General features: G+C 67.3%; 38 protein-coding genes (1 of these 38 running past the window's edge). 14 read left to right on the top strand and 24 right to left on the bottom strand.

The features are described from left to right. On the bottom strand, nt 1-107 hold the beginning of the coding sequence (locus FBY30_RS00190; RefSeq protein ID WP_142130626.1) for a DUF2505 domain-containing protein. Its footprint begins 391 nt before the window's first position; 107 of the gene's 498 nt are visible here — the first part of the coding sequence; it begins with the start codon at nt 105-107; its stop codon lies off the left edge, out of view. 43 nt (nt 108-150) lie between these two features. Continuing rightward, nucleotides 151-1656: an SDR family oxidoreductase gene (locus FBY30_RS00185; RefSeq protein ID WP_142130625.1), complete on the bottom strand. Its 1506-nt coding sequence runs from the start codon at nt 1654-1656 to the stop codon at nt 151-153. 238 nt (nt 1657-1894) lie between these two features. Between FBY30_RS00185 and mfd the strand changes: the two genes are divergently transcribed. Both mfd and FBY30_RS00175 read left to right on the top strand, forming a co-directional pair. Continuing rightward, a complete protein-coding gene (mfd, locus tag FBY30_RS00180; protein ID WP_235009274.1) occupies nt 1895-5635 on the top strand; it encodes a transcription-repair coupling factor in 3741 nt (1246 codons plus the stop codon). A gap of 6 nt (nt 5636-5641) precedes the next feature. Beyond that, a complete protein-coding gene (locus FBY30_RS00175) occupies nt 5642-6454 on the top strand; it encodes a metal-dependent hydrolase (RefSeq protein WP_142130624.1) in 813 nt (270 codons plus the stop codon). Between the two features lie 81 nt (nt 6455-6535). Here FBY30_RS00175 and FBY30_RS00170 read toward each other — a convergent pair whose 3' ends face one another. From FBY30_RS00170 to nirB, 6 genes are all read right to left on the bottom strand, one after another. Continuing rightward, entirely contained in the window at nt 6536-6799 is a 264-nt protein-coding gene (locus FBY30_RS00170) for a hypothetical protein (RefSeq protein ID WP_142130623.1), read from the bottom strand. A 53-nt stretch (nt 6800-6852) separates the two neighbouring features. Continuing rightward, entirely contained in the window at nt 6853-7572 is a 720-nt protein-coding gene (gene deoC, locus FBY30_RS00165; protein ID WP_142130622.1) for a deoxyribose-phosphate aldolase, read from the bottom strand. A gap of 117 nt (nt 7573-7689) precedes the next feature. Beyond that, nucleotides 7690-8559 (bottom strand): FAD-dependent oxidoreductase, encoded by an 870-nt coding sequence (locus tag FBY30_RS00160; protein WP_142130621.1) that lies wholly within the window; start codon nt 8557-8559, stop codon nt 7690-7692. A gap of 214 nt (nt 8560-8773) precedes the next feature. Further along, nucleotides 8774-9922 carry a uroporphyrinogen-III synthase gene (locus FBY30_RS00155; protein ID WP_142130620.1) on the bottom strand — a complete coding sequence of 383 codons (1149 nt, stop codon included), beginning with the start codon at nt 9920-9922 and terminating at the stop codon, nt 8774-8776. A 14-nt stretch (nt 9923-9936) separates the two neighbouring features. Continuing rightward, nucleotides 9937-10968: a uroporphyrinogen-III C-methyltransferase gene (cobA, locus tag FBY30_RS00150; RefSeq protein ID WP_142130619.1), complete on the bottom strand. Its 1032-nt coding sequence runs from the start codon at nt 10966-10968 to the stop codon at nt 9937-9939. 2 nt (nt 10969-10970) lie between these two features. Beyond that, nucleotides 10971-13613, bottom strand: a complete 2643-nt coding sequence (gene nirB / locus FBY30_RS00145) for a nitrite reductase large subunit NirB (RefSeq protein WP_142130618.1) — start codon at nt 13611-13613, stop codon at nt 10971-10973. Nucleotides 13614-13872: 259 nt separating this feature from the next. On the opposite strand from nirB, the gene nirD reads away from it, so the two are divergent. Beyond that, on the top strand, nt 13873-14253 hold the full coding sequence (gene nirD / locus FBY30_RS00140; RefSeq protein ID WP_142130617.1) for a nitrite reductase small subunit NirD: 381 nt from the start codon (nt 13873-13875) through the stop codon (nt 14251-14253). A 71-nt stretch (nt 14254-14324) separates the two neighbouring features. Here the strand turns inward: nirD and FBY30_RS00135 are convergent, their stop codons facing one another. Beyond that, nucleotides 14325-16076: a phospho-sugar mutase gene (locus FBY30_RS00135; protein ID WP_200830600.1), complete on the bottom strand. Its 1752-nt coding sequence runs from the start codon at nt 16074-16076 to the stop codon at nt 14325-14327. 58 nt (nt 16077-16134) lie between these two features. Continuing rightward, a complete protein-coding gene (locus FBY30_RS00130; RefSeq protein ID WP_142130615.1) occupies nt 16135-16953 on the bottom strand; it encodes a purine-nucleoside phosphorylase in 819 nt (272 codons plus the stop codon). A gap of 103 nt (nt 16954-17056) precedes the next feature. Between FBY30_RS00130 and FBY30_RS00125 the strand changes: the two genes are divergently transcribed. After that, entirely contained in the window at nt 17057-18472 is a 1416-nt protein-coding gene (locus FBY30_RS00125; RefSeq protein WP_142130614.1) for an NAD(P)H-quinone dehydrogenase, read from the top strand. Nucleotides 18473-18599: 127 nt separating this feature from the next. Beyond that, nucleotides 18600-18848, top strand: coding sequence for a hypothetical protein (locus FBY30_RS00120; RefSeq protein ID WP_142130613.1), 249 nt, complete (start codon nt 18600-18602; stop codon nt 18846-18848). A gap of 55 nt (nt 18849-18903) precedes the next feature. Here FBY30_RS00120 and FBY30_RS00115 read toward each other — a convergent pair whose 3' ends face one another. The 4 genes from FBY30_RS00115 to FBY30_RS00100 all read right to left on the bottom strand — a co-directional run bounded on the left by FBY30_RS00115 (nt 18904) and on the right by FBY30_RS00100 (nt 25857). Next, nucleotides 18904-20361 (bottom strand): benzaldehyde dehydrogenase, encoded by a 1458-nt coding sequence (locus FBY30_RS00115; protein WP_142130612.1) that lies wholly within the window; start codon nt 20359-20361, stop codon nt 18904-18906. Nucleotides 20362-20676: 315 nt separating this feature from the next. Continuing rightward, nucleotides 20677-22236, bottom strand: coding sequence for an FAD-dependent oxidoreductase (locus FBY30_RS00110; protein ID WP_142130611.1), 1560 nt, complete (start codon nt 22234-22236; stop codon nt 20677-20679). Continuing rightward, nucleotides 22233-24443 (bottom strand): molybdopterin oxidoreductase family protein, encoded by a 2211-nt coding sequence (locus FBY30_RS00105; protein WP_142130610.1) that lies wholly within the window; start codon nt 24441-24443, stop codon nt 22233-22235. Before FBY30_RS00105 ends, FBY30_RS00110 begins: the two co-directional genes overlap by 4 nt. Before the next feature lies 1 nt (nt 24444). Beyond that, nucleotides 24445-25857 carry an MFS transporter gene (locus FBY30_RS00100; RefSeq protein WP_142130609.1) on the bottom strand — a complete coding sequence of 471 codons (1413 nt, stop codon included), beginning with the start codon at nt 25855-25857 and terminating at the stop codon, nt 24445-24447. Between the two features lie 278 nt (nt 25858-26135). Between FBY30_RS00100 and FBY30_RS00095 the strand changes: the two genes are divergently transcribed. After that, nucleotides 26136-27545, top strand: coding sequence for an MFS transporter (locus FBY30_RS00095; RefSeq protein ID WP_142130608.1), 1410 nt, complete (start codon nt 26136-26138; stop codon nt 27543-27545). Between the two features lie 70 nt (nt 27546-27615). Here FBY30_RS00095 and FBY30_RS00090 read toward each other — a convergent pair whose 3' ends face one another. The 6 genes from FBY30_RS00090 to FBY30_RS00065 all read right to left on the bottom strand — a co-directional run bounded on the left by FBY30_RS00090 (nt 27616) and on the right by FBY30_RS00065 (nt 34631). Next, a complete protein-coding gene (locus FBY30_RS00090; RefSeq protein ID WP_142130607.1) occupies nt 27616-28347 on the bottom strand; it encodes a glutamine amidotransferase in 732 nt (243 codons plus the stop codon). Between the two features lie 14 nt (nt 28348-28361). Then, nucleotides 28362-28799: a YybH family protein gene (locus FBY30_RS00085; RefSeq protein WP_142130606.1), complete on the bottom strand. Its 438-nt coding sequence runs from the start codon at nt 28797-28799 to the stop codon at nt 28362-28364. 17 nt (nt 28800-28816) lie between these two features. After that, nucleotides 28817-30628, bottom strand: coding sequence for an acetyl/propionyl/methylcrotonyl-CoA carboxylase subunit alpha (locus FBY30_RS00080; protein ID WP_142130605.1), 1812 nt, complete (start codon nt 30626-30628; stop codon nt 28817-28819). A 130-nt stretch (nt 30629-30758) separates the two neighbouring features. Further along, on the bottom strand, nt 30759-31403 hold the full coding sequence (locus FBY30_RS00075; RefSeq protein ID WP_142130604.1) for a Maf family protein: 645 nt from the start codon (nt 31401-31403) through the stop codon (nt 30759-30761). A 9-nt stretch (nt 31404-31412) separates the two neighbouring features. Next, entirely contained in the window at nt 31413-33935 is a 2523-nt protein-coding gene (locus FBY30_RS00070; protein WP_142130603.1) for an MMPL family transporter, read from the bottom strand. An 18-nt stretch (nt 33936-33953) separates the two neighbouring features. Then, on the bottom strand, nt 33954-34631 hold the full coding sequence (locus FBY30_RS00065) for a TetR/AcrR family transcriptional regulator (RefSeq protein WP_200830599.1): 678 nt from the start codon (nt 34629-34631) through the stop codon (nt 33954-33956). Between the two features lie 196 nt (nt 34632-34827). Here FBY30_RS00065 and FBY30_RS00060 point away from each other — a divergent pair, with 196 nt between their 5' ends. Further along, on the top strand, nt 34828-35391 hold the full coding sequence (locus FBY30_RS00060) for a hypothetical protein (RefSeq protein ID WP_142130601.1): 564 nt from the start codon (nt 34828-34830) through the stop codon (nt 35389-35391). Between the two features lie 74 nt (nt 35392-35465). On the opposite strand, the gene FBY30_RS00055 is transcribed toward FBY30_RS00060, so the two are convergent. From FBY30_RS00055 to FBY30_RS00040, 4 genes are all read right to left on the bottom strand, one after another. Next, entirely contained in the window at nt 35466-36902 is a 1437-nt protein-coding gene (locus FBY30_RS00055) for a dicarboxylate/amino acid:cation symporter (protein ID WP_142130600.1), read from the bottom strand. 307 nt (nt 36903-37209) lie between these two features. Continuing rightward, nucleotides 37210-38895 (bottom strand): DUF885 domain-containing protein, encoded by a 1686-nt coding sequence (locus tag FBY30_RS00050; protein ID WP_142130599.1) that lies wholly within the window; start codon nt 38893-38895, stop codon nt 37210-37212. Nucleotides 38896-39008: 113 nt separating this feature from the next. After that, on the bottom strand, nt 39009-39254 hold the full coding sequence (locus tag FBY30_RS00045; RefSeq protein ID WP_235009273.1) for an acyl-CoA carboxylase subunit epsilon: 246 nt from the start codon (nt 39252-39254) through the stop codon (nt 39009-39011). Continuing rightward, on the bottom strand, nt 39251-40834 hold the full coding sequence (locus tag FBY30_RS00040; protein WP_142130598.1) for an acyl-CoA carboxylase subunit beta: 1584 nt from the start codon (nt 40832-40834) through the stop codon (nt 39251-39253). The genes FBY30_RS00045 and FBY30_RS00040 overlap by 4 nt, the downstream gene beginning before the upstream one ends. Nucleotides 40835-41049: 215 nt before the next feature. Here FBY30_RS00040 and FBY30_RS00035 point away from each other — a divergent pair, with 215 nt between their 5' ends. The 7 genes from FBY30_RS00035 to FBY30_RS00005 all read left to right on the top strand — a co-directional run. Then, a complete protein-coding gene (locus FBY30_RS00035; protein WP_142130597.1) occupies nt 41050-41937 on the top strand; it encodes an SDR family oxidoreductase in 888 nt (295 codons plus the stop codon). Between the two features lie 41 nt (nt 41938-41978). Continuing rightward, a complete protein-coding gene (locus FBY30_RS00030) occupies nt 41979-42887 on the top strand; it encodes a biotin--[acetyl-CoA-carboxylase] ligase (RefSeq protein WP_142130596.1) in 909 nt (302 codons plus the stop codon). Then, a complete protein-coding gene (locus tag FBY30_RS00025; RefSeq protein ID WP_142130595.1) occupies nt 42880-43479 on the top strand; it encodes a PH domain-containing protein in 600 nt (199 codons plus the stop codon). Before FBY30_RS00030 ends, FBY30_RS00025 begins: the two co-directional genes overlap by 8 nt. Then, a complete protein-coding gene (locus tag FBY30_RS00020) occupies nt 43469-44713 on the top strand; it encodes an adenylate/guanylate cyclase domain-containing protein (protein ID WP_142130594.1) in 1245 nt (414 codons plus the stop codon). The genes FBY30_RS00025 and FBY30_RS00020 overlap by 11 nt, the downstream gene beginning before the upstream one ends. A 152-nt stretch (nt 44714-44865) precedes the next feature. Next, on the top strand, nt 44866-51036 hold the full coding sequence (locus FBY30_RS00015; RefSeq protein WP_142130593.1) for an Ig-like domain-containing protein: 6171 nt from the start codon (nt 44866-44868) through the stop codon (nt 51034-51036). 148 nt (nt 51037-51184) lie between these two features. Then, nucleotides 51185-57298 (top strand): Ig-like domain-containing protein, encoded by a 6114-nt coding sequence (locus tag FBY30_RS00010; protein WP_142130592.1) that lies wholly within the window; start codon nt 51185-51187, stop codon nt 57296-57298. Nucleotides 57299-57366: 68 nt separating this feature from the next. Then, a partial coding sequence (locus FBY30_RS00005; RefSeq protein ID WP_160141439.1) for an AAA family ATPase occupies nt 57367-57671 on the top strand: 305 nt, incomplete at its 3' end.

Raw genomic sequence — 57671 nt, 5'->3', positions numbered from 1 at the left:
CTGCCGCCCACGAGCTGGCTGACGTGGCGCTGGAAATCCTCGTTCACCAGCACAGCGGCAACGCTGTCAACGGAGTGCGGAAGGGTGGTGGTTGCGCTCAGCGCCATGGGTCCTCCTGGGACGTGGGGAATGGTTTAAGCCTCCAACATCCTACGGGGTCAGCTCCGCGCGGTCCGCATCGGCCAGTTTCTGCGCCGCGGTGGTGATGTTCCGCGCCATGGCCGGAAAGATCAGGCTGTGGAAGGGAAGCACGGCAAGCCAGTAGAGCCGTCCGCTCAGTCCCTTGGGGAAGAAGATGGCGCGCTGCCGGTAGCGGCTGCCGCCGCCGTCGGGCTCCACGGACAGTTCCAGCCACGCCCGCCCCGGTGCGCGCATCTCTGCCCGCAGCCGCAGCAGCCTGCCGTGTTCGATCTGCTCCACCCGCCACCAGTCCACCACTTCTCCGGCGGCCAGCGTGTGCGGGTGCCGGCGTCCCCGGAGCAGCCCTGCGCCACCGGTCAGTTTGTCCAGCCAGCCGCGGACCTGCCACGCAAGCGGCAGGGAATACCAGCCGTTGCGGCCACCGATGCCCTCGATGATGGTCCACACGTGTACCGGGTCCACGTCGCCATGGAACGTCCGTTCGTCGATGTACACCTTGTGCCCTGCCCACTCGGGGTCGCTGGGAAGGGGATCGGAGTCCGCGCCGGCACTGGCCCAGGTGGTCTCCACCTGGCCGTCCCGCTCCTTGCCCAGCGCCAGGGCCACGGCCGTCCGGTACGGGGTCAGGCCGCCGTCGGGCTGGGGAATGTACTGGTCGATGTCGTGCTCGTTGGATACCGCGTCATGCTGCAGCGACTGCACCAGGGGCACCGCCATGGAGAGGGGAATGGGGGTGGTAAGGGCCACCCACATGCCGGCCAGCTTGGGGGCCGGGACCGGCAGGGCCAGCACCACCCGGTAGGGCAGGCCTGCCTCGGCCGCGTACTCCTTCATCATGCCTGCGTAGGTCAGCACCTGCCGGCAGCCGATGTCGAAGGTCCGGTTGATCGGGCCGTCGAGCGAGGCGGCGGACACCAGGTAATACAGCACGTCCCGGACGGCAATGGCCTCGATCCTGTTGCGCACCCAGCTGGGTGCAGGCATCAGCGGCAGTGTTTCGGAGAGGTGGCGGATCATCTCGAAGGAGGCGGAGCCGGACCCGATCACCACGCCGGCCTGGAACACCACGGCGTCCACGGGGCTGTCCAGGAAGACCTTGCCCACTGCTTCCCGTGACCGCATGTGGGTGGAGAGTTCCACACCCTGGGGGTGCAGGCCTCCGAGGTAGACAATGCGTTGCACGCCCGCGGCGGCTGCGGCGTCCGCGGCGGTGGCGGCCATCGCCTTTTCCTTCGCTTCGAATCCCGCCCCCGCAGCCATGGAGTGCACCAGGTAATAGAAGACGTCGACGCCGGCCAGGGCCCCTCGGAGGGCGTCGCCGTCCTCGAGGCTGCTTTCCACGACGTCCACTTTGTCGCGCCAAGGGACGCCGGCGATTTTGTCGGGGGAGCGGACCAGCACCTTGACCCGGTGACCTGCCTCCAGCAGCCTGGGCACCAGCCGCCCGCCGATGTAGCCGGTGGCGCCGGTGACAAGGACGGTCTTTGGTGTTGGCTGGGAACTTCTGTCGGTCATGCTGGCTCCTGTTCGTCCCTTGGGATTCGGAGCGGCGGCCCGTCAGGACGGGTGCTCCGGCGGAAAAGCTGCGGCAAATGGCCCGGTCCTGCCAGCCTAGGTCCATTCCGGCCGCAGATGGGTGCCGCGCTGCCATGTCGTTCCTGCGCGGTAGGCTGGGAGTACCCGGGATTCGCAGCGAATTTCGGGTTTTCGCGTTGCCTGCTTGTCTTTGATGAACACCACAGGAGCTTCCGCCATGAGTCTTCCCGGCCAGTCCGCCGCCGGCACATCCAGCACGGGCACCTCCAGCGCAGGTATTGCCGGCGCCACCAAATCCCGCGCCGGCACGTCCAGCACGGGCGCCTCCAGCACCACCCCTTCGCTGGACGGACTGCGCCGCGCGCTCGAGCCGGACTCCACTTTCACCCGCGTCCGCGCCGAGGCTGCCCGGGGCTTTGCCGTCCGTGGCCAGGATTACCAGATCAGCGCTCCTGCGGGCCTGCGCCCGGTGTTGCTGGCGGAGATGGCGGATGGGCTCGCGGCAGCGGCAGAAGGTGCAGAGCCCGGCGTGGTCCTGGCAGTCACGGCCACCGGCCGCGAGGCCGAAGACCTCTCCGCCGCCCTGCGCGCCTACCTTCCGGCGGATGCGGTGGCTGAGTTCCCCAGCTGGGAGACCCTCCCGCACGAACGGCTTTCGCCCCGCTCCGATACCGTGGGCCGCCGGCTCTCCGTGCTGCGCCGGCTGGCACATCCGGAAAGTTCGACGGCGGGCCGGCTGCGCGTCGTCGTCGCTCCCGTCCGCGCCGTGGTCCAGCCGGTGGTGGCCGGGCTGGGCGACCTGGTTCCGGTCACGCTGAAGGTGGGCCAGGACGTTCCGTTCACCGACGTGGTCAAGAGCCTCGCAGACGCCGCGTACGCCCGGGTGGACATGGTGACGCACCGGGGCGAGTTCGCCGTCCGCGGCGGCATCATCGACGTCTTCCCGCCCACGGAGGACCACCCCATCCGCGTTGAGTTCTTCGGCGACGAGGTGGACCAGATGCGCTGGTTCGCCGTCGCGGACCAGCGTTCGCTGTCCGCGCCCGGCATCCACCACCCCACGGAGCTGCACGCGCCGCCGTGCCGGGAAATCCTCATCACTCCTTCCGTGATGTCCCGCGCCGCCACGCTCAAGTCCCAGCTTCCGGCCGCGGCGGACATGCTCGAAAAGATCGCCGGCGGCATCGCAGTGGAAGGCATGGAGTCCCTGGCGCCGGTGCTGGTGGACGCGATGGTGCCGTTCGTGGACCAGCTGCCGGCCGATTCCATCGCCGTGGTGATCGAACCGGAGAAGGTGCGTACACGCGCCCATGACCTCGCCGCCACCAACGAGGAGTTCCTTGAGGCGGCATGGTCCACGGCGTCCGACGGCGGGGCGGCGCCTTTGGACCTCAGCTCACAGGCCAGCGCCGCGCTGCACTCGGCGAGCTTCCGGTCCCTGGCCGAAACCCGCGGGGCTGCGCTGGTGCACGGCGTCTCCTGGTGGTCCATCACTTCCCTGGCACAGGATGCCGAGCTCCTGCCGGAGATCGACGTGCTGAACCTGCACGCCCGGGAGCCCCGCGGCTACCAGGGAGATGTGGCCGAGATGATGGACTTCATCGGATCGCACGTGCGCGACCAGTGGCGGATCGTGGTGGCCACCGAAGGCCCCGGCCCGGCACAGCGCCTGGCGGAACTGTTCCACGAAAACGACATTCCCTGCGCCCGGGTGGACAGCCTGGACCACGAACCCCAGCCGGGCATCATCGAGGTGACCACCGCCGTCGTCGGCCGCGGCTTTGTCCTGGACGGGCTCAAACTGGGCCTGCTCACCGAAGCCGACCTGCTGGGCCGCACCTCCGCAGGGTCCACCAAGGACATGCGGCGGATGCCCTCCAAGCGGCGCAACGCCGTCGACCCCCTCCAACTGGTGGCGGGGGACCATGTGGTGCACGAACAGCACGGCATTGGCCGGTTCGTGGAACTCATCCAGCGCAAGGTGGCCGGCGGCGGCGACGGCGTGCGCGAGTACCTGGTGCTGGAGTACGCGCCGGCCAAGCGGGGCGCCCCCGGGGACCGCCTGTTCGTTCCCACGGACCAGTTGGACCAGGTGACCCGCTATGTGGGCGGCGACACCCCGGTCCTGAGCAAAATGGGAGGCGCGGACTGGGCCAGCACCAAGTCCAAGGCCCGCAAGGCCGTCAAGGAGATCGCCGGCGAGCTGATCCGGCTGTACTCGGCCCGGATGGCCTCCCGCGGCCACGCGTTTGCCCCTGATACCCCGTGGCAGCGCGAGCTGGAGGAAGCGTTCCCATACGTGGAGACGCCGGACCAGCTGACCACCATCAACGAGGTCAAGGCGGACATGGAGCGGGAGATCCCCATGGACCGGCTGGTGTCCGGCGATGTGGGCTACGGCAAGACCGAAATCGCGGTGCGCGCCGCCTTCAAGGCCGTCCAGGACGGCAAGCAGGTGGCGGTGCTGGTGCCCACTACGCTGCTGGCCCAGCAGCACTACGAGACCTTCACCGAGCGGTTCTCCGGCTTCCCCGTGCGGGTGAAGCCGTTGTCCCGGTTCCAGTCCGCCAAGGAGTCCAAGGAAACGGCGGAGGGCGTCAAGAGCGGCGCTGTGGACATCGTGATCGGCACGCACCGGCTGCTGTCCAAGGACTTCGAGTTCAAGGACCTGGGCCTGGTGATCGTGGACGAGGAACAGCGGTTCGGCGTTGAGCACAAGGAAGCGCTGAAGAAGATGCGCACCAACGTGGACGTCCTGGCCATGAGTGCCACCCCGATTCCCCGCACCTTGGAAATGTCCCTCACGGGCATCCGCGAAACCTCCACCCTGGCCACCCCGCCGGAGGAACGGCACCCGGTGCTGACCTACGTGGGCCCGTACACGGACAAGCAGACCTCCGCCGCCATCCGCCGGGAGCTGATGCGCGAGGGCCAGGTGTTCCTGGTCCACAACCGGGTATCCACCATTGAGCGGACCGCGGCAAAGATCCGCGAACTGGTGCCCGAAGCCCGGGTTGAGGTGGCACACGGCAAGATGTCCGAGAGCCGCCTGGAGCAGATCATCGTCGACTTCTGGGAGCGGCGCTTCGACGTGCTGGTGTGCACCACCATCATCGAGACCGGCCTGGACATCTCCAACGCCAACACCCTGATTGTGGACGGTGCGGACAAGTACGGCCTGTCCCAGCTGCACCAGCTTCGCGGGCGTGTGGGCCGCGGCCGGGAACGTGCGTATGCGTACTTCCTGTACCCGTCGGAGAAGCCGTTGGGTGAGGTGGCCCTGGAGCGGCTTAAAGCCGTTGCCGCCCACAACGAACTGGGCGCCGGCATGCAGCTGGCCATGAAGGACCTGGAGATCCGCGGTGCCGGCAACCTGTTGGGCGGCGAACAGTCCGGCCACATCCAGGGGGTGGGCTTCGACCTGTACATCCGGCTGGTGGGCGAAGCTGTGGCGGATTTCCGCGGCGAAGCCGAAGAGAAGGCCGCGGAGATGAAGATCGAACTGCCGGTCAACGCGCACTTGCCGCACGACTACGTTCCCGGCGAGCGGCTGCGCCTGGAGGCCTACCGGAAGCTCGCGGCCGCCCTCACCAACGAGGCCATCGACGAGGTCCAGGCAGAACTGGTGGACCGCTACGGCGAACTTCCGCTGCCGGCACAGAACCTGGTGGCCGTGGCACAGTTCCGCGTTGCCGCCCGTGAAGCCGGACTGTCCGACGTTGCGCTCCAGGGCAACTTCATCAAGTTCTCCCCGGCCACGCTTCCGGAGTCCAAGACCATGCGCCTGAACCGGATGTACCCGGGGTCCCAGACCAAGCCTGCGCTGGACGCGGTGCTCATTCCCAAGCCCAAGACGGCGCGGATCGGGGGCCGGGACCTGCAGGACGCCGAGATCCTGGAGTGGGCCAACGGCGTGATCCGGAACATCTTCTCCGACGCCCCTCTGGCGGTGAGTTAGCACTTGATGGGAGGACACCACGCCGCGTCGGGAGCCGCGGCGTGGGTAGCTGTTGCGTCCACCGGCCCCTATACCCTGGGCTGGTACCCGCTTGATCCCACCGGGATCCTCATCGGCGGCATGGCCACTGCCGGCACCGCATTGGTCTGCGACTGGGACCACCGCTCAAGCACGGTGGCGCACGCGCTGCCGCCGCTTTCAAACGCGATTGCGCGCGGCATTGAAAACGCCAGCGGCGGCCACCGGCAGGGCACGCACTCGATTTTGGGCGCGGCCGCGTTCGTGTTCCTGGCCGGCCTGGCATCCCAGGTCCACATGGACACGGGGTGGGGCCGCCTGTCCGTCGGCGCCGGCCTGCTGTGCATGTTCCTGATCAACATCGCGGCAAAGGCGCTGAAGCTTTTTCCCAAGAGCGGCTTCATCTCGAACTGGATCTTTGCGTTGGTCATGGCAGGCCTTGTCACCGTCTACGCGCCGGAGCAGTGGACGTGGCTGCCCACGTCAATGCTCATCGGGGTGGTGGTGCACATCGTGGGCGACCTCATCACCACCGGGGGAGTGCCGCTGCTCTGGCCCCTGGTGGTTCGGCCACCCAAAATGCTGCGCCGCATGCCCCTGTTGCGGAACGTGTGGAGGGCCAACGGCGCCCTGTCCGTACCACTGCTGGGCCGCGCCGGTTCCAAGCGGGAGTGGCTGGTGCTGATCCCCGTCAGCGCCTACGCGATGGTGGGCATGACCATGGCCGGCTGGGCCATCGCCCAGCACCACTGGGGCCGGGTGGCCGCTGCGGCGGGGGCCTGGATCAAGCTCTGGTTCTAGCAGCGGAACAGTCGATACGAAAGCGGACCCCGGACGATGCGTCCGGGGTCCGTTGCTGACTTGGCGGTTGGGCCGTGAAGCCTAGTGCTCGCCAGCCGAGTCGGAGCGGCCGAAAATGGTCTGCGGCAGCCAGAACGCGAGGGCAAAGAGGACCAGGCAGGCGGCCATCGGCCACGGGTTGCCCAGGCTCAGGAAGGACAGCGAGTAGATGGCACCCAGGAACAGGGCGAAGCAGATCACGAAGAGGATGACGCTGCCCGCGAGCTTGTTTTCGTTCTGCGGGGTACGGACATGTTCCTGGTTGGACGCCGTGTCCCGGCTGGACGGGTTGATCTGGCTGGACATGTGTTCCTCCTCGGCCCCGCGGGGCTTGGTCTGTGGCGGTTTCCGGCTTCCGGTCAGTACACGGCTGAACCCTGTTCACCCTTGACGATGGCGATTCCGGAACTGGCACCAATTCGTGTTGCACCTGCTGCAATCATAGCCTGCGCGTCAGCGAGGGACCGTACTCCACCGGATGCCTTGACCCCCAGGTCCGGGCCTACGGTCCGGCGCATCAGGGCCACGTCCTCCACGGTGGCGCCGCCGCCGTTGAAGCCGGTGGAGGTCTTCACGAAGTCTGCCCCGCCTTCCACCGCCGCCTGGCAGGCCAGCACCTTTTGCTCATCCGTCAGGAGGGCAGTCTCGATGATGACCTTCAGGATGGCCCCGCCAGCGTGCACGGTCTCGGCCACACCCGCGATGTCGTCCGTCAGGGCACCCTTGTCGTTTGCCCGTGCGGCGGCGATATTGATCACCATGTCCACCTCATCGGCGCCGTCCAGCACCGCGCCGCGGGCTTCGAACGACTTCACGTCCGTGGGGGTGGCCCCCAGGGGGAAACCCACCACGGAGCAGGTGAGGACGCCCGAGCCCTTGAGCGCCTTGGTAACCGTCTTGACCCAGATCGGGTTCACGCACACCGACTTGAACTTGTACTCGGCAGCCTCTGCACAGACCTTCAGCACGTCAGCTTCCGACGCTTCGGGCTTGAGCAGCGTGTGGTCGATGTAGGAGGCGATGTCCGCGGCCCCGGCCGCCCCAGCGTTGCCTGCGTGCACGGTGGCTTCGTTGCTCATGATGGTCCTCTCGAAGGGCCTGGCGGCCGGCGTTGACTCGGTTTCGGAAACCATCTTGTCACAGCGGCGCGCACCCAAAGCAGGCACCGGCATGCAGGCACCCCCGTGAGGCACCTGTCAGGCAGCCGCCTGCAGTGCGGGCGCTGCCGACGCGGCCGACAGCAACTGGGTTGCGCAGGCGCCCGCCGCCGAAGCAGCCGCCACCAGCAGTCCCAGCCGCACGCCGTCGAACGCTGCCGCGTCGCCGATCGCCCAGATCCCCGGCACCGAGGTGCGGTAGTCCCGGGTGATCACGATGCCGCCCGCCGCCGCCGTCTGCAGGCCTGCGCTGGCGGCCAGGCCGTCCCGGGAGACGCGTTCCTCGGCCAAAACGACCAAGTCTCCGGTCATGCTGCTGCCGTCTTCGAAGACCACCGCGGATGCGGGCATGCTGGAAGCCGGACCGGACACTACCGCAGGGATGACGGCGGCCGGCCGGGCGGTAGTGCGGATGGGGCGTACACCCTTGGCCCGCAGGACCGCCTCGGCCTGTCCGGCGGCAGCGCCGGTGCCTACCAGGATGCCCACGGGGCGCCGGCCCAGCTCGCGGGCTATCTTCTGGACGCCCTTCGCGACACGCGGTGCGTCGTCGATGGTGGCATAGCTCAGGCACTGCGCGGCACCGTCCACCGGGCTGGTCACGGGGGCTGATCCGGTGGCGATCACCAGCTGGTCGTACGCGAATTCCATGCCGTCGGCGGTGGCCACCGTGCGGTTGGCAGCGTCGATGTGGCTGGCGGGCTGGCCCAACCGGACCGAGACCTGGGGGAGCATGGCCAGCTCCAGCAGTTCCTCCGGGGCGTCATCGCGGTTGCTCAGCACGGTGATGGTGCCGGTGAACCTGGCCTTGTCCAGCTGCGCCACCAGGGCCTGGGCAGCCGGGCCGGCGCCGGCGATGACGATGCGGGTTGCGGTGGAGGGTGACTGGGAGGGTGCCGGAGCGGACATGTGCTGGCCCTTTCGCTGGCGGCCGCGCGGCGGCCGGAACTCTGTGATGGAACCCAGCGTAGGCCTGCGCTTTTTCCGGCAGGTTTCCCCGCAGTTGCTGTTTCAGCGCCCTGTGTTCGCCAGTATTTACCGGCCGGTAACACAACCCGTGACCCATCTCTCATCCGGCAGCCGCAGGACACATTCCACTCCGCGGCACCCCCCCAAATGGGACCTAGACGCGGATCCGGTACCCCCGCTTAACCACCGTTTCGATGAGCCTGCCGTCCGGCAGCGACGAACGCAGCCTGCTCACCGTCATGTCCAGCGCGTGCACGGATCCCCGGAGTTCCAGCAGGTCGGAGAGCGATTCACGGGACAGGACCGCCCCGCCGGCCCCGAGCAGGGCGCGCAGGAGCAGCAGGGGAGCGGGCGCCAGTTCCACTTGTTGGCCGTCAATGCGGAGGCAGCGGCCGCGAAGTTCGATATTTCCGGAGCGGGTCTCCAACCGGCGGACGTGGTTCAGTGCCAGGTGCTCGCACACCAGGCGGATGAGGGCGCCCATGCGGAACCGTTCGGGGATCAGCGGCGTGATGCCGGCGTCCAGGAGCGGCTGCGCGGTCACGGGACCTACCACGGCGGTGGTGACGCTCAGTTTCAGGCTCTCCACCAACTGCTTGTAGAGGCCCATTTCATGGGCGGTGCTCCACATGGCATCCACTGCGGGGGCGCTGGTAAACGTCAGGACGTCCAGGTTGCCGCTGCACGCGGCTTCGATCAGCCGCGGAAGCCGGTCCTCGCCCTCGGGCTTGACCCAGCGGTAGGGCGTGACGGTCAGGACCGTGGCGCCGGACATCCGCAGCCGCTCGATCTGCCGGACATCTGTGTAACCGTGCAGCTGCATGGCGACGGTTTTGCCGCGGACACCTTCAGCGAGCAGCATGTCCACCAGGGTGGAGGTGGTTTCGTCGCTGCTGATGCCGACGTCGGCAAGTCCGGCGGCGCGCACGGCACCGCGGGCTTTGGGTCCCCGGACGAACATGCGGCAGTTCGCCAGCGTTTCCAGCAGGTCGTCACCGATGCCAAAGGAGTCCGCGGCCTCGCACCAGCGGCGCATCCCGTAGGCGGTGGTGGCGATGCACAGGTCCGGCTTGGCTGCTATGACGGCCCGGGTGTCCTCGATGAGGCGCATGTCCTCCTGGACGGGGGCGATCTTCAGCGCCGGCGCGTGCAGGACTTCGGCGCCGCGGCGTTCCAGGGCCTCGATGAGGTCGCGGGACCGCCGGTCCGAAGTGACGCCGATGCGGAACCCCTCCAGCGGCGACTCGGCTGCGTCGGTTGCTTCTTCAGCCTGGGGTGTGTCGGCCGGTGCAAGTGCGGTCATGGGGGTCAATCCTTTCATGATCCCAGCAGCGACGCCGCCAGCCTGTCCAGGTCCGCGGCGGCACCGGCGTGCTGCCGGTTGGCTTCAGCCACCCGGACCACCTCGCCGATGACCAGCACAGCGGGGTTGCTGCAGCCGGCGGCAGCGGAGGTGATGGTGCCCAGGTCCGCGATGGTGGTGCGCTGGCCGGGCCGGTAGCCCCGTTCCACCACGGCCATGGGCATGTCCGGCCGCATGCCCGCGCGGCGGAGCCCTGCCGCCAATTGGTGGAGGGTGCCGATGCCCATGAGCACCACGATGGTGCCGCCCAGGCCGGCCAGATGTTCGTGCTCCTTTTCCGTGAGCGGGGCATGCCCGGACACCACGGTGAACAGATGGCTGACTTCACGGTGGGTCACCGGGATTCCCGCCGCGGCCGGCACCGAGATGGCGCTGGTGACGCCGGATACCACCTGGACCTTGACGCCGGCAGCTACACAGGCGGCCACCTCCTCGCCGCCGCGGCCGAAGACATAAGGGTCTCCGCCCTTGAGGCGCACCACGTTGTTTCCCGCCAGCGCACTTTCCACCATCAGCTTTTCGATGTCCGCCTGGCTGACCTTGTGGTGCCCCGGTTTCTTGCCGACGTCGACAAGCTCGGCGGAGGTCAGCAGCGGCAGCTCCTGGTACGGGGCCAGGCGGTCATAAAAGACCACGTCGGCGTCCCGGAGTGCCTTGACGGCCGCGACGGTGAGCAGGTCGCCGGTGCCGGGACCGCCGCCCACCAGGGTGACGTGGCCGGCGGGGCCTGCCGCGGGCTCCATGGCAACGGGGACGCCGGCATCCCGGCAGCGGTCCAGGAACGTGCCCCAGCCGGGCTGTCCGTCCGCGACGGCGGCAACCAGGAATAACTCTTCCGGCAGCCGGGTAAGGGTGGCGCTGTGCGGGGTCTCCAGGCAATGCACGACGGCGCCCGCGGCTTCGTAACGGCGCACCGCCTGCCGCGCTGCAGTGGCAGAGCCGGCCACCAGGACGTCCCGGCCGGTGAGGTCGATGCTGAGCTGCATGGCTATGCCTCGTTTTCGGTGGTGTCCGTTGTGGCCGTGCGGACCGGGATGGAGGCTCCGATCAGCACCTTTCCTTTTTCCTCGGGGGTGGCGGGGCGCATCTGGCCGCGCTCGTCCGGAACGAAGGCGATGGAGTCGTCCTTCTGGTCGGGTGCATTGACGAAGGAGCGGAAGCGGCGCAACCGTTCGGGGTCCTTCAGGGTGTCTGCCCATTCGTCCACGTAGGTGTCCACGTGCTTGGCCATGGCGGCCTCGAGGTCGGCCGCAATGCCCAGGGTGTCCTTGACCACCACGTCCTCAACGTGCTTGATGCCGCCGTCGAGCTCCTCCTGCCACCGTGCGGTGCGCTGCAGGCGGTCCGCGGTGCGGATGTAGTACATGAAGTAGCGGTCGATATATTTGATGAGGGTCTCGTTGTCCAGGTCCTTGGCCAGGAGCTGGGCATGGGCCGGGGTGGCGCCGCCGTTGCCGCCGACGTACAGGTTCCAGCCGTCTGCGGTGGCGATCACGCCCACGTCCTTGCCGCGGGCCTCGGCGCATTCGCGGGCGCAGCCGGAGACGCCCATCTTGAGCTTGTGCGGGCTGCGCAGGCCGCGGTAGCGCAGCTCCAGCTTGATGGCCATGGCCACCGAATCCTGCACGCCGAAGCGGCACCAGGTGGAACCGACGCAGGACTTCACCGTGCGCAGGCTCTTGCCGTAGGCCTGGCCCGATTCGAAGCCGGCGTCCACCAGTTCCTTCCAGATTTCGGGGAGCTGCTCCAGCCGGGCGCCGAACATGTCGATCCGCTGGCCGCCGGTGATCTTGGTGTACAGGCCGTACTTTTCCGCCACGGCGGCGATCACGCCCAGCTTCTTGGGGGTGATCTCGCCGCCGGCGATGCGGGGGACCACCGAGTAGGTGCCGTCCTTTTGCATGTTGGCCAGGGCGCGGTCGTTGGTGTCCTGCAGGGTGCCGCGGCCGGCGTCCAGGACGTACGCGCTGTTCTGGCTGGCCAGGATGTTGGCGATGGTGGGCTTGCAGATGTCGCAGCCGGCGCCGGTGCCGTACTTGGCCATGATCTCCTCGAAGGAGGTCAGTTCCAGGACGCGGATGGCGTCGAACAGTTCCTGGCGGGAGAGCTCGATGTGCTCGCAGAGTGCCTTGGAGACCTCGACGCCGGACTTGGTCAGCTCGGTTTCCAGCAGCTTCTTGAGCATGGGCACGCAGGAGCCGCACTGGGTTCCGGCGCGCGTGCAGCCCTTGAGTTCGCCGAGTTCCTGGACCGCGGCGTTGCCCTCGCAGGCACCGCAGCCGTTGATGGTGTCCCGGATGGTCCCTGCCGTGACGTTGTTGCAGGAGCAGAGGGTGGCGTCGTCGGGGAGTTCCGTTTCGGGTGCTTCGCCGCCGCCTGCCGCGGAGAGGAAAGCACCGGGCTCGGCGGGAAGTTCACGGCCCAGGAGCGGACGCAGGCTCATGTACGGTGAGGCGTCACCCACGAAGATGCCGCCCAGCAGGGTCTTGGCGTCGTCAGTGGTCACGATCTTCTGGTAGACACCCCGGGCGGGATCAGCGTAGACGATCTCCAGGGCGTGCTCGGTCCGGGCGAAAGCGTCACCGAAGCTGGCCACATCCACACCCGAGAGCTTCAGCTTGGTGGCGGTGTCGAAGCCCGGGAACGTGGCGTCCCCGCCGTGCAGCCGGTCCGCGACGATTTCGGCCATGGTGTTGGCAGGGGCCACCAGGCCCAGGCACATGCCGCCGAAGTTGGCCACCTCACCGATGGCCCAGATGCCGGGGACCTCGGTGGCGCAGTAGTCATTGATCACCACGCCGCCGCGCGGGCCCAGGCTGAAGAGCTGCTCCTCACCCTCGGCCGCGCGGAAAAGCTCGTCGCGGGGCCTGACGCCCACGGCGACAATCACCAGGTCACCCGGGATGATGCGGTCGTCGGCCATCAGCACCCCGGTGACCTGGCCGTCGTCGTCCGCCAGGATCTCGCTGGGGAACACGCCGCCGTGCACTTCGAAGCCCTTGGCCTCGATGAGGCGGCCAAGGGCCTGGCCCGCGCCCTCGTCCAGCTGGGTGTTCATCAGCCAGGGGGCGCCATTGATGACCACGGGAGTGGCGCCCAGTTGCTCGGTGCCGGCGGCCGACTCGAGGCCCAGGAGGCCACCGCCGATGGTCACGGCGTTGATCTTGCGGCCAAGCTTTTCGGTGAGCTCCGCGATGGCCTTGTTGATGGCCCAGACATCCTCGAGGGTCCGGTAGACGTGGGCGTGCTGCGCACCCGGAATCGGCAGGCGGACCGCGTCGGATCCGGTGGCCACCACCAGCTCGTCATACCCGTAGGCGTTTCCGGCGGCGGTTTCCACCGTCTTTGCCGTGGCGTTGATCTTCACCACGCGCTCGCCCGTCTTCAGGACCACGGAACCGTGCTCCCACATGGCGGCCGTGCCCAGGGTGAGGTCCACGCCGGTATCGGTGAGGGCCTTGGAGAGTGCCACCCGGTCATAGGGAAGGTGGGCTTCCTCGGTGAGGACAGTGACCTGCCAGCCATCGAGGCCCCGGGCATGCATGGCGTCCGCAAAACGGTGGGCCGCGGGGCCGCCGCCGGCGACGACGATGCGGCGCGGAGTCTCTGTGCTTGAAGTCTGTTCGGTCACTGTGGGCCTTTCGGATGGGCCGCAGACGGTGCTCTGCAGCTTGTGCCTCCAGCCTAGGAAGGGGCAGTTTCGCCTCAGTTTCCCAATTGTTTCGTCAACTTAACTTCTGCATCACGGACGCATTTCCACCCGGGTTAGGTCTCTTTTACGCGCCGGACACATGCACCGCACCCCCATGAAACACCCGGACCCTAGCGTGGGACACGGCCGCAAAAGCAGCCGCTGCAAAGGACAACAGGCACAGGGAAAGGAGCCGGACATGACGGCAACACTGGAACTTGGGACGCTCGCCGCCGAATCAGACCTCGCCGGATGTGAGGCCGGCTGGCACCGTGTCTGCGCGGTTGACGACCTGGAACCGGCGTGGGGGGAGGCTGCCCTGGTTGCCGGCCGCCAGGTGGCGCTCTTCCGTACCGGGCCGGACGAAGTCTTTGCAGTGGCGCACCAGGATCCGGCCACCGGGGCCCACGTGATGGCCCGTGGCATCCTGGGCTCCAAAGGCACCCGGCCCACCATTGCCTCGCCGCTGCATAAAGAGGTCTACGACCTTGAAACCGGCGAGTGCTTCAGCACCCCCGGCCTGCAGCTGGCAGCGTACAGCACCCGGGTCACCGGCGGCTTCGTCGAGGTGCAGGTATAACGCTTCTCCACCAAAGAGGGGCGCCAGGGCTTTGAGTAAGCCCTGGCGCCCCTTTCGTGCTTCAGGACCTGCTACAGCCCCAGCGCTTCGCTGACATCGTGCAGGACCTCGTCCAGGGATGCACGTGCCGCCTGGCGTGCGGCCGGCAGCTCCGCGGCGGATTCCACCTGGTGGATGACCTCCAGGTAGCACTTGAGCTTGGGCTCCGTGCCGCTGGGCCGGATGATCACGCGGGTCAGGTTCCGGGTGATGTAGAGCAGGCCCTCGGTGGGCGGCAGCTGGGCGCTGCCCTCGGCAAGGTCGGTGAAGACCTCCACCGCCGACTGCCCGAACGATTCCGGCGGCGATACGCGCAGGCGGTTCATCATGGCGTCCAGCAGTCCCAGGTCCGCAACCCTGATGCTGAGCTGGTCGCTGGCATGCAGGCCGTGCTGGAGGTACAGCTCGTCCAGGGTGTCGAAGACGGTCTTGCCTGCGGCTTTGGCGGTGGCGGCGAGTTCAGCGATCAGGACCGCGGCGGAGATGCCGTCCTTGTCCTTCACCAGATCCGGCGCCACGCAGTACCCCAGTGCCTCTTCATACCCATAGACCAGGCCGGGAACGCGGGAGATCCATTTGAATCCGGTCAGCGTTTCCTGGTGCGCGAAGCCGGCAGCATTGGCGATGCGCGCCAGCAGCCGGGAGGAAACAATCGAATTCGCAAAGACGCCGCGACCGTCCGCCTCGTCGCCGGCGGCGCCGCCGTCCGCGAGCCGGGCCACCATATGGGCGCCAAGCAGCGACCCCACTTCGTCGCCGCGGAGCATCCGCCAGGCGCCCGTGTCAGGGTCTTTCGCCGCTACTGCAGCCCTGTCGGCGTCGGGGTCGTTGGCGATGACCAGGTCTGCATCCAGCCGCGCGGCCGCCTCCAGGGCAAGGTCCAGCGCGCCCGGTTCCTCCGGGTTGGGAAAACTGACGGTGGGAAAATCGGGGTCCGGATCCGCCTGCTCGGCCACCACGGTGACATCCGTGAAACCTGCCGCCTTCAGGACGTCCAGCGCAGTGCCGCCGCCTACACCGTGAAGCGGGGTCAGGACGATCTTCAGGTCCCGGGCCGGGAAGCGGTCCGCCATGGCGAGTGCCGCCGTCGTCCGTTCATACCCGGCCACGAGCGAGCCGTCCAGGACGGTCCAGCCGTCCTCAGCCAGTGCTATTGAATCCAGCGGTCCCACCGCGCTGATGCGTGCGGCGATTTCGGCGTCGTAGGGGGCCACGATCTGGGCACCGTCGCCGTCCGCCGCCACGGCATGCCGGCCCAGGTACACCTTGTACCCGTTGTCCTGCGGCGGGTTGTGGCTGGCGGTCACCATGACGCCGCCGTCGCAGCCCAGGGCGCGGACCGCGTAGGCCAGCAGGGGAGTGGGGAGGGCAGCCGGCAGCAGGAATGTCTCGATGCCGGCCGCGGTGAAGATCGCCGCCGTCTCCTCCGCAAAGACGTCGGAGTTATGCCGGGCGTCATAGCCGACGACGGCCCGCGGCCGGGTGCCGGCCGCCGCCTTCGCCACGGCGTCCACAAGGAACGCGGCGAGTCCCGCGGCGGCGCGTCGCACCACCACCCGGTTCATCCGGTTGGGCCCGGGGCCCAGGGCGGCGCGCAGGCCGGCGGTGCCGAACTGCAACGTGCCGCGGAAGCTGTCTTCCAGTTCCTGCCGGGCCGCCGGATCGCCGTCGTCGGCAAGGCGGACAAGCTCCAGGAGGGACGCCCTGGTTGTGGGATCCGGGTCCTGGGCAGCCCATTCGCGGGCCTCGGCGGGCAGGCGGAGTTCGGCATCGGCAGTGGTCATGGGCACAACGCTATCGTCATTGCACGCCGCCGTGATGCACCCCGGGTTCGTGGTCCTGCTAGAGCCGCGCGATGATGTCGGCCAGCAGCCTGGAGATGCGGGGGCCCGCAGCCTCGCCGGATTCAAGGACTTCCTGGTGGCTCAGCGGCTGGGGGCTGATGCCCGCGGCGAGGTTGGTGACCAGCGAAATGCCGAACACCTCCATTCCGGCGTGCCGGCCGGCGATGGCCTCCAGCGCCGTGGACATGCCGATCAGGTCGGCCCCGATCCGCTTGGCGTACTGCACTTCCGCCGGCGTCTCGTAGTGCGGGCCGGGGAACTGCGCGTAGACGCCTTCGTCCAGGGTGGGATCCACTTCGCGGGCGAGTCCGCGGATCCTGGGTGAGTAGAGGTCCGTCAGGTCCACGAACGTGGCCCCTTCCAGCGGTGAGGCCGCGGTGAGGTTGATGTGGTCCCGGATCAGGACCGGAGTGCCGGGGGCCCACGCCTCGTTGAGCCCGCCGCAGCCGTTGGTGAGGACAAGGGTGCTGCACCCTGCGGCTGCCGCGGTCCGGACGCCATGCACCACGGCGCGGACGCCCTTGCCTTCGTAGTAGTGGGTGCGGGCACCCAGGACCAGGGCGCGCTTGCCGCCCTTGGTCAGCACGGACCGGATGGTGCCCACGTGGCCCTCGACGGCGGGGGAGTGGAAGCCGGGGACTTCCTCGGCGGACAGGGTGGCGGTGGTCTCGCCGATCAGGTCGGCGGCCTCGCCCCACCCGGAGCCGAGGACCAGTGCGGTGTCGTGACGGTCCACGCCTGTCTCCTCGGCGATGTAGTCAGCGGCGGCGCGGGCGGCGGCGAACGGGTCCGTGTTCAGGAAGTCTGTTGTACTCACCAGTACAAGTTATCCTGCCGCCCCTGTTACCCCTGTCACTGCGGCCCGCAGGATGGCCTGTTTTCTTGGTGGTCAGGCGGTGAATGGGCGAGAATGGATGACTGTGACTACGCATCCAGATTTCAGTTCCCCCCGGATCGCAATCCTGGGAGGTGGTCCCGGCGGATACGAAGCCGCCATGGTGGCCGCCTCGCTCGGAGCGACGGTCACCATCGTCGAACGCGCGGGCCTGGGCGGCTCAGCGGTACTGACGGACGTGGTTCCTTCCAAGACCCTCATTGCCACGGCGGACCTGATGACGCGCGTCGCGGAGGCCGGCGAGCTGGGTGTGAAGTTCGACGTCGACGGCGGCGACTTCGTCCCCGTGATGCGCGCCGACCTCAAGCACATCAACGACCGCCTCCTCACCCTGGCCCGCACGCAGTCCCAGGACATCCGCGACGGCCTCGAAAAGCAGGGCGTCCGCATCATCGCCGGTTCCGGCCGCCTTCTGGACAGCCACACCATCGAGGTCCTCACCGTGGACGGTACCGAGACGATCGAAGCGGACACCGTCCTGTTGGCCGTAGGTGCGCACCCCCGCGAACTGGAAACGGCCCGCCCGGACGGGGAACGGATCCTGAACTGGACCCAGATCTACAACCTGGACGAACTGCCCGAGGAACTTATCGTGGTGGGCTCCGGCGTGACCGGTGCCGAATTTGCCTCCGCCTACAACGGCCTGGGCTCCAAGGTCACCCTTGTCTCCAGCCGTGACCGCGTGCTGCCGGGCTCCGACGTGGACGCCGCGGTGGTCCTGGAAGAAGTCTTCGAACGCCGCGGCGTCCGGGTCCTGTCCCGCTCCCGCGCTCAGACCGTCGAACGCACGGACGACGGCGTGGTGGTCACGCTCTCGGACGGCACCAAGGTGACCGGCAGCCACTGCCTGCTCTGCCTGGGTTCTATTCCGAACACCGCAGGCATCGGCCTGGAGGAGGCCGGCGTGGCAGTCAGCGACAGCGGCCACATCAAGGTGGACGGCGTGTCCCGCACCACGGCCCCCAACATCTACGCCGCGGGCGACTGCACCGGAGTCCTGCCGCTTGCCTCGGTGGCTGCCATGCAGGGCCGCATCGCTGTGGCGCACTTCATGGGCGACGGCGTTACCCCGCTCAAGCTCCACCAGGTGGCATCCAACATCTTCACCTCGCCGGAGATTGCGAACGTCGGCGTGTCCGAGGCAGAGATCGAGTCCGGCAAGTACCAGGCCGACATCATCAAGCTCTCCCTGCGCAGCAACGCCCGCGCCAAAATGCGCAACGCCAAGGACGGGTTCGTGAAGATTTTTGCGCGGAAGGGCTCCGGCACCGTGATCGGCGGTGTGGTGGTGGGACCCAACGCGTCCGAACTGATCTTCCCAATTTCCATCGCGGTCAAGCAGAAACTGCACGTGGACGACGTCGCCAGCACCTTCACGGTTTACCCGTCACTGACCGGATCCATTTCCGAGGCAGCCCGCCGCCTGCACGTCCACATGTAAGGCTCCCGCCAAACGCGGGGCTGGACCCCTCCGGGGCCCTCTGCCTAGACTCGAACCAGGCGCGGCCGGGAATTTCCATGAAGTTCCCGGCCGCTCCTGTACCAGCCGTCGACGCAAGGAGGGGCCCATGGAACTGCAGGACATCAAGTGGAACGAGCAGGCACGGGAGAAGATCCTGCTGGATGCCGACCGGGCACTGCAGGAAGCGGTCCGGGAGGCGGCTTCGTCGCTGTCCGGAGCCGGCAAGGACAAGGTGTACGAATTCCTGTTTGAAAAGCTGAAGGGGCAGTTCGTGGACTTCCAGCCGGGCCCGGACCTCACCAAGTACGCGGAGGCCGTGGCCGGTGGGGAGTTCGGCTCAGGAGCAACGGCTTAACAGCCAAAGACAGTTTCCCGCCAAGGGGTTTCAAACCCTTGGCGGGAAATTCTGTCTAAAACGGATACGGGGCGATGTCCGGGCGCATCGTGAGCCACTGGATTTCGGTGAAGGACTCCATGTTGGCGTGGTGGCCGCCGATCCGTGAGCCGTTGCCCGAGTCCTTCATGCCGCCGAACGGGGAATTGGCCTCGTCCGAGACCGTTTGCTCGTTGATATGGACCTTGCCGGAGTCCAGCTGGTCTGCAATGGTCATGGCCATCCCGACGTCACCCAGGATGCCGATGGACAGGCCGTACTCGCTGTCGTTGGCCAAGGCCACCGCTTCTTCCACCGTGGAAAAGCTGGTTACCGGGGCCACGGGCCCAAAGATTTCGTCTTTCCAGGCCGGGCTGTCCTGCTTCAGGTCCACCAGTACCGTGGGCTGGTAGAAGCGGCCATCGTGGGTGCCGCCCGCTGCCACGCGGGCGCCGCCCTTTACCGCCTCCTGGACGATGCCGTCCACGCGGTGCAGCTGCCGCTCATCGATGACCGGTCCCAGCGCCACAGTGCCGCTCTTCGGGTCACCGACCGGCAGGTGGGCGGCCTTTTCGGACAGCGCGGCAACGTAGTCGTCATAGATGTCCTCGTGGACGATATGCCGGCCGGCTGCCATGCAGATCTGGCCCTGGTGCATGAACGATCCGAATGCGGCGGCCGACGCTGCCTTGGCCAGGTCAGCGCCCGGCAGCACGATCAGCGCGTTGTTGCCGCCGAGCTCCAGGTGGGCGCGCTTGAGCAGGCGGCCGGCTGTTTCGCCGATCTTCCGGCCAGCCGCCGTGGAACCCGTGAAGGCGATGACCCGCACTTCCGGGGCCTCCACCACGGCGGCACCGATGTCCGCCCCGCCGGGCAGCAGTGACAGCAGCCCGGGCGGCAGGCCGGCCTCCTCGAAGATCCGCATGAGGGTGACGCCGCCGCAGACAGCGGTCCTGGGATCGGGTTTGAGCAGCACGGCATTGCCCAAAGCCAGGGCAGGGGCCACAGCGCGGATCGACAGGATCAGCGGGAAGTTGAACGGTGCGATCACGGAAACGACGCCGACAGGGCGGCGCCGGGCAAAGGACCAGCGGTTCTCGTTGGAGGTGAGCACGTCCCCGGCCGGCAGCGAGGGCAGCGCTGAAGCGTCGTAGCATTCGTTGGCGGCGATGTGCGTTTCCAGTCCTGCCTTGGGGGCGATGCCGCCGGATTCGCGGACGATCCAGTCCTGGACCTCAGCGGCGTGCTCCTCCCAGAGCTGGCCGGCGCGCCGCAGCACGGCGGCGCGCTCCTCCGGGTTGCGGGCGGCCCAGTCCTTTTGGGCCTTCGCCGCCACGGTGGCAGCTTCCCGGACGTCTTCCACGGAGGCGATCCCGTAGTTGCCCAGCTGGGCGCCGGTGGCCGGTTCCACGCTGGTTCCGGTTCCGCCGCCGCCTTTGCGCCAGCCGTTGAGGTAGATGTTGCCGTCCCAAAGGGCGGAATCGAGGAGGGACATCGGTGTCCTTTCGTCGTGAACTGCCGCGACTCAAGGTCACGGGCGGGCGGATGCCGGAACACCGCCCAGTCGTTGGTGGTGCCTTTACCTTCGCCGCCTTGTTCATGCGCCGTCAACCATCGCCCATGCCGCCACCGCCTTGGGTTAGGGCAAGGCTGGGTGGGGCCACGGCCGATGGGTTCCCTGGCCGAGCTTGCGAGGTTAGGGCAAGGCTGGGTGGGGCCACGGCCGATGGGTTCCCTGGCCGAGCTTGCGAGGTTAGGGCAAGGCTGGGTGGGGCCACGGCCGATGGGTTCCCTGACCGAGCTTGCGAGGTTAGGGGAAGGCTGGGGAGAAGTGCTCTTCGATTAGGCCCTTGATGTCCTCGTGGCAGCCGCCGCACCCCGTGCCCGCACGGGTGGCCTTGGAAACGTCCGCCACGGTGGCGCAGCCCGCCGAAACGGCCGCCGTGATGGCAGCCCCGCTGACGCCGGCGCACCGGCACAACGTGCCTGCGGGGTCAACAGCGGCCGTCCCCGCCAGCTGGTCCGGGCCGTCCAGGCGGAGGAGCAGCGACCGGTCCGCGGGCAGTTCAGCACCGCGTTCAAAGAGCCCCACCAGTTCGGCGGCCGTGCGCGGCATGCCCACTGCCACCAGTCCTTCCAGGACGCCCCCACGCGTGGTCATTTTGACGTAGCGGCCGTGCTCGGGATCGGCCCACTGCGAGACCTGCAGGCGCGCTCGGCCGGCGGCAGCACCCGCCGTCAGGGTTTCCTCGTCCCAGGGATCCGCGGAGTTGTCTCCGGCCACGGCCATGTTGAGGCCACGGGCCTTCAAGACCACGATGCCGGGCTGCTCCGGCGGCAGGGCGGGCAGCAGCTCCGCTTCGGCGGCTGCTCCTTCGGCCAGCAAAGTGAGGTAGCCCCCAAGCCACTCGGCCTGCCGCCACCCCGGGCCCACCAGGCCGGACGGACCCTTGGCATGGCGGCACCGGGCGCAGCCCGGGTCCGGGCAGCGGACCTCGGCACAGTCGCCGATGGCAAAGATGTGCGGTTCGTGGTGGGCCCGCAACCGGTGGTCCACCAGGATGCCGGTGCCGGTGGGCAGCCCGCAGCCTTCGGCCAGCTCCGTCCGGGGACGCACACCGCACGAGATGACCAGGAGGTCGCCGTCAATCGCGGAACCGTCATCGAGCAGCAAAGCCGAGAATCCGCCGTCGGGCCCGCTGTGCTCAACCCCCGTGGAACGGGCGTTGCCGGCCACGCGGACGCCGCACCTCCGCAGGCCGGCAGCCAGGACCGCTCCGCCGCCGCGGTCGATGCTGCGGCCCAGCGGGTGCGGGCCGTTGTGGACCACCGTGACGGTGGCGCCTTCCTCCGCCGCGGCCAGCGCCGTTTCCAGGCCCAGCACGCCGCCGCCCAGCACCACCACCCGCTTGCCGCCCTGCACCGCCTTCCGCAGCACGTCGGCGTCGCGCAGGTCCCGCAACGCTGTAACGCCCGCGGGAAGGACGGGGGTGGAAGGATCCGGGTTGATGCCGGTGAGGTTCGGAATCACCGGGCGGGATCCGGTGGCGAAGACCAGCCGGTCGTAGGGCAGGGGAGTTCCGTCGGCCAGCAGGACCTGCTGACGCGCCCTGTCCACGCGCTTCACCCGAACGCCCAGGCGGACGTCCACGCCCTGCGCGGCCAGCTCGGCGGCATCGGCAAGGGCCAGGGCGTCAGCGGTAGTCCGGCCGACGCCGAGATCGGCCACCAGCACCCGGTTGTAGGCAGCCTCGGCTTCCGCCCCCACCACGGTGAGCCTGACGCGGCCGGAACGCACGGCGGGCAGCAGCTCATCCACCAGCCGGGCGGCCACGGGGCCGAACCCCACGATGACAATCTGTTCGCTCATGAGGCCTCCGTTGTTTGCAGCATGGGGACGGAATCGGGTGCGGCCACCGGCCGGACCCACACGGTGTTGAACTTGAATTCGGGCATTCCGGAGACGGGATCGGTGGCCGCTTCGGTCAGCCGGTTGGCGCTCTCGGCGCCCGGGAAGTGGAACGGCAGGAAGACCGTCTCGGGGCGGATGGCAGTGCTGAGCTCCGCCCGGCACACCACCTCGCCGCGGCTGTTCGCCACGGAGACCAATGCTCCCGCGGCGATGCCCATGGCCTCCGCTGCAGCGGGGTGGAGCTGCGCCTTGGCTTCCGGCTGGGCGGCGAGGAGTTCGGCCACCCGCCGGGTCTGGGCACCGGACTGGTAGTGCTCCAGGAGCCGGCCGGTGATGAGGGTCATGGCTTTGGCAGCGGGGCCGGGGTTCTCATCTGGCGTACGACGGCGGCGCGGCACCACCGGGACCAGCTGCGCCTTGCCGTCGGGGTGGGCAAAGCGGTCCGTGAACAGCCGCGGCGTTCCGGTGCTGCCGGCCGGGTAGGGCCAGTAGGCGGCCTCGCCCCGGTCCAGCATGGCGTAGTTGATGCCGGAGTAGTCCGCCATGCCGCCGGCGGAGGCGCGCCGCAGCTCCTCGAAAACCGTTTCCGGGTCCTCGCTGTAGGTGGAGGGCGCGTCCAGCCGCTCGGCCAGGCGGGCCATGATCCACAGCTCGCTGCGGGCGCCGGCGGGCGGGGAGATGGCGCGGCGGCGGCGCAGCACGCGTCCTTCCAAGTTGGTGAGGGTGCCGTCTTCTTCCGCCCACTGCAGCACGGGCAGGATCAGGTCGGCTTCCGCGGCGGTCTCGGACAGGAAGAAGTCGCAGACCACCAGGAAGTCCAGGCTGCGCAGCCCCTGCATCACGGCGTTGGCGTCGGGTGCCGCCACGGCAATGTTGGACGCGTGGACGAAAAGGCACCGCACGCCGTCGGGCTTTCCCAGCGACTTCAGCAGCTGCACGGCGGGGAGGCCGGGGCCGGGGATGAGGTCTTCGGGCACGCCCCAGACGGCGGCCACGTGGGCGCGGGCCGCGGGGTCGGTGATCTTGCGGTAGCCGGGGAGCTGGTCCGCTTTTTGGCCGTGCTCGCGGCCTCCCTGCCCGTTGCCCTGGCCGGTGAGGGTGCCGTAGCCGCTGCGGGTGGAGCCCGGCAGGCCCAGCAGCAGGCTGAGGTTGATGGCGGCGGTGGCGGTGTCGGTGCCGTCCACGTGTTGTTCAACGCCGCGGCCGGTGAGGATGTAGCTCCCGCCTGCCCGGGCTCCGGCCGCAAGCATGCGTGCCGTGTGCCGGATCAGCTCTGCGGGGACGCCGGTGATCGACTGGACGCGTTCGGGCCAGTAGGCGTTCACGCTGCGGACAATCGCGCTGTAGCCGGAAGTGCGCTCCTGGACGTAGACGCTGTCCACCAGGTTTTCGTGGATGACCACGTGGGAGAGGCCCAGCAGCAGGGAGAGGTCGGTGCCTGGCAGCGGCTGGAGGTGGAGGCCGCCGCCGTCCGCCGTGAAGGCCGCGGTGGCCGAGCGGCGCGGGTCCACCACGATCAGCCCGCCGGCATCGCGGGCTCCTTTGAGGTGCTGAACGAACGGCGGCATGGTCTCGGCAACGTTCGAACCGAGCATCAGGATGGTGCTGGCGGTATCCAGCGCTTCCACCGGGAAGGGCAGGCCGCGGTCCACGCCGAAGGCCCGCATTCCGGCGGCGGCCGCGGAGGACATGCAGAACCTGCCGTTGTAGTCGATCCGGGAGGTGCCCAGGGCCAGCCGGGCGAACTTGCCCAGCATGTAGGCCTTCTCATTGGTGAGGCCGCCGCCGCCGAACACGCCGACGGCGTCCGAACCGTGGCGGGCGCGGGCGTCCCTCACGGCCGCGGCGGCGAGGTCCAGGGCCCGCTCCCAACCGATGGGGCGGTGCACGCCGTCGGATCCCTTCAGCAGGGGCTCGGTGATCCTGCCCGCGTGGTTCAGGAGCGCGGGGGAGGTCCAGCCCTTGCGGCACAGGCCGCCGCGGTTGGTGGGGAAGTCCCGGCCGGCAACGCCCAGGGCGGGGGACGGTGCCGGCGCCGGTTCAGGAAGTGCCGCCGCGGGGCCCGGCTCCGGCTGGCCAGCCGGGGCCAGGCCACCACCGGACGTGAGCGTCATGGCGCACTGCAGGGCGCAGTAGGGGCAGTGCGTGTCGGCGCTGTTGGCCATGCTAGATGTGTCCCATCGCGTTCCGGCCGGCGCTGCGGATGTAGCAGGCCCAACAGACCAGCAGCATCAGGACGTACGCCCCGACGAAGCCGTAGAAGGCGGGGGTGTAGGAGCCGGTGGCGGTGCTGGAGGCGTTCAGGACCTGGGGGATCACGAAGCCGCCGTAGGCCCCGATCGCGGAGATCAGGCCGAGGGCGGAAGACGCCAGGCGCTGGGTGGCCACGGAGCTTGCGCCCTTGCGCGCGGCCCGGCTCGAGGTTGCGAAGATGACCGGAATCATCCGGTACGTGGCGCCGTTGCCAAAGCCGCTGGCGGTGAAGAGCATCAGGAACAGGACCAGGAAGAGCAGGAAGTTCTTCAGCGGCAAGGTCCAGATCATGGCCAGCGTGATCACGGCCATGGCGGCAAACGCCGAAACAGTCATCCGGGCTCCGCCCATACGGTCCGCCATGCGGCCGCCGTAGGGACGGGCCAGCGAGCCCACCAGGGGGCCCAGGAAAGCGAGCGAGAGGGCCACGGTTCCCACGCCGATGCTGGAGAACCCGGGGAAGTAGTCCTTGATCAGCTTGGGGAAGACGCCGGCGAAGCCGATGAAGGAGCCAAACGTCCCGATGTACAGCAACGCCATGATCCACAGGTGCGGTTCCTTGAGCGCGGCCACGGAGCCGGCCACATCGCCCTTGGCACTGGTGAGGTTGTTCATGTACTTGAAGGCGCCAAACGCGGCCAGCAGGATAAAGGGGACCCACATCCACCCCGCCATGGGAAGGTTCACGGTGCCCGCGGCCAGCAGGGTGATCACAATGGGGACGGCAAGCTGTGCGACGGCGGCACCGAGGTTTCCGCCCGCGGCGTTCAGGCCCAGCGCCCAGCCCTTTTCGCGGGCGGGGTAGAAGAAGGTGATGTTGGCCATTGAGCTGGCGAAGTTGCCGCCGCCGAAGCCGGCCAGGGCCGCCACCAGGAGCATGACCCCGAACGGGGTATCCGGGTTGGAAACGCAGAGGGCCAGCCCGGTGGAGGGGATCAGGAGCAGCAGGGCGGACACGATGGTCCAGTTCCGTCCGCCGAACCGGGGGACCATGAAGGTGTAGGGGATGCGGAGCGTGGCGCCCACCAGGCTGGGCATGGAGATGAGCCAGAAGACCTCCGAAGTGGAGAACGTGAACCCGGCGGCGGGAAGCTGGACCACCACGATGGACCAGAGCTGCCACACCACAAAGCCAAGGAACTCGGCGAAAATGGACCAGTTCAGGTTGCGGCGCGCGATGGCGCGGCCTGCGGTTTCCCACTGCTCCTTGTTCTCCGCATCCCAGTTGGCGATCCAGCGGCCGGGGCGGAATTCAAGGGCAGGGGCGTCTGTGGTGCGGGCAGGGCCGGGCTGTACGCCGGTTTCGACAGTGCGGTCAACAGTCACGGTTTACCTCCTTCAGGGATGGGGTTTCCTCAAACCTAGGGAGCGCTCGTTTCGCGGACAGTCGATGTTTGTAAACGCGCTGTGACTTTTCCCTATCCGGCCCACGCGGGCTGCGTGAGGCGGGCGCGGACGACCGTGATGTGAGACGCACAACACATGTCCGCATGCTGGACGTTTCGTCCATTGACTGGACGGAGGCAAGTAAGATCGAACTCTAACTACTTGAGCCGGGAGGCAGCCCTGCCTGTGCCCGGCCGGTCTCACGAAAGCGTTTACCTATGTCATCCACCGATACCACCGCGCTGCCAGGTGCACAGCAGCCGGTGAACTCCCGCGGCCGCGTCATCGTGGCCAGCCTGATCGGCACCACAGTGGAGTTTTACGACTTCTACGTCTACGCCACTGCCGCCGTCCTGGTCTTCCCGAAGCTCTTCTTCCCCAGTGCGAACGAAACCACGCAGCTGCTGAGCTCCTTTGCCGTGTTTGGCGTGGCCTTCATCGCCCGGCCCCTCGGCTCCATCATCTTCGGGCACTTCGGTGACAAGTTCGGGCGCAAGGGCACGCTGGTGGCCTCGCTGCTGACCATGGGTATCGCCACGTTCCTCATCGGTTGCCTCCCCACCGCGCTGGTTCCGGGCTGGGAGTTCCTGGCACCGGCCCTGCTGGTGGTCATGCGCTTCGCCCAGGGCCTGGCGCTCGGCGGCGAATGGAGCGGGGCCGCGCTGCTGGCCACCGAGAACGCCCCCGCCAACAAGCGCGCCATCTACGGCACCTTCCCGCAGCTCGGCGCCCCGATTGGCTTCATCATCGCCAACGTCATCTTCCTGGTGGCGAGCTACACCCTGACCCCGGAGGCCTTCGCCGCATGGGGCTGGCGCGTTCCGTTCCTGCTCAGCGCCGTCATGGTGATCCTGGGCCTCTACGTCCGGCTCAAGCTCATCGAGACCCCCGCCTTCACCAAGGTGGTCGAGTCCAACGAGGTGGCCAAGCTGCCGCTGGGCCGCGTCTTCAAGAGCAGCTGGCGCCAGCTGATCCTGGGCACCTTCATCATGCTGGCCACGTACGTGCTCTTCTACCTGATGACCACGTTCACGCTCACCTACGGCACCAAGCCAACCCTGGAAGGTGCCAAGGCCGTAGCCGAAAAGGCCGGAAAGCCGATGTCCGAAGCCGCTGCCGCCGCGTTCGTTCCCGGCCTCGGCTACAGCCGGAACGACTTCCTCTGGATGCTGATTGCCGGCGTCGTCTTCTTCGGCATCTTCACCCTGGTCTCCGGACCCCTGGCCGAAAAGTATGGCCGCCGCAAGATGCTCATCGCCGTCACCGCCGGCATCTTCGTGTTCGGCCTGCTGTTCGTCCCGCTGTTTAGCGGCGGCTTTGTGGGCACCATGGGGCTGCTGATCCTTGGGTTCTCCCTCATGGGCCTTACGTTCGGGCCCATGGGAGCGCTGCTGCCGGAACTGTTCCCCACGAACGTCCGCTACACCGGCTCCGCCATCAGCTACAACTTCTCGAGCATCCTGGGTGCAGCAGTGGCGCCGTTCATCGCCGTGGCCTTGTGGGAGGCCGCCAAGGGCAGCCCGGTCCTGGTCGGCGTGTACCTGACCTCCATGGCAGTGCTCACCCTGATCGCGCTGTTCCTAACCCGCGAAACCCGGGACGTGGACTACGAGAACAACGTGGCCTGACGCCCCTCATAAATGCCCGGCGGACCCTTATGGCCTGCCGGGCATTTTCATGCCTGGACAGGCGCAGCGCTCAGCGGGCGTAGCGGGCCACGAAGTTCTTGAGCACGGCCATGGGCTCGGTGACAGTGAGCTGCCGCGCTGCCGCCATGAGCTCCTCCGCGGCTTCGGGCGGGAAATAGCCGGCGTGCCGGTAGATGTCGATCCGGGTCACCAGCCCGTCCGCGTCAAGTTCGGGGTGGAACTGGGTGGCGTAAAGATTGGTCTTGATGCGGAACATGTGGACCGGGCAGGAGGCTGCCCGCGCCAGCAGCACAGCGTGCGGGGGCAGCGAGCTGACGGCTTCCTTGTGCCCGGTCAGCGCCGTGAAGGTTTGCGGCATGCCCTGCAGGATAGGGTCCTGCAGGCCCTCCTCCGTCAGCTCCACCTCCACCGCGCCCAGCGGCTCGCCGTAGGTCCGGTCGATCACGGCGCCCTGATGGCTCCCCAGGGTGCCCACTCCGAAGCAGGCGCCGAGGAACGGGAAATCGAGGTCCACCAGCTGGTCCAGGAGAGCTGCCAGCTCCTGCTCCACCCGGTGCTGGACCGGGCTCTTGTGTTCCGGCGGGTCGCTGGAGGTGAAGGGGCTGCCGCCGACGATCACGCCGGAGTACTTTGAAAGGTCCAGCGACGGCAGGGGAGCGGCTTCGAGCCGGACGCGGAGGAGCTCCCGTTCCTCAAGCCCGCCGTACCTCAGGTAGGCCGCGTACTCGTCGTCCGCGGCAGCATCCTCCACACGGGAGGCCAGGAGCAGGAAAGGCAGCATGAGCTAAGTCTGCATCAGGCCGGCGGCTGTTTCAGCGAACGGCGGGATTGGGGCCGGGCAGCCGGGTCCGCGTGGCGGTGCACCAGCTTCCAATAGCCTTCCTCGCGCCGGAAGATGCTGCTCACGCGCAGCGCGAACTCCTCCGTCGTGGCTGCCCCGTCAAGCCGGGCGCGGAAGTGTTCGGTCTCCACCAGGTAGGCGGTGTCGCGGGCTGTATACGAGGTGACGGTGTCAAAGCCCAGCATCTCGCCGTCGCGGAACTGCCGTGCGGCCTGGTCCAGCCGGGCCTCCACCTGGGCCCAGCCGCGGGCGATTCCGCCGAACGGATTGGCCAGGGTGACATCGTCCAGCCGGGAGTAAAGTTCCTTGATCGGAGCCGGGTTGCCCCGCGTGATTTCTGGAACCGCCTGGTGGTAGCGGTCCACTTCTTCCTGGAAGCTTGGTGCGAGCATGGCTGCCGGGCCGCCTTCTAGTCCTCGATGGTGGCGATGATGGCGCCCGCGGACACCGTCTCACCGGCCGTTGCAGTCAAGCCCGTGATGGTGCCGGAACGGTGTGCGGTGAGTGGCTGTTCCATCTTCATGGCCTCGAGGACCACCACCAGGTCGCCTTCGGACACCACGTCGCCGTGGGCCACGGCCACCTTGACGATAGTTCCCTGCATGGGGGAGGTCAGGGCGTTGCCGGTGGCGGCAGCGGGTCCTGCGGAGCGGGAGCGCTTCTTGGACTTACCCGATTTTCCGGCGGCGGCGGTTGCGGTTCCCGGGGTGCCGAGGGAGGCGGGGAGGACCACCTCAAGGCGCTTGCCGCCCACCTCCACCACCACGCGCTGCCGGTCCTCGGCGGAGCCTTCGCCGTCGGCAGTGCCGTCCGGGGTCCACGCGGGCAGGTTGTTGCTGAATTCGGTTTCGATCCAGCGGGTGTGGACCGTGAAGGGGCCTTCGGCGGGTGCGAATGCGGGGTCCGAGACGACAGCGAGGTCGAACGGGATGACGGTGGGGATGCCCTCCACCACCATTTCTTCCAGGGCGCGGCGCGCACGCTGCAGGGCCTGCGGGCGGCTGGCGCCGGTGATGATGAGCTTGGACAGCATGGAGTCGAAGTTGCCGCTGATGACGTCGCCCTGCTCCACGCCGGAGTCCACGCGCACACCGGGGCCGGTGGGGTTCTTCAGGACGCGGAGGGTGCCGGGGGCGGGCAGGAAGTTCCGGCCCGGGTCCTCGCCGGTGATGCGGAATTCGATGGAGTGGCCACGGACCTCGGGGTCGCCATAGCCCAGTTCCTCGCCGCGGGCCAGCCGGAACTGTTCGCGCACCAAGTCGATGCCGGTGACTTCCTCGGAGACGCAGTGCTCCACCTGCAGGCGGGTGTTGACCTCAAGGAAGGAGATGGTGCCGTCCTGGCCCACCAGGAATTCGCAGGTGCCTGCGCCCAGGTAGCCGGCCTCTTTCAGGATGGCCTTGGAGGATTCGTACAGGCGGCGGTTTTGGTCCTCGGTGAGGAACGGGGCCGGGGCCTCCTCCACGAGTTTCTGGTTGCGCCGCTGGAGGGAGCAGTCGCGTGTGGATACCACCACGACGTTGCCGTGGGAGTCGGCCAGGCACTGGGTTTCCACGTGGCGCGGAGCATCGAGGAAGCGTTCGATGAAGCATTCACCGCGGCCGAAGGCGGCAGTGGCCTCGCGGACGGCGGATTCGTACAGTTCGGGAATTTCCTCCCGGGTACGGGCCACCTTGATGCCGCGCCCGCCGCCGCCAAAGGCAGCCTTGATGGCCACGGGCAGGCCGTACTGGTCCACGAAGTCCAGGACCTCCTGCGCGGACTCGACGGGGTCCGCCGTGCCGGGCACCAGCGGGGCACCGACCTTTTCGGCGATGTGCCGGGCCTGGACCTTGTCGCCCAGGGCGGAGATGGCCTCGGGGGAGGGCCCGATCCAGGTGATGCCGGCCTCGATCACCCGGGCGGCGAACTGGGCGTTTTCGGCAAGGAAGCCATAGCCCGGGTGGATGGCGTCGGCGCCGGACTGGCGGGCGACCTCGATGATTTTGTCCATCACCAGGTAGGACTCTGCGGCGGTGGTGCCGCCCAGAGCGTAAGCCTCGTCAGCCAGCCGGACGTGCAGGGCGTCGCGGTCCGGGTCAGCATAGACGGCAACGGAGGCGAGGCCCTCGTCCCGGGCCGCCCGGATAATCCGCACGGCGATTTCGCCGCGGTTGGCGATCAGCACCTTTGTGAGGCTCGGCTGCGTGGTTCCTGCGGACTGCTCCAAATTTGCTGACAAGGCGTCTCCTTCTTTCCTTCAGGGAGCCTAGCGCGGTTTTGGAGGTTCCGCCGATATTACTTGCGGAATCCGCGTGTAAAGCAGCCTTCCTTTGTAGGGAAGCTACAAGCTGTGCAGAAAACGGAGTGCTTTAGCGGTGGGGCCAGAGATCCGTGATGCGCACATTGGCGGCAGCGAGCAGGCTGCGCAGGGTGGAGACGGAAAGGCCGACGACGGCGTGCGGGTCGCCGTCGACCTTCCGGATGAAGGCCCCGCCCAGGCCGTCGATGGTGAAGGAGCCCGCGCAGTGCAGCGGTTCGCCGGTGGCGATGTAGGCGTCGATTTCGGCCGGTTCCATTTCCAGGAAGGAAACCTCGGCGGAGGCGACCGCCCCGAGCGTGGCGCCCGAGCCGCGGCCGCCGCTGCCGTCGTCGTCCGTGTCCCTGCAGTCCACCAGCCAGTGCCCCGTGTGCAGCACGCCCGCGCTGCCGCTCATGCGCAGCATCCGCTCGCGGGCGACGTCGGCCGTGTAGGGCTTGCCGTGCGCCTCGCCGTCGAACTCAAAGACGGAGTCGCAGCCCAGCACCAGCGCGCCCTCCGCCTCGGGAAGTGACGCCACGGCCTCGGCCTTGGCCCGGGCCAGCAGCAGTGCGGTGTCGTGCGGGTCGGTGACACCGTACCGCTCCTGGACGGCGGCCTCGTCGACGTCGGACACCAGCACGGTGTGCCGGATGCCGGCCTCGGCGAGGAGCTTGGTGCGGGCGGGGGACTGGGAGGCGAGAATCAGATGGAGCACGGCTTCAGCCTAGTGGACCAGCTCGCCGGACACCGGTGCGGCCTGGCCGCGGTTGAGCTTGGCGCCCTCCACGTCCACGTCCGGCAGGATCCGGTCCAGCCAGCGGGGCAGCCACCAGGACTTGGCACCCAGCAGGTACATCACGGCCGGAACGATGGTCATGCGGACCACGAAGGCGTCGAACAGGACGCCGAAGGCCATCGCGAAGCCCAGCGGCCGGACCATGGTGAGGTGGCTGAAGATGAAGCCGGAGAACACACTGACCATGATGATCGCGGCTGCGGTGACCACGGCGGCTGCGTGCCGAAAGCCCACCCGGACCGCTTCCTTGGCGGATGATCCGTGCATGTAGGCCTCGCGCATGCCGGAGGCGATGAACACCTGGTAGTCCATGGCCAGGCCGAACAGCACGCCGATCAGGATGATGGGCAGGAAGCTCAGCACGGCGCCCGGGTTGGCCACGTCGAAGACATTGCCCAGCCATCCCCACTGGTACACAGCCACCACGGCGCCGAAGGCCGCAGACAGGGACAGCAGGAAGCCGCCCGTGGCCAGCAGCGGGACCACGATGGAGCGGAACACCAGCAGGAGCAGGACCAGGGAAAGTCCGACGACGATTGCCAGGTAGGGCGGCAAAGCGTCGCCAAGCTTCGTGGAGACGTCCACGTTGCCGGCCGTCTGCCCGGTCAGGCCCATGGCGACGTCGTAGTCGGCCTTGATTTCGCCGTTCAGTCCGCGCAGTTCGGAGACCACCTTGACGGTGCTGGCGCTGGCGGGACCTTCCTTGGGGATGACCTGGAACACGGCGGTGCGGCGGTCTTCGCTGAGGGCAACCGGCACGGCTGCCACCACGTTGTCCACGGCGCGGAGCTTGTCCGCGATGTCGAACTGCAGTTTCTGCGCCTGGGCCGCATCCAGGTTCGCGGGGAACTCGCCCACGGCCACGATGGGGCCGGTGACGCCTTCGCCGAAGCTGCGTGCCGTCAGGTCGTAGGCCTGGTATGCCTCTGACTCCACGGGCTCGGAGCCGCCGTCCGGCAGGGCCAGCTGGAGCTGGGTTGCGGGCAGGGCCAGGGTGCCCAGCAGGAGGATGCCGGCGATGAGCGCAATCCAGGGGTGCTTGGTGACCAGGCCACCCCACCCGTGGGTGCTTCGTTCGCGGTCGACGGCGATATCTGCGGCTTCGTGGCCGGGCTCGGCGTTGTGCGCCTCCGACTTTGCCCAGGCCCGCTTGGAGATGATGCGGCGGCCGATCAGGGACAGCATGGCAGGGGTCAGGGTGATGGCGACCAGTACGGCCACGGCCACGGTTCCGGCCGCCGCGAGGCCCATGACGGTGAGGAACGGCAGTCCGGGGACCACCAGGGCGGCCAGGGCGATGATCACGGTGAGGCCGGCGAAGACCACCGCGTTGCCGGACGTGCCGTTGGCCCGGGCCACGGACTCTTCAGGATCCATGCCGGCCAGCAACTGGGTCCGGTGCCGGTTCACGATGAACAGCGAGTAGTCGATGCCCACGGCGAGGCCCAGCATGAGGGCCAGCATGGGGGAGATGGAGCTCATGTCGAACAGGCCGGACAGGGCAAAGGTGATGCCCACGCCCACGCCGACGCCCATGATGGCCATCAGCAGCGGCAGCCCGGCGGCTACCAGAGTGCCCAGCATGAGGATGAGGACCAGCGCTGCCACGGCGATGCCCACGATTTCCGCGGTGCCAAACAGGGCCGAGATGTCCTCGGTGATTTCCTTGCTGGCCAGCGCGGTGACGCCGGCCGAGGAGGTTTCGTGGGCGATCTGCTGCACCTGCTTGCGGACCGTTGGGGCCAGCCCGTTGATGGAGGTGTTGAACTGCACCTGTGCCACGGCGGCTTTGTTGTCCCCGGAAACGAAGCGGATGGCCGATGCTGCCTGGGCCTGGCGCTTGCCAAGTTCCAGCTTGGCCTTGGTGGCCTCCAGTTCCTGGGTGCCGGCGTCGAGCTTTGCCTGGCCCGCCGCCAGCGCCGCCTTCTGCTGGCCGAGCTGGGCCTCAATCAGTGCTGCCGGTGCTCCTGCCGCACTAAGCTGTTGCTCGGCCGCGGCCAGCTGGGCCTTGCCGGCCTCGAGCTGCGCGCGGGAGGCGTCAAGCTGGGCCTGGCCGGCCGCGAGCTGCTGCTCGCCGTCGGTAATGGCCTTGCCGGCCTGGTCCACCTGGGCCTGGGTGGCGAACGGATCCACCGTGCCTTTGACCTCAGGGATGGTCTGCAGCTTCTTCAGCGCGTCGGTCACGGCTGCCCGGCTCTGGTCCGTGAAGCCGCCGTCGGGCGCTTCGAAGACGATCGTGGCGCTTCCGCCGGACGCCGAGGGCAGCTCCTGCTTGAGCTTGTCCGCGATCCGCTGGGTTTCGGTCCCGGGGATCTGGAAGTTGTTGGACAGGGTGCCGTGGAAGGCTGCGGCAGAGCCGCCCACGGCCACCAGCACGGCAAGCCACAGGGAGATGACAAGCCAGCGCCGGCGGTAGGAGAACTTGCCGAGGCGGTAGAGGAGGAGTGCCATGCGGGAGAACCGATCTGATCAGGAGGAACGGGTTGCGGATGGAAAAGCGGTGGTGTTGAAGCCTGCGCCCAGCAGGGCCATGGCGTCGATCAGCAGCCGGCGGAGCTCGTCCAGCGATGCGGGCGACAGGTCCGGGCCGCGGCGGCTGAACCAGACCTCCATGGCGGCCTTGCCGCAGGAGATGATGGAGCCGGCCAGTGCATGGACATACAGCTCGTCCTGCCCGCCCCGGGTACCGGCCAGGCGTTCACGGGCGACGGTAAACACCTGGGCCCGGCAGTGGTCCCACGCTTCGAGTTCCGTGTGGGACATCAGCGGGCTCTGCTGGGTCAGCGTAAACAATTCCGCCAGCGGGGCCACGGCCTTGGGATCGGCCAGGGCCATCAGCGCCGCCTGCGCCGACTCCAGAATGGGCTCGTCCGCCGGTCGGAGCCGCAGCTGCTGGATGGCGTTGTCCAGGAAGCCGTGGACGATGGACGCCAGCGCGGAGTCGGTGCTGCTGAAGTAGTTGAAGAAGGTGCGGCGCGAAATGCCGGCGGAGTCTGCGATGTCCTCCACGGTGAAGTTTCCGGGGCCTTTGGAACGAAGGAGTCCCAGCGCGGCGTCCGTGATGGCCTGGCGCGTGGCGGCCTTGTTCAGCTCACGGCGCGACGGGGTGGCCGGCTCGGCGTCGGGAGAAGGGATGGGGCTTGTCACGACTCTTACACTACGTGCAACTTTGCACTGCATGCAACTTCTTCGCTCGACCGGTAGTGGCGGGCAGGCGTGGATTCACAGGAGAACGAAAGGTTCCGAACAGCCCCTCCTGAACCTGGCCCGTAAGACTTGGCGTGTCTCGATGAGAGGCGTTCCACCAGCAGCCGTCACCCGACGGCGTATCAGGAGACGAAAGATGAAACGCACGAAGAAGATGACCCTGGGCCTGTCAGCCGCCGCGCTGGCGCTCGGTGCCGGAATCGGCGTTGCCGGCATGGCCTCTGCCACCACCACGACACCCACTCCCACGCCCACTTCGAGTTCCAGCGCTTCGGCTGACGGAAGCTCCGGCACTGCCCAGGACGGAATGGGCAGGCACGGCGGCCGCGGCGGACACGGGATGGAACAGGCCTCCGCGCTTGCGGCGAAGCTCGGTGTGGACGAGGCCAAGGTGACTGACGCGTTGAAGGCCTTCCGTGAGGCCAACAAGCCCGCCACGCCGCCTGCCGAGGGACAGAAGCCGGACCCGGCTGCCCGGGAGGCTGCGCTCGCCAAGTCGCTGGCCGATTCGCTGGGCATTGATGAAGCGAAGGTGACAGCTGCCCTCCAGGAGATCCGCAGCGAGGAGCAGTCCGAGCATGCTGCGGCACTTAAGACCCGCCTGGACAAGGCGGTCACTGACGGGAAGCTGACGCAGGCCGAGGCTGATGCGGTGACCAAGGCCGTGCAGAACGGCGTGATCGGCGGTGGCGGCCGCTGAGCGGGCTGAGGAGTCATTAACGCAGAAGAGCGTCCCCGGGAAAACTTCCCGGGGACGCTCTTCTATTAGGCGCGTTATGCCTTTGCATCCTGCAGTTCGCGGGGTGCGGTGTCGGCAGTGGTGCCGTCGGTGGCGTCAGTCACGGCGTCGCTGTCATCCACGAACGGGGTGCCGTTGCGCGGCGCGTTGTACAGGGACTCGTCCAGGATGCCCTGGCGCTTGGCCACGATGGTGGGGACCAGTGCCTGGCCTGCAACGTTCACGGCGGTGCGGCCCATGTCCAGGATGGGGTCGATGGCGAGCAGGAGTCCGACGCCGGCCAGCGGCAGTCCCAGCGTGGAGAGCGTCAGGGTGAGCATCACCACGGCGCCGGTGGTGCCGGCGGTGGCGGCGGAACCCAGGACCGAGACCAGGGCGATCAGCAGGTACTGGCTGAAGTCCAGGTGGATGCCGAAGAACTGGGCCACGAAGATTGCGGATACGGCCGGGTAGATGGCTGCGCAGCCGTCCATCTTGGTGGTGGCGCCCAGCGGCACGGCGAAGGAAGCGTAGGCGCGGGGGACGCCCAGGCTGCGCTCAGTGACACGCTGGGTCAGCGGCAGCGTTCCCACGGAGGAGCGGGAAACGAAGGCCAGCTGGACGGCGGGCCACACGCCCGAGAAGTACTGCTTGATGGACAGGCCGTGGCTGCGCACCAGGATGGGGTAGACCACGAACAGCACCAGGACCAGGCCGGCGTAGATGGCCACGGTGAACTTGCCGAGCGAGCCGATGGTGTCCCAGCCGTAGACGGCGACGGCGTTGCCGATCAGGCCGATGGTGCCCAGCGGCGCAATGCGGATGATCCACCAGAGGACCTTCTGGATGACGGCGAGGGCCGAGGCGTTGAGCTTCAGGAAGGGCTCGGCAGACTTGCCCACCTTGAGGGCGGCGACGCCCACTGCGATGGCAATGACCAGGATCTGCAGGACGTTGAAGCTGACGGAGGTGGTGACGGCGCCGGAATCGCCGACAGTGGAGCTGGCACCCAGGCCCAGGAAGTTCTTGGGGAAGAGGCCCACCAGGAATGCCCACCAGTCACCGGACTTGCCGGTGTACTTGGCGTCCCCCGAGATGCCGGTGTTGGCGCCGGGCTGCAGCAGGACGCCCAAGCCCATGCCGATCAGTACGGCGATCAGGGACGTGATGGCGAACCACAGCAGTGTGTTCCATGCCAGCCTGGCGGCGTTGGATACCTGGCGCAGGTTGGAGATGGAGCTGACGACGGCGGTGAAGATCAGCGGAACGACGGCGGTCTGCAGCAGGGACACATAGCTTGAGCCGATGGTCTGCAGCGTGGCGCCGAGTGCGTTGGGGTTGGCCTTGGTGCTGCCGGTGTACTTTGCCAGCAGGCCGAGGCCAAGGCCCACGATGAGGGCGGCGATGATCTGGAAGCCGAACGAGCCGGCCCACTTGGGCAGCTGGAATCCGGTCTTCCCTGCGGAAGGTGGGGTGCTTGTCTGAGTGCTCACCAGAACAAGCTAGACCCCGGGCCAATACCACGTCGAACGAACATTGAGAAATATTACGCGCCAATATACGCGGCTGAAACTTGAAAACCCTGAAAAATCAAGGCTATACGCGGCTTTTGTTACTTATTCCCAGCGGCGGTGTGCTTAACATCTCGCCCGAAGGGGTGGGTGGGCGGCATCCGGCAGCGCGCTCCCCACCGGCACCCTGACCTCGCAAGCTCGGCCAGGGAACCCTGCCAGCGTGGGCCCATCCGCGACGAAGGAGCAGCGCGCCGAGGATGTTGCCCGCCCACCCCGCAGGGGCAGGCTAGGAAAGCAGCGCCCGGCGGAGGGTGTCGAGTCCAACAGAGCCGATGTTGAGGGCCTTGGTGTGGAACTCCTTGAGGTCGAACCCGGGCCGTGATTCCAGTTCGGCGCGGATCTGTTCCCAGAGGCGCTGGCCGACTTTGTAGGAGGGGGCCTGGCCGGGCCAGCCGAGGTAGCGGGTGAACTCGAAGTTGAGCTGCCCTTCGCTGATGGGGAGGTTCTCCTTCAGGAAGCCGTACCCCTTGTCGGCGGTCCAGGTGCCCGAGCCCCAGCGTTCGGGCATCTCGAGTTCGAGGTGCACGCCGATGTCGAAGACCACGCGCGCTGCCCGCATCCGCTGCATGTCCAGCATGCCCATGTGGTCGCCGGGGTCGCTCAGGTAGCCCAGTTCCTGCATGAGCTTCTCGGCGTAGAGGGCCCAGCCTTCGCCGTGCCCGGAGGTCCAGCAGACGTTCCGGCGCCACTTGTTCAGCAGCTCCCGCCGGTACGTTGCGGTGGCCACCTGGAGGTGGTGGCCGGGGACGCCTTCGTGGTAGACCGTGGTGGTTTCGGCCCAGGTGGTGAAGGTGTCTTCGCCGGCAGGGACGGACCACCACATGCGGCCTGGGCGGCTGAAGTCGTCGGAGGGTCCGGTGTAGTAGATGCCGCCCTCGTCGGTGGGGGCGATCCTGCACTCGAGCTTCTTCATGACGTCCGGGATGTCGAAGTGCACTCCGGCGAGTTCGGCCACGGCCTTGTCGGAGAGGCCCTGCATCCATTCCCGCAGCGCCTCAGTGCCCTTGAGCTGGCGCGCGGGATCGTTGTTGAGGATTTCCTTGGCTTCGGCGATTGTCGCGCCTGCCTTGATGGTGGCCGCGACCTCCTCCTGCTCCGCGATGAGGCGGTCGAGTTCCTGCACGCCCCATGCGTACGTTTCCTCCAGGTCCACTTCGGCGCCCAGGAAGGAGCGGGAAGCCAGGGCGTACCGGGCCCTGCCCACGGCGTCCTTCTCCGGCGCGGCCGGGAGCAGTTCGGTGCGCAGGAATTCCGCCAGGCCGGTGTAGGCGCTCCGGGCGGCGTCAGCGCCGGCGTCGAGCTTGTCCTGCAGCGCCGAGGGCAATGGCCCGGCGGAAGTCGAGGCCTCCGCGGCCAGCTTGGCGAAGAAGCCGTCTTCGGCGGCGTACTTGGTGACCTGTTCGATGACGATCCGGACCTGGCGGGCAGCGGCCACCTTGCCGGCGTCCCGGGCCAGGCGCAGGGACTCGGTGTAGCCGCTGATGGCCGCCGGCACCTTGTGGGCGCGCCCCGCCATGTGCTCCCAGTCCTGCTCGGTATCGGTGGGCATGAGGTCGAAGATGGCCCTGATGTCCTGGGCCGGGGAGGCGATGTTGTTCAGTTCCGCGTACTCCCAGCCCGAGGCGTGAATCAGAAGTTGCAGGCCCAGCCGCTCCCGCATGGCGTCCAGGGTGACGGCGTCCACGTCGTCCTCAGGCTCCAGGCCGTCCAGTGCGGCGAGGGCGTCCCGTGCCGCCTCTGCGAAACCGGCGATGCCGGCGGGGGAGAAGTCCTGGTATTCCGTCTCATGTCCGGGCAGGCCAAGGGTGGTGGCAAACGTCGGGTTGAGCCTGATCAGGGTATCTGTGTAGTTGTCCGCGACGGCATCGATCCGGGTGTGCGGGCGGGCTGCGGAAGAGGTGTCTGTAGTCACACCCCGAGCCTAACGGGGCTACGTGGGCAACGTCAGCATGCCCCGCCGGTGCATGGGCCCCATCCGCCGAGGGTTCCCTGGCCGAGCGAAGCGAGGCTAGGGAGGGGTGGGGACTACGCCCCGCCGTGGCTGCGCTTCCAGGCGCCCGGGCCCGGCGTGGGCGCGAGCCGCAGCTGCTGCCGCCGCACCCAGTGCCGCACGCTTGGTGCCTTGGCGGGAGCAGGGCTTTCCCCGCCCAGGGAAAGTACGACGGCGGTCAGCGCGGCCAGTTCCTCGGCGTTCGGCTGCCCTTTGACAACCGAGAGCAAGGGTGCGGCCGGCAGGTTCTCTTCGGCAGGGCCGGTGGGGAGCGTCGTCACAGCGGAATGTTCCCATGCTTCTTGGCGGGCAGGCTGGCCCGTTTGTCGCGCAGGGCCCGCAGTCCCTTGATGATCTGGATGCGGGTATCCGAGGGGGCGATGACGGCGTCCACATAGCCCAGTTCGGCGGCCTGGTAGGGGTTGAGGAGTTCTTCCTCGTACTGGCGGATCACCTCGGCGCGGCGGGCTTCAACATCGCCGCCGTCTTGCGCGACGGCTGCAAGATCGCGCCGGTACAGGATGTTCACCGCGCCCTGTGCCCCCATGACGCCGATCTGCGCCGTGGGCCAGGCCAGGTTGAGGTCGGCGCCGAGCTTCTTTGAGCCCATGACGATGTAGGCGCCGCCGTAGGCCTTGCGGGTGATGACGGTGAGTTTGGGGACAGTGGCCTCCGCGTAGGCGTACAGGAGCTTGGCGCCGCGGCGGATGATGCCCTGGAACTCCTGGTCCTTGCCCGGAAGGAACCCGGGAACATCCACCAGCGTGATGATGGGAATGTTGAAGGCGTCGCAGTGGCGGACAAACCGGGCGGCCTTTTCGGAGGCGGCGATGTCCAGGGTGCCGGCGAACTGCAGTGGCTGGTTGGCCACAATACCTACCGTGTGGCCCTCCACCCGGCCGTACCCGATCATCACGTTGGGGGCGTACAGGGCCTGCATCTCCAGGAAGTGACCGTCATCCACGATCTGTTCCACCACGGCGCGCATGTCGTAGGGCTGGTTGGCCGAATCCGGAACCAGCGTGTCCAGGGCGAGGTCGTCGTCGTCGACTTCCAACTCCTGCTGGTGCCCCAGCACGGGGGCCTCGGACAGGTTGTTGGAGGGCAGGAAGTCCAGCAGTTCGCGCACGAATTCGATGGCGTCGGTTTCGTCCGAGGCCAGGTAGGTGGATGTTCCGGTGGTGGCGTTGTGCTGGCGGGCGCCGCCGAGGGTTTCCATGTCCACGTCCTCGCCGGTGACGGTCTTGATGACGTCGGGGCCGGTGATGAACATGTGGGAAGTCTTGTCCACCATCACCACGTAGTCGGTAAGGGCGGGGGAGTAGGCGGCGCCGCCGGCCGAGGGGCCCATGATGATCGAGATCTGGGGTACCACTCCGCTGGCGTGGACGTTGTTCCGGAAGATGTCGGCAAACATGGCCAGCGAGGCCACGCCTTCCTGGATGCGGGCGCCGCCGCCATCCAGGATGCCGACGACGGGGCAACCGTTCCGGAGCGCGAACTCCTGGACCTTGACGATCTTTTCACCGTTGACCTGGCTCAGCGATCCGCCATAGACCGTGAAGTCCTGGCTGTACACGGCAACCAGGCGTCCGTCCACGGTGCCGTAGCCGGAGACCAGCCCATCGCCCAGCGGCTTCTTCTTTTCCATGCCGAAGGCGGTGGAGCGGTGGACTGCGAGGGCGTCGAACTCAACAAATGAGTCCTCGTCCAGCAGCAGGGCGATGCGCTCGCGGGCGGTGTTCTTGCCCCGCGCGTGCTGCTTTTCGATTGCTTCGGGGCCGGAGGGCTGTTCGGCACGCGCCTGGCGGTCGCGGAAATCGGCAATCTTCCCCGCTGTCGTTGTCAGATCGTGGCTCATCAAGTGTCTCCGGCTCTGTAGCAGGTCAATTCCGTTGGCTGGCGCGTCAGGCTGGGCGGCGCTTTAAGTAGCATCCACACAAAAGACGAACCCTGGTGGCAAGTCTAGTGACGCTTTGGGCGCCCACGGCTGTAGGGAACCTACAATTTTCTGCCGTTCCAGCCGCCTCGCAACAATGTTACTCGCCGGTAACTTAGTTGGGCTACAGTGGTGCCATGACCTCAAGCGACGATGCTTTGCATGCTCCCGACAGCCCTTACCGGGCGGCAGGTTCCCTAGGCGGACGGACCATCCTGATCTCCGGCGGCAGCCGCGGAATCGGGCTCGCCATAGCCAAAAGGGCGGCGCACGACGGCGCCAACATCGTGCTCCTGGCCAAGACGGGGGAGCCGCATCCCAAGCTGGAGGGCACCGTCTACACCGCTGCGGAGGAACTGGTGGCGGCGGGCGGCCGGGCGCTGCCGCTGGTAGGGGACGTACGCAGGGACGAAGATGTGGCCCGCGCGGTGGAAGCCGCAATGGAGCGGTTTGGCGGCATTGACGTCGTCATCAACAACGCGTCCGCCATCGACCTTTCCACCACGGACAAGGTGGACATGAAAAAGTACGACCTCATGCAGGACATCAACGTACGCGGCACCTTCCTGCTGTCAAAGCTGGCCCTGCCGGCGCTCCGGGCCTCGGAGCAGGGCCACATCCTCACCCTCTCGCCGCCGCTGAACCTGCACCCCTCCTGGGCGGGAAAGCATCTTGCCTACACAATGGCCAAATACGGGATGAGCCTGACCACCCTGGGCCTCGCCGAGGAGCTGAAGGCGGACGGGATCCGGGTCAACTCTTTGTGGCCGTGCACCCTGATCGACACGGCAGCCATCCGCAACATGCCCCACGGTGAAACCATGGTCATGGCCGCGCGCGGCCCCCAGATCATGGCGGACGCCGCCCATGCCGTCCTGACCGGAGCCAACCTCGGTGCCGGTGCGCCGCCGTCGGGCAACTTCTACACGGACGAGCAGGTCCTGGCCGCTGCCGGCGTGACGGACTTCCGCCCCTACAGCCTTGGGGCGCCCGAGGACCAGCTGGTTCCGGACATCTTCCTGTAACGGCGCCACCGGCGCGGTAGTCCGCTCGGTAGGATTTAGGTATGGACGACGCACACGCACCGGGCACCCCCTTGAATCGAGGGGACCTGGCAGACCAGCGTTTCCTGTCCGCCACCGGGATACCCCGGATCGACGTGGTGGATTCCACCGGCTCCACCAACGCTGACCTCCTGCGCGGTGCCACGGTGGATCCCGCGGCCTGGCCGGACCTCTCCGTCCTCACCGCCGAATACCAGACTGCCGCCAGGGGCCGGCTGGACCGGCACTGGGAGGCTCCGCCGCTGAGCTCGGTGTCCGTCTCGGTAGTCCTGCGCCCGGTCAACGCGGACGGACGGCCGTTGCCCACGCAGAGCTACTCCTGGATTTCCCTGATCGCAGCCCTGGCGCTGCGGGAGACCCTCCTGGAAACCGCCGGCGTCCCCGCCGAGCTCAAATGGCCCAATGACGTTTTGGTGCGTGGCAGGAAGATCGCCGGCATCCTGGCGCAGCTTGGACCGATGGCGGACGGCAACGTGCCCCCCGTCATCTTGGGCACCGGCCTGAACGTCACCCTGCGCGAAAGTGAACTTCCCGTTCCCACCGCCACCTCGGTGGCCCTCGAAGGTGGCCGCACCACCGACCGCACGGCCCTGCTGAAGAGCTACCTGTCCCACTTTGCGGTGCTGTACCGCAGTTTCTGCAATGCCGACGGCGACCCCACAGCAGGCATGGCGGGTGGGCCGTCGCTGCACAAGAGGGTGGAGGCCGTCATGGTCACGCTGGGCAAGCAGGTGCGGGCCCAGCTTCCCGGCGACCACGAGATCATTGGACATGCCTCCCGGCTGGACGACTACGGGTCGTTGCTGGTGCTGGACCGCGACGGGCGCGAGCATGTGGTGACTGCCGGGGACGTGGTGCACCTGCGGCCGTGGACAGCGCCGGATGCGCCGGACCAAGGCGGTTATGCGTAAAACCCTCGTTCCCGGGGAGCAGGTCATCGTCACAACCCGCCCGCAGCCCAGGAGGCTGGCCGGAGCTGCCGTGGCCTTCGTGCTGGCCCCGGCGCTGGCCGCCTATGCCAGCGCCTGGATTATCCGCGGCGGTGCCGCGCGCCTGGCACCCGTGCTCGGCCGCCAGTGGACGCCGTGGCTGGTCAGCGCCTGTGTCCTCGCGGCTGCGGCGGTATGGCTGGGCTACTGCCTGCCCCGGCTGCTCCGCTGGCAGGGCACCCGTTACACCCTGACCAGCCAGCGGATGGTGGCCCGGTACGGCCTGCTGAACCGGCGGGACCAGCAGGTGAACCTCGCCGCGGTCCGTAACCTGACCGTCCACGAATCAGTCCTGCAGCGACTGGTGCGCTCCGGGAATATATCCTTGGAAACCGGGTACCAGGGCGTGGTGACCTTTCGCGACGTGCCTGAGGTTGCAAGGTTCCGCGACTTTATCCTCGATGCCATCGGGGAATTGCCGGAAGAAAGCGGAGCCCAGCCGGGCGGCGCGACGTATGACCCCGCCGGTGCGTTTCCGGAGGATATGAGAGAAGGTGGACGGGATGACCGATGAGGACCAGCAGGAACGCGTCGACAGCATCGCACCCGGCACCGCAGCCTTTGACCCTGCCGCTTTTAAATCCGCCGCTCTTGACCCTGCCGCTTTTGATTATGACGCCGGCCCCGCCGCCACCCCGTCGGATTCCGGGCCCGCACCCGAGCCGGTGACGCCCGCCGTCGACCGGCACCCGCCCACCGGCGCCATGTCCGCCGAACGCCTGGCCATGAAGGCACTCGAGGCGCGCCTGCTGGGCGGGGAACGCAAGCTCCGCCGTCGTGAGGTTGCCGCCGGCGCGGGCCTCTCCCTGCTCTCCGCCCGCAAACTCTGGCGCGCCCTGGGGTTCCCGAACTTCGGCGACGAGGACGTTGCCTTCACGGAGCGCGACCAGGCGGCCCTGTCCACCGTGGTGAATTTGGTCCGCGCCGGCAAGCTCACGGAGGAAGCAGCCATCTCAGTCACCCGCTCGATCGGGCAGATGACGGACCGGATGGTGGTCTGGCAGATTGAGGCCCTGGTGGAGGACATGGTCCACGAACAGGGCGTGACGGATGCCGTGGCCCGCAAGCGGCTGGTCAACGAGCTCCCGGCCCTGGTGGACGCCCTCGAGGAAGTCCTGGTGTACTCCTGGCGTCGCCAGCTCAATGCCGGCGTCCAGCGGCTCGCCGTCCGTGCCGAGGCCGGCCTGCAGGCGAGCGAAGAAGGCCGGGAAGGCGACGAGGACGACGCGCCGCTGCCCCTGGCCCGTGCCGTGGGGTTCGCGGACCTGGTTTCCTACACCAGCCTGTCCCGCCGCATGAACGAAAAGACGCTCGCCCGCCTGGTCCAGCGTTTTGAAAACAAGTGTGCCGAAATCATCTCCGTGGGCGGCGGACGGCTGGTCAAGACCGTGGGCGACGAAGTCCTCTACATCGCCGAAACCCCGGCGGCCGGCGCCGAGATTTCCCTGGCGCTGGCCGAGGCCTTCACCGAGGACGAGATCCTCCCCGAAGCCCGGGTGGCCATGGTGTGGGGCAGGATCCTGTCCCGCCTCGGTGACATTTACGGTCCCACCGTCAACCTCGCAGCACGCCTGACCACCCTCGCCGATCCCGGCACAGTCCTGGTGGACTCCATGACCGCTTCCGCCCTGGAGCACGACGAGCGGTTCGTCCTGATTCCGCAGGCCCCCGAAAACGTCCGCGGGTTCGGCGAGATCAATCCGGTACGCCTAACCCGCGGCCGCGGCAAGGGCCTGGTGCTCGACTAGGCCCCTGGTGAATCCCGGGCTCGTCGTACTGCTGCCGGCGTGCTTGTAACTGTTTATCCACTTGTTGGGGAATTAGCGGTACTGTTGTGCTGCCCGGCTTCCATGGAAGCCGGTATCCGGCCGTGAGCCAGAATTCTGGGGAGATTCAACGAATGAAACGTCGCGGACAAACCCGCGTCCAAAGCACTGCTGCCGCCATGCCCAAGCGCCGGTTTTCGCGCCCGCGGTGGTTTCCGGGTACTGCGTTTGGTGCTGTGGTGGCTGTGGTGGTGACGGGTGCTGTGTTGTATCCGGGGTTTAAGACCACTGAGGTGGAGTTGAATGACGGTGGCGTGTGGGTGGTGTCGAAGTCGAAGAATGCTGTGGGGCGGTTGAATTATCCGTCGCGGGTGTTGGATGGGGCGGTGACGCCGGCGTCGGCGACGTTTGATGTGTTGCAGCATGCCGGTGAGGTGTTTGTTGATGATGAGACTGGTTCGACGTTGAATCAGGTGTCGCCGGCGAATATGCGTCTTGGTGGGGATAAGCAGTTGCCGGGGGCGGCTGATGTGAGTTTTGGTGCCCGGACGATTTCGGTGACGGATGCTGCGTCGGGGAAGGTGTGGGCGGTGTCGCCGTCCACGGTGAATGGTTTTGATAAGGAGGCTTCGGAGCCGGTGATGGTCGGCTCGGCGGGGATTGTGTCGGCTGTTGGGGCTGATGACCGGATTTATTCTGCGGATCCGAAGACCGGTGTGGTGACGGTGACGGGGGTGGATGCTGATGGTGCGGTGACGTCGTCGGAGTCCAGTACCTGGGATGGGCTTAAGGGTGCCGGGGATTTGCAGATGACGGTGGTGGGGGACCGGCCGGTGGTGTTGGATGCTGCGGCGGGGAATTTGTTTTTGCCTGGTGGTAAGCGGTTGCAGTTGGAGAATGCGCGGGATGCGAAGCTGCAGCAGGCGGGGCCGGGCAGTGATGTTGTGGCGGTGGCGACGCGGAAGGCGTTGTTGGAGCAGCCGTTGGATGGCGGGACTGCGAAGACGGTGTCGTTTGATGGTGAGGGTGTTCCTGCTGCGCCGGTGCAGTTGGGTGGGTGTGTGCATGCGGCGTGGTCGGGTGCGAATAAGTATGTGCGGGATTGCACCAATAATGGGGACGATAAGAAGGTGGACGTGCCCAAGGCGAGTGCGTCGCCGTCGTATGTTTTCCGGGTGAACCGGGACCTGGTGGTCCTGAACGATGTGAACTCCGGCAATGTGTGGTTGGTGAACCAGAACATGCAGCTGGTCAACAACTGGGACGACGTCATTCCGCCCAAGGAAACCTCCGACGACGCCGATAAGGACTCCGCCGACGAAGTCCAGCAAACCGTCCTGCCGGACCGCACCAAACCCAACAATGCCCCGGTGGCCAAACCGGACCAATTCGGTATCCGCGCCGGAAAGACAACCATCCTGCCGGTGCTGGACAACGACTCCGACCCCGACGGCGACGTCCTCACCGTCCGCACCCCGGAAGGAGTCAAGACCGGTGCCGTATCACCCATCTACGGCTCCACCGGCCTGCAGATCGCGGTACCCGCCGACAAAACAGGCAGCGAAACCTTCAAGTACACCGTGGACGACGGCCGCGGCCTCTCCGCGTCGGCGGACATCACCTTGAACGTCGTCCCGCCCGGCACCAACACCCCGCCGCGCCAGAAGCCCAACCGGAACACCACGCTGGTGGTCCAATCCGGCAAGGCCGTCACGCAAAACATCCTCACCGACTGGATAGACCCCGACGGCGACGACCTGTTTGCCGTCTCCGTCTCCAGCAGCGACCCCCTTGACCAGGCCCGCATCCGCCCCGACGGCCAGCTGACCTTCCAGGACTCCGGCGCCGGCCCCGGCCGCAAGGTCCTGACCGTATCGGTCTCCGACGGGCAGTCCACAGCAGAGGGCAAGGTCACCGTGGATGTCCGGAGCCCCGGCGCCCTGCCTCCCATCGCCAACGCAGACCACGTGGTGGCAGTTGCAGGCACCGACACCGTGATCACGTCGCTGAAGAATGATTCCGACCCCCAGGGCGGGACTCTGCGGCTGGCACAGGCCAGCCCCGATGCTGAATCCACTGCCACCCTCAACCCGGACCAGCAGACCTTCACCTTCAACTCCCGTACCGTCGGGGCGCACTACGTCAGCTACCTGGCGACCAACGGCCCCGCCAGCGCACAGCAGCTGGTACGCGTGGACGTGGTGCCGGGCACCGACGAGGGAGCGCCCGTTGCCGTCCGCGACACCGCGCTGCTGCCCACGGGCGGAGATGTCCTGGTGGACGTCCTTGGCAACGACTCCGACCCGTCGGGCGGTGTCCTGGTGGTGCAGTCCGTGACTGCCGACGCCGGACTGCCCGTGAGCGTCGCGGTGCTTGACCACTCCGTGGTGCGGATCACCGACATCCGCGCCGAAGGCCAGTTGACCGTGCGGTACACCGTCTCCAACGGCCGCTCGTCCGCCACCGGCGAGATTGCCGTGCTGATGGTTCCCGCGCCGGCCAAGCTCCAGGCACCCCAGGCAAAGCCGGACGAGGCCACCGTCCGGGTCAACGACGTCGTCACCATCCCCGTCCTGGCCAACGACTCCGACCCCAACGGCTCCAAGCTCACCCTGCTGCCCGATCTCGCCCAGCAGCCTGACGCCGCCGACGGCCGCATGTTCGTGGCGGGCGACCAGCTCCGGTTTATCGCCGGACCCGAGGCAAAGACCGTCTACGCCATTTACAAGGTGCAGAACGCCTCCGGGCAGGTGGATTCCCAACAGGTCACCATCCGCATCCGCGCCCGCGACGACGACCGGAACACCCGGCCCGAGCCCCGTAACCTGACCGCCCGGGTGGTGGCTGGGATGACTGTCAAGGTACCCGTGCCCCTGGACGGCATCGACGCCGACGGCGACTCCGTCCAGCTCATTGGCATCGACAAGGCACCCGCCATGGGAACAGCCGTGGTCCGGGACGGCTACCTGGAATTCACCGCCGCTGGTGATGCCGCGGGCACCGACAGCTTCACCTACCGCGTCCGTGACCGGATTGGTGCCGAGAACACCGGCACCGTCATCGTCGGCATTGCCCCGCCGGAGGCCAACAACCAAAAACCCATCGCAGTGGACGACGCCGTAGACGTCCGGCCCGGCCGCAAAGTGGCCGTGGAGGCCCTGGCCAACGATTCAGATCCCGACGGCGATCCCCTCAGCCTGGTTTCCGACGGTTTCGAGGCCGCACGCGAACTGCAGGTCGAGGCGACGGATGGTGCCAAGGTGCTCTTCACCGCACCTGCGGCCGCCGGCAACGAAAGCATCAGCTACCGCATCCAGGACGACAAGAAGGCTTCCGCCAGTGCCGTGATCCGGATCCGGACCAGCCCCGATGCGGATCTCAAACGGCCCGTGGCCAAGGATGACCGGGTCACGGTGGCCGAAACTCTGGGCAAGACCGCCGTGGATGTCCCGGTCCTGAAGAACGACTCCGACGCCGACGGCGTGGCGGCAGACCTCACCATCAGCCTGCCCGACGGCAACCCCAACGCCCGCGTGGGCGGCTCCGGCAACGTGGTGGTGACGCTGACCCCGGAGGACCAGCTGATTCCCTACACGGTGACCGACGTCGACGGCCTCACCTCCACGGCCCTCATGTGGATCCCCGGCCAGGGCGTGCAGTACCCCACCCTGGCCAAAACGGAGCCGGTCGAAGTCATGGCCGGCAAGGACATCACCCTGGACCTCGCCGAATACGTCCGGGTCCGCAACGGCCGGACCGCCAGGGTCACCGTGGCTGATTCCGTGCGGGTCCAGGGCGGATCGCCGGAGGGCGTCATCCAGTCCGACGGCAAGGCCCTCCGCTACACCGCGAAACCCGATTATGTGGGCCCCGGCTCCATCACCTTCGAGGTGACGGACGGCTCCGGACCCGAAGACGGCGACGGCTTGAAAGCCACGCTGGTGATCATGACCAAGGTAATCCCCGACCCCAACGCCAACCACCCGCCCACCTTCAGCGGCACCTCCGTGGACGTTCCGAAAGCCGAAACGGCAACCGTTGACCTGGCCGGGCTGGCCAAGGATGTGGACGAACGGGACAAGGACAACCTCCGCTTCGAACTGGACGGCACGCTTCCCGCCGGGTTCACCGCAAAGGTCGACGGCGCCACGCTCGCCATTACTGCCGACGGTTCCCTTGGAATCGGCGTCACCGGAAACATCCAGGTGAAGGTCACCGACGGCAGGTCAGCCGCCGTAGGGGCCACCATCACGGCCCGCCACGTTGCCTCCAACAGGCCCCTGCCGGTTGCCAATGATGACGTGGTGGACAAAGCCAACGCCGGGAAGACGGAACAGGTCAACGTCCTGGCCAACGACTTCAATCCGTTCCCGGACACACCCCTGCGGATCATTGGCGCCACCGTGGAGACCGGAGCCGCGGCCGGGCAGCCGGCGGTGGCAGGCGACAGCATCACCGTTACCCCGGCTGACGGGTACAAGGGCGTCATGGTGGTCCGCTACACCGTGGGGGACAAGACGGGGGACCTGTCACGCCAGGTCGACGGACGCCTGCGGCTCACAGTCCGCGGCAAACCCGACGCGCCTTCGGCCCCCAGCGCCACCGACGTCCGGAGCCGCACTGCGGTGCTCAAGTGGGCTCCGCCGTCGGACAACGGCGCCCCCATCACCGGGTACACCGTCCGTTCGAACAACGGCTTCGAACAAAAGTGCCCCACCACCACCTGCACCTTGAGCGGACTCACCAACAATGTGAAGTACGTCTTCACGGTGCTGGCCACCAACGAGGTGGGGGACTCCCAGGCTTCCCCGCACTCCAACGAAATCCGTCCTGACGAAAAGCCGTCCCCGCCGGAGGCGCCCACGGTCAAGGCCGGCGACAAGACCATGGCCGTCAACTGGCCCGCTGCGAAGACCGAGGGCTCGCCGGTGAAGCACTACAACCTGGAGATTTCGCCGCCACCGGCCAGCGGGGTTGCGGTTAAGAATGAGGTAGCCGGGCTGAACTACACCTGGACCGGCCTCACCAACGGCGTGAAGTACAAAGTGCGCGCGCAGGCTGTCAACGAGCTTGGCCCGTCCGACTGGGGGACCTACTCTGCCGAAGACAACCCGGCCGGCGTTCCGGCGGCACCTGCCGCCCCGTCATCCGCCGTCGCATCCTCCGTGGGCACCCAGAACCAGCTGCGGGTCACCTGGGCCGAACCCACTACCAACGGCGACCCCATCAGCACCTACTACGTCACCATGAGCGGCGGCAACGCCGCGGACCAGACGCAGGCCGTCCCGGGCAACGTCCGCACGGCCAACTTCACCGCCAACAACTCCGAGGCCGCCTATACCTTTACGGTGCAGGCGGAAAACAAGGCCGGAAAGGGAGCGGCCAGCCCGCCCTCGGCACCCCGCCGTGCCACCGGCAAGCTGTCGCCGGTCTCCGGAGTTACAGCCACGCCGGCGAACACCGGCGGAGCCGGGCGCTCGGTGACGGTGGACTTCCGCAGGCTGACGGCGGCCGAACGCAACGGCTCAGCCGAGAACGAAGTCAGCTACACGTACAACGCCAGCAACGGTACCCGCGGGCCCATCACGCCCGGGCAGATCATCAGCGGCTTCAGCAACGGCACCGCGGTCAGCATCACCGTGATCGCCAATTCCACGGTGGCGCCGAGCTCGGACAGCAGTGCACCCGCCACCACCACGCCCTACGGATCCCCGGGCACGCCCTCAGCGTCCGGGCAGGACGGGGCCGTGAATCAGAAGTCGGCCACCCTCAACTGGTCCTCACCGTCCACCAGCACCAACGATGTGGCGCAGACCAAGATCAGGATCAACAACGGCGGGTGGGAGAGCGTTGCCCCCTCCGGCAGCAGGACGGTCAACACGGCAAACTTCGGGGACACCGTCACCATCGCCGTCCAGACCTTCAACTCCATGGGCACCGGCAGCGCAGTGGTCACGGCCAGCGCCAACGCGGGCAAGCAGGGGCTCTGGGAAACCAGGATCAAGACTTCCGACCCCAACTTCGTCCGGAGCTGCACGTTCACCCTGGGCGGGTCCAACTACCGGCCAAGTCCCTACTTCGACTGTGACGGCGTCAACGCCGACAGCCCGCCGTGGTTCTACAAGGCAGACCAGGACCGCATCATGGTGGCGTGCTACATCGATCAGAGCGATAACTGGTCCGGCAACGGCATTGTCCGCTGGTGGCGGGTTGAATCCGGTTCGGCACGCAACGTGGGCCGATACGTCATCGCCGGCCACACCACGCTTGCGGACCCCGCATCGCTGGGAGCACCGCATTGCTGACACAGGCAGTTCCGGCAGTCCGCGGGCAGTTGTCCCCATCGCGGGGGTTGCAGGGCTTCGGTAGGCTTGCCGCGGGGAAAGAAAGCCTGCTGCCTGTCCTTCGACCAGGCCGCCATCTGGCTACACAATCTGAGGGAAAAGTAACGCTGTGACAACTCTGCTGGGGAAGCTTGGGCTGAAAAAGCGACACAGGAAACTCGTCACCGGTACTGCGTTTGGTGCTGTGGTGGCTGTGGTGGTGACGGGTGCTGTGTTGTATCCGGGGTTTAAGACCACTGAGGTGGAGTTGAATGACGGTGGCGTGTGGGTGGTGTCGAAGTCGAAGAATGCTGTGGGGCGGTTGAATTATCCGTCGCGGGTGTTGGATGGGGCGGTGACGCCGGCGTCGACGACGTTTGATGTGTTGCAGCATGCCGGTGAGGTGTTTGTTGATGATGAGACTGGTTCGACGTTGAATCAGGTGTCGCCGGCGAATATGCGTCTTGGTGGGGATAAGCAGTTGCCGGGGGCGGCTGATGTGAGTTTTGGTGCCCGGACGATTTCGGTGACGGATGCTGCGTCGGGGAAGGTGTGGGCGGTGTCGCCGTCCACGGTGAATGGTTTTGATAAGGAGGCTTCGGAGCCGGTGATGGTCGGCTCGGCGGGGATTGTGTCGTCTGTTGGGGCTGATGACCGGATTTATTCTGCGGATCCGAAGACCGGTGTGGTGACGGTGACGGGGGTGGATGCTGATGGTGCGGTGACGTCGTCGGAGTCCAGTACCTGGGATGGGCTTAAGGGTGCCGGGGATTTGCAGATGACGGTGGTGGGGGACCGGCCGGTGGTGTTGGATGCTGCGGCGGGGAATTTGTTTTTGCCTGGTGGTAAGCGGTTGCAGTTGGAGAATGCGCGGGATGCGAAGCTGCAGCAGGCGGGGCCGGGCAGTGATGTTGTGGCGGTGGCGACGCGGAAGGCGTTGTTGGAGCAGCCGTTGGATGGCGGGACTGCGAAGACGGTGTCGTTTGATGGTGAGGGTGTTCCTGCTGCGCCGGTGCAGTTGGGTGGGTGTGTGCATGCGGCGTGGTCGGGTGCGAATAAGTATGTGCGGGATTGCACCAATGATGGGGACGATAAGAAGGTGGACGTGCCCAAGGCGAGTGCGTCGCCGTCGTATGTTTTCCGGGTGAACCGGGACCTGGTGGTCCTGAACGATGTGAACTCCGGCAATGTGTGGTTGGTGAACCAGAACATGCAGCTGGTCAACAACTGGGACGACGTTGTCCCGCCCAAGAACCAGTCCGAGGACCAGGACCAGGAATCCGCGGACAACAACACCATCAATGTCCTCCCGGACCGCACCAAGCCCAACCGGCCGCCGGAAACCAAGCCGGACGGCGTTGGTGTCCGCCCTGGCCGCACCACCATCCTCAGCGTCCTGGACAACGACTCCGACCCCGACGGTGACGTCCTGACGGCTGCCTTGGCGGCGGACGCCGGACCCAAGTCAGGCACCCTCGAAAGCATCTACGGCGGGACGGCCTTCCAGATCACCGTCCCCGCCGATGCCAAGCCGGGCACGGAGACCTTTAACTACAGTGCCTCCGACGGCCGCGGCCTGTCCGCCACCGGCCAGGTCACTTTGACGGTCGTGGGGCCGGACGAAAACAAGCCGCCCAAATTCAAGCGCGGCGAAGACACCACCATGCTCGTGGAACAAGGAAAGACGGTCAGCCAGAACATCCTTACCGACTGGATCGATCCCGACGGCGACGACCTGGTCCTGCTCGACGCGAAGGCTGACAACGACCAGGACCAGGTCAAGGTCCGGCGCGACGGGCTCCTCACCTTCCAGGACTCCGGCGCCACGGCGGGCAAGAAGAATGTCCAGGTGACCATCTGGGACGGCCGCGCCACGGTTACCGGCAAGGTTGTGGTCAACGTCCAGCCGCCCGGAGCCCTGGCACCGGTGGTCAACGCCGACCACGTCACGGCCGTCGTGGGCCAGGACCTGGTGATCTCACCCCTGAAGAACGACGTCGACCCCAACGGAGGGGCCCTCCGACTGGCGCAGGTGGAAGTCAACGGGCCGGCCGAACTCGGCCCCGTGACCGACGGCGGCACCTTCACGTTCCGCAGCAGCACCCCCGGCCCGGTCTACCTGACCTACATCGCCAGCAACGGGCCGCAAAGCAGCCAGGGACTCATCCGCGTGGACGTGGAGTCCGGGAACGACGGCGGCGATCCGGTGGCGGTGCACGACGTTGCCCTGATGCCCACCGGCGGAAGCGTGCTGCTGGACCCGCTGGCGAACGACTCCGACCCCTCTGGCGGAGTCCTGGTGCTGCAGTCCGTCAAGCTTCCGGACAACGCCACCGTATCCGTCAGCGTGATCAACCACAGTGTCCTCCGGATCACCGACATTCTGGGGACCAAGGACCCCATACTGTTCGAATACACCATGTCGAACGGCAAGAAGTCCGCCACCGGCAGTGTCTCCGTGGTACCCGTCCCTGCGCCGGCCGTGGTGGAAGCGCCGCAGCCCAAGCCGGACGAAGTGAATGTGCGCGCCAACGACGTAGTCACCATCCCCGTCCTGGACAACGACACCCACCCGCAGGGCCAGGAACTGAGCGTGGATCCCGTCCTGCCGCAGGCGGTTGATCCCGCCGACGGCAAGAGCTTCGTTTCCGAGAACACCCTGCGTTTCATCGCGGGCAGCCAACCCAAGACAGTCCGGGCCATCTACAACGCCGTGGACCCGCAGGGGCAGAAAAGCGCCGCCGCCGTCACCATCCACATTTTGCCGCTCGAAGGCGCGGAGAACTCCCGGCCGCAGCCGCGGAACCTCACCGCGCGCGTGGTGGCGGCCGGCACCGTCCGGATTCCCGTTCCCTTGGACGGCATCGACCCCGACGGCGACTCCGTGCAGCTGACCGGCATCGACAGCACCCCTGCCATGGGCACCGCCACCGTGGGCAGCAATTTCATCGATTTCACGGCCGCCGGCGACGGTGCCGGAACCGACACGTTCCGCTACAAAGTAGTGGACCGCCAAGGCGCCGCCAATACAGGCACCGTGACGGTTGGTATTGCACCCCGGGGCGAGATCAACCAGAAGCCCACCCCGGTGGACGACGAAGTCCGGGTCCGCCCGGGCCGGCAGATCGCCGTGGATGCCATTGCCAACGACACCGATCCCGACGGCGACCGCATCCGCATCCTCACCGACGGCATCGAGGCAGATCCCGCCCTGCAGGCCACCGTGAGCAAGAACAGCGGCCGCATCATCCTCCTGGCCCCTAAGGAGGCCGGCACCGTCAACGTCCGGTACACAGTTGCCGATGACCGCGATGCCACCGCCCAGGCCACTATTCGCCTGGTGGTTGACAATGACGTGCCCCTGAAGGCCCCGATCGCCCGCGACGACAGGGTCACCTCCGCCCAGGCCATGGGCAAGACCGCCGTTGACGTGCCGGTCCTCAAGAACGACGAGGACCCGGACGGTGTAGGCGAAAACCTGAAGATCAGCACCGAGGCCACCACTGCCCGCCCGGGCGGCAACGGCAACGTGCTGGTGGACCTCACCGAACAGCCGCAGCTCATCCCGTACACCGTCGAAGACGTGGACGGCCAGCAGTCCGCCGCCATCATCTGGGTGCCCGGCCTGGGCCAACAGATTCCCACCCTGGCCAAGGACGAGGTCCTGGAAGTGGTGGCCGGGCAGTCGGTCGACGTCGACCTGAAGGAATGGGTCAAGGTTCGCGAAGGCCGGTCGCCCCGCATCACCCAGGCGGACAGGATCAAGCTCATCGGAGCCGACGGCGGCGACCCCATCATCCGTGACGGTGCCGGGCTCAAATACTCCGCCGGCGCCGACTATGTTGGCCCTGGATCGCTCACCTTCGAAGTGACCGACGGCTCAGGACCTGACGATCCTGCCGACCTGAAGTCCACCCTCAGCATCAGGACCAAAGTGCTGCCGGACCCCAACAAGAACAACCCGCCGGAGCTGCTGGGCGCCAACGTGGATGTTCCCAAGGGCGACTCGGCCAGCACCGACCTGGGCAAGCTGACTTCCGACCCCGACCAGGACGACGTCGAGAAGATGAAGTACCAGCTGATAGGGGACTCTCCGGGAGGCTTCAACGCACGCATCGAAGGCCAGACGTTGAAGGTTTCGGCTGCGGATTCCACCGCCACCGGCACCAGGGCTGCCGTCCAGGTCAAGGCGACGGACCCGCGCGGGCTTGAAGCCACGGCGACGTACCAGCTTGCCGTGACGGCCTCCAACCGGCCCAAGCCCGTGGCCAACGACGACGTCGAGCCGAACGCTGCGGCAGGAAAGCCCGTCACCATCAACGTCCTGGCAAACGACGCCAACCCGTTCCCGGAAACCCCGCTGAAGATCATTGCCGCGAACACCGAGACCGGCAGCGGCAACGTGGGCGTCAACGGTGATTCGATCACCGTTACCCCGGCGCCGGGCTTCACCGGAACCCTGGTGGTTGCGTACACGGTGGAGGACAAGACACAGGACAGCTCCCGGCACGCCACGGCCCGGGTCCGGCTCACCGTCAAGGACAAGCCCACGGCTCCCACCACGCCGCAGGCCCAGAGCGTAGGGGACCAAACCGCACTGCTCAACTGGTCCGCGCCCGCCGACCGCGGTTCAGCCATCACCAAGTACACCGTGTACGGGGAGGGCGGCTTCCGGCAGGACTGCCCCGCCAACACCTGCACCCTGAACGGCCTGACCAACAACACCACCTACCACTTCCAGGTGACGGCCACCAACGAGTTTGGTGAGTCCGAGCGTTCCCCGGCCTCGGCCGATGTCCGCCCCGACGTGAAGCCGGACACCCCCCTGGCGCCGTCGTTGAAGTTCGGCGACAAGCAGTTGACGGTCGCCTGGACCGCTCCGGCCAGCAAGGGCTCGCCCGTGAAGTCCTATGACCTGGAAATCTCGCCGGCTCCTGCCGGCCAGAACGCCCAGATTCAAGGGCTGACGTCGGTCAATTACGTGTGGAAGGGCCTCCAGAACGGCGTGTCCTACAAGGTGCGGGTCCTGGCCCGGAACGACGCCAAGGATCCGTCTGAGTGGAGCCCGTATTCGGCTGCCGAAGTTCCCGCCGGCGTGCCCGCAACACCGGCAGCGCCAAGCGTGGCACAGGCCACGCCCGTGGGTTCGCAAAGCCAGCTGCGAGTGGTGTGGTCGGCGCCGAATAACAATGGTGACGCCGTCTCCGGTTACACGCTGACCACACTCCGGGGCGGAGCCGCCATTGCCAGCCAGCAGGTGGCCGGCACGTCCCAGAACGTCACTGTGGACAACTCGGAGTCGAGCTACACCTTCACCGTTTCGGCCACCAACAAGGCGGGCACCAGCGGCACCAGCGCGCCGTCGGCTGCAACGCGTGCGGTGGGCAAACCCGGAACGGTGGCAGCGCCCTCGGCCACCCTGGTGGATACCAACGGGAACGGCGGCAAGATCGATGTCCGGTTCACGCCACTGACGGACGCCCAGCGCAACGGCTCGGCGACCAGCGAAATCACCTATCGCTACAGCCTGACGTCCGGAGGTGGGTCAGGCTCCATCCCTGCCGGCGGTGGCGTGGTGGCGGCAGCCAACGGCACGCAAACATCTGTAGTGGTGTGGGCGGTCTCTTCCCGCAGCACCTCCGCAGGTGACGCCAGTGCTCCATCCAACGCCGTCAACCCGTACGGTTTGGCCTTCGCCCCGAATGTCAACGGCAGCAAGAGCAGCGGCGTCGGCGACAAGACGGTCTCCTGGACCTGGAACCAGCCGGACGGCAACGGCCGGGCAGTGACTGGCTACCAGATCAGCCTGGACAACGGCGCATGGCAGGACACCACACAGCGCAGCTTCTCCAAGAGCGTTGGATACGCCGAGACGCACAAACTGGAGGTACGCGCCATCAGCGGCGGACAGCAGGGCCGCATCGGCAGCGATACGTCCAGCAGCGGCGCAGCGCCGCCGCCACCGGGACCCAAGCTGTGGAACGTCACGGTCCGGGTCAACAGCTGCCTGGAGGAAGCCAAGGGCAGCGGAGACCACTGGTCCAGCGGAACCTGCACGTCCTACATGATGCCTCAGGGCTCCAACCTTGGACTCGAGTGCTACCGCGACGGATGGGGCTCAAGCCGCTGGTACTACATCTACGAACGCAACGGCAGCCGGTGGACCAACCAGTACCGGTTCATCAGGGCTGACACCATCACCGGCTCAACTGCCGGCATGGGTTCCTGCCCGGCCAGCTACTAAGACCGCGGCAACCCGGTCTTTCACAACAACACGACAAACCAGCCACAACCAGAGGAAGAACAACCTTCATGACCATGACCATCGAGCAGGCCGAGTGGTTTGCCGACACATTCGAAAAGCTGGTTGCCAACGTGGGGCAGGCGGTGTTGGGCAAGGAGCACGTCATCCGCCTGACCTTCACCGCGATGCTGGCCGAGGGCCACGTCCTGTTCGAGGATGCGCCAGGCACCGGCAAGACCTCCCTGGCCCGTGCCCTTGCGGCCACCGTGCAGGGCTCCAACAACCGCATTCAGTTCACCCCCGACCTGCTGCCGTCGGACGTGACCGGTGTGACCGTCTACGACCAGAAGACGCAGAAGTTCGAATTCCACAA

Origin of the sequence: Arthrobacter sp. SLBN-83 (assembly GCF_006715285.1) — a bacterium.
GTDB lineage: Bacteria > Actinomycetota > Actinomycetes > Actinomycetales > Micrococcaceae > Arthrobacter.
Note: the sequence above shows the minus strand (reverse complement) of the source record. Positions and strands in the feature narration are given on the sequence as shown.

Coding starts and splice junctions, on each gene's coding strand:
- mfd (WP_235009274.1), top strand. CDS start 1,895: ATGAGTCTTCCCGGCCAGTCCGCCGCCGGCACATCCAGCACGGGCACC.
- nirD (WP_142130617.1), top strand. CDS start 13,873: ATGACGGCAACACTGGAACTTGGGACGCTCGCCGCCGAATCAGACCTC.
- FBY30_RS00095 (WP_142130608.1), top strand. CDS start 26,136: ATGTCATCCACCGATACCACCGCGCTGCCAGGTGCACAGCAGCCGGTG.
- FBY30_RS00090 (WP_142130607.1), bottom strand. CDS start 28,347: ATGCTGCCTTTCCTGCTCCTGGCCTCCCGTGTGGAGGATGCTGCCGCG.
- FBY30_RS00135 (WP_200830600.1), bottom strand. CDS start 16,076: ATGACCACTGCCGATGCCGAACTCCGCCTGCCCGCCGAGGCCCGCGAA.
- FBY30_RS00040 (WP_142130598.1), bottom strand. CDS start 40,834: ATGAGCCACGATCTGACAACGACAGCGGGGAAGATTGCCGATTTCCGC.
- FBY30_RS00085 (WP_142130606.1), bottom strand. CDS start 28,799: ATGCTCGCACCAAGCTTCCAGGAAGAAGTGGACCGCTACCACCAGGCG.
- FBY30_RS00060 (WP_142130601.1), top strand. CDS start 34,828: ATGAAACGCACGAAGAAGATGACCCTGGGCCTGTCAGCCGCCGCGCTG.
- FBY30_RS00015 (WP_142130593.1), top strand. CDS start 44,866: ATGAAACGTCGCGGACAAACCCGCGTCCAAAGCACTGCTGCCGCCATG.
- FBY30_RS00175 (WP_142130624.1), top strand. CDS start 5,642: ATGGGAGGACACCACGCCGCGTCGGGAGCCGCGGCGTGGGTAGCTGTT.
- cobA (WP_142130619.1), bottom strand. CDS start 10,968: ATGCAGCTCAGCATCGACCTCACCGGCCGGGACGTCCTGGTGGCCGGC.
- deoC (WP_142130622.1), bottom strand. CDS start 7,572: ATGAGCAACGAAGCCACCGTGCACGCAGGCAACGCTGGGGCGGCCGGG.
- FBY30_RS00030 (WP_142130596.1), top strand. CDS start 41,979: ATGGACGACGCACACGCACCGGGCACCCCCTTGAATCGAGGGGACCTG.
- FBY30_RS00170 (WP_142130623.1), bottom strand. CDS start 6,799: ATGTCCAGCCAGATCAACCCGTCCAGCCGGGACACGGCGTCCAACCAG.
- FBY30_RS00025 (WP_142130595.1), top strand. CDS start 42,880: ATGCGTAAAACCCTCGTTCCCGGGGAGCAGGTCATCGTCACAACCCGC.
- FBY30_RS00105 (WP_142130610.1), bottom strand. CDS start 24,443: ATGGCCAACAGCGCCGACACGCACTGCCCCTACTGCGCCCTGCAGTGC.
- FBY30_RS00070 (WP_142130603.1), bottom strand. CDS start 33,935: ATGGCACTCCTCCTCTACCGCCTCGGCAAGTTCTCCTACCGCCGGCGC.
- FBY30_RS00115 (WP_142130612.1), bottom strand. CDS start 20,361: ATGTCCCTCCTCGATTCCGCCCTTTGGGACGGCAACATCTACCTCAAC.
- FBY30_RS00185 (WP_142130625.1), bottom strand. CDS start 1,656: ATGACCGACAGAAGTTCCCAGCCAACACCAAAGACCGTCCTTGTCACC.
- FBY30_RS00155 (WP_142130620.1), bottom strand. CDS start 9,922: ATGACCGCACTTGCACCGGCCGACACACCCCAGGCTGAAGAAGCAACC.
- FBY30_RS00035 (WP_142130597.1), top strand. CDS start 41,050: ATGACCTCAAGCGACGATGCTTTGCATGCTCCCGACAGCCCTTACCGG.
- FBY30_RS00120 (WP_142130613.1), top strand. CDS start 18,600: ATGGAACTGCAGGACATCAAGTGGAACGAGCAGGCACGGGAGAAGATC.
- FBY30_RS00160 (WP_142130621.1), bottom strand. CDS start 8,559: ATGTCCGCTCCGGCACCCTCCCAGTCACCCTCCACCGCAACCCGCATC.
- FBY30_RS00020 (WP_142130594.1), top strand. CDS start 43,469: ATGACCGATGAGGACCAGCAGGAACGCGTCGACAGCATCGCACCCGGC.
- FBY30_RS00110 (WP_142130611.1), bottom strand. CDS start 22,236: ATGAGCGAACAGATTGTCATCGTGGGGTTCGGCCCCGTGGCCGCCCGG.